53 protein-coding genes, 2 tRNA genes and 1 pseudogene (2 of these 56 running past the window's edge) are annotated in these 57,671 nt (G+C 53.3%); 34 read left to right on the forward strand and 22 right to left on the reverse strand.

Going from position 1 to position 57,671, the window contains the following annotated elements; translation table 11 throughout:
* From ACJY2G_RS10020 to ACJY2G_RS10045, 6 genes are all read left to right on the forward strand, one after another.
* A protein-coding gene (locus ACJY2G_RS10020) for an aspartate aminotransferase family protein (protein WP_120161866.1) crosses the window boundary here: on the forward strand, positions 1–133 show its final stretch. It extends 1,088 nt beyond the left edge of the window; only the last 133 of its 1,221 coding nucleotides appear in the window; the start codon falls outside the window, past its left edge; it ends in the stop codon at positions 131–133.
* Between the two features lie 28 nt (positions 134–161).
* Entirely contained in the window at positions 162–1,235 is a 1,074-nt protein-coding gene (astA, locus tag ACJY2G_RS10025) for an arginine N-succinyltransferase (RefSeq protein ID WP_439291684.1), read from the forward strand.
* A complete protein-coding gene (gene astD / locus ACJY2G_RS10030; protein WP_430319769.1) occupies positions 1,232–2,710 on the forward strand; it encodes a succinylglutamate-semialdehyde dehydrogenase in 1,479 nt (492 codons plus the stop codon). The genes astA and astD overlap by 4 nt, the downstream gene beginning before the upstream one ends.
* Positions 2,711–2,720: 10 nt before the next feature.
* Complete coding sequence (gene astB, locus ACJY2G_RS10035; RefSeq protein WP_430319768.1) at positions 2,721–4,064, forward strand: N-succinylarginine dihydrolase; 1,344 nt, start codon at positions 2,721–2,723, stop codon at positions 4,062–4,064.
* An 18-nt stretch (positions 4,065–4,082) separates the two neighbouring features.
* The gene (gene astE / locus ACJY2G_RS10040; RefSeq protein WP_430319767.1) at positions 4,083–5,063 is read left to right on the forward strand and encodes a succinylglutamate desuccinylase; all 981 of its coding nucleotides are present in this window, start codon (positions 4,083–4,085) and stop codon (positions 5,061–5,063) included.
* 243 nt (positions 5,064–5,306) lie between these two features.
* A complete protein-coding gene (locus tag ACJY2G_RS10045) occupies positions 5,307–5,825 on the forward strand; it encodes a DUF4760 domain-containing protein (RefSeq protein ID WP_430319766.1) in 519 nt (172 codons plus the stop codon).
* 63 nt (positions 5,826–5,888) lie between these two features.
* Here the strand turns inward: ACJY2G_RS10045 and ACJY2G_RS10050 are convergent.
* Positions 5,889–5,978, reverse strand: a tRNA-Ser gene (locus tag ACJY2G_RS10050).
* A gap of 275 nt (positions 5,979–6,253) precedes the next feature.
* Between ACJY2G_RS10050 and ACJY2G_RS10055 the strand changes: the two genes are divergently transcribed.
* Both ACJY2G_RS10055 and ACJY2G_RS10060 read left to right on the forward strand, forming a co-directional pair.
* Entirely contained in the window at positions 6,254–7,579 is a 1,326-nt protein-coding gene (locus ACJY2G_RS10055) for an MFS transporter (protein WP_430319765.1), read from the forward strand.
* Entirely contained in the window at positions 7,576–8,328 is a 753-nt protein-coding gene (locus tag ACJY2G_RS10060; protein ID WP_430319764.1) for a GolD/DthD family dehydrogenase, read from the forward strand. Before ACJY2G_RS10055 ends, ACJY2G_RS10060 begins: the two co-directional genes overlap by 4 nt.
* A 69-nt stretch (positions 8,329–8,397) precedes the next feature.
* Here ACJY2G_RS10060 and ACJY2G_RS10065 read toward each other — a convergent pair.
* Positions 8,398–8,487 (reverse strand) — tRNA-Ser (locus ACJY2G_RS10065).
* Between the two features lie 396 nt (positions 8,488–8,883).
* Between ACJY2G_RS10065 and ACJY2G_RS10070 the strand changes: the two genes are divergently transcribed.
* The 4 genes from ACJY2G_RS10070 to ACJY2G_RS10085 all read left to right on the forward strand — a co-directional run bounded on the left by ACJY2G_RS10070 (position 8,884) and on the right by ACJY2G_RS10085 (position 12,883).
* Positions 8,884–10,365, forward strand: coding sequence for a peptide MFS transporter (locus tag ACJY2G_RS10070; protein WP_129638627.1), 1,482 nt, complete (start codon positions 8,884–8,886; stop codon positions 10,363–10,365).
* Between the two features lie 123 nt (positions 10,366–10,488).
* Positions 10,489–11,430: a glyoxylate/hydroxypyruvate reductase GhrA gene (gene ghrA / locus ACJY2G_RS10075; protein WP_430319763.1), complete on the forward strand. Its 942-nt coding sequence runs from the start codon at positions 10,489–10,491 to the stop codon at positions 11,428–11,430.
* A 67-nt stretch (positions 11,431–11,497) separates the two neighbouring features.
* Positions 11,498–12,238, forward strand: coding sequence for a phosphatase (locus tag ACJY2G_RS10080; RefSeq protein ID WP_430319762.1), 741 nt, complete (start codon positions 11,498–11,500; stop codon positions 12,236–12,238).
* Positions 12,239–12,298: 60 nt separating this feature from the next.
* Positions 12,299–12,883, forward strand: coding sequence for a TorD/DmsD family molecular chaperone (locus ACJY2G_RS10085; protein WP_112288251.1), 585 nt, complete (start codon positions 12,299–12,301; stop codon positions 12,881–12,883).
* Between the two features lie 72 nt (positions 12,884–12,955).
* Here ACJY2G_RS10085 and ACJY2G_RS10090 read toward each other — a convergent pair whose 3' ends face one another.
* The 3 genes from ACJY2G_RS10090 to mdtH form a co-directional block, all read right to left on the reverse strand.
* Entirely contained in the window at positions 12,956–13,519 is a 564-nt protein-coding gene (locus ACJY2G_RS10090) for a lipoprotein (protein ID WP_120162656.1), read from the reverse strand.
* Positions 13,520–13,670: 151 nt separating this feature from the next.
* Entirely contained in the window at positions 13,671–14,318 is a 648-nt protein-coding gene (gene grxB, locus ACJY2G_RS10095) for a glutaredoxin 2 (protein WP_120162657.1), read from the reverse strand.
* A gap of 266 nt (positions 14,319–14,584) precedes the next feature.
* A complete protein-coding gene (mdtH, locus tag ACJY2G_RS10100; RefSeq protein ID WP_439291685.1) occupies positions 14,585–15,790 on the reverse strand; it encodes a multidrug efflux MFS transporter MdtH in 1,206 nt (401 codons plus the stop codon).
* Positions 15,791–16,002: 212 nt separating this feature from the next.
* Here mdtH and rimJ point away from each other — a divergent pair, with 212 nt between their 5' ends.
* From rimJ to murJ, 4 genes are all read left to right on the forward strand, one after another.
* Complete coding sequence (gene rimJ, locus ACJY2G_RS10105) at positions 16,003–16,590, forward strand: ribosomal protein S5-alanine N-acetyltransferase (RefSeq protein ID WP_013575017.1); 588 nt, start codon at positions 16,003–16,005, stop codon at positions 16,588–16,590.
* A gap of 10 nt (positions 16,591–16,600) precedes the next feature.
* The gene (locus tag ACJY2G_RS10110; RefSeq protein WP_112288247.1) at positions 16,601–17,254 is read left to right on the forward strand and encodes a YceH family protein; all 654 of its coding nucleotides are present in this window, start codon (positions 16,601–16,603) and stop codon (positions 17,252–17,254) included.
* A 12-nt stretch (positions 17,255–17,266) separates the two neighbouring features.
* A complete protein-coding gene (locus ACJY2G_RS10115; RefSeq protein ID WP_430319760.1) occupies positions 17,267–18,178 on the forward strand; it encodes a Gfo/Idh/MocA family protein in 912 nt (303 codons plus the stop codon).
* A 206-nt stretch (positions 18,179–18,384) separates the two neighbouring features.
* Positions 18,385–19,920 (forward strand): murein biosynthesis integral membrane protein MurJ, encoded by a 1,536-nt coding sequence (gene murJ, locus ACJY2G_RS10120; RefSeq protein ID WP_112288245.1) that lies wholly within the window; start codon positions 18,385–18,387, stop codon positions 19,918–19,920.
* A 67-nt stretch (positions 19,921–19,987) separates the two neighbouring features.
* Here murJ and argS read toward each other — a convergent pair whose 3' ends face one another.
* Positions 19,988–21,721, reverse strand: coding sequence for an arginine--tRNA ligase (gene argS / locus ACJY2G_RS10125; protein ID WP_430319759.1), 1,734 nt, complete (start codon positions 21,719–21,721; stop codon positions 19,988–19,990).
* A gap of 227 nt (positions 21,722–21,948) precedes the next feature.
* On the opposite strand from argS, the gene ACJY2G_RS10130 reads away from it, so the two are divergent.
* On the forward strand, positions 21,949–22,509 hold the full coding sequence (locus ACJY2G_RS10130) for a VOC family protein (RefSeq protein WP_430319758.1): 561 nt from the start codon (positions 21,949–21,951) through the stop codon (positions 22,507–22,509).
* On the opposite strand, the gene ACJY2G_RS10135 is transcribed toward ACJY2G_RS10130, so the two are convergent.
* Positions 22,506–23,654, reverse strand: a complete 1,149-nt coding sequence (locus tag ACJY2G_RS10135; RefSeq protein ID WP_430319757.1) for a MalY/PatB family protein — start codon at positions 23,652–23,654, stop codon at positions 22,506–22,508. The genes ACJY2G_RS10130 and ACJY2G_RS10135 overlap by 4 nt on opposite strands.
* Positions 23,655–23,767: 113 nt before the next feature.
* Here ACJY2G_RS10135 and cutC point away from each other — a divergent pair, with 113 nt between their 5' ends.
* On the forward strand, positions 23,768–24,547 hold the full coding sequence (gene cutC, locus ACJY2G_RS10140; RefSeq protein ID WP_120162664.1) for a copper homeostasis protein CutC: 780 nt from the start codon (positions 23,768–23,770) through the stop codon (positions 24,545–24,547).
* A 393-nt stretch (positions 24,548–24,940) separates the two neighbouring features.
* On the opposite strand, the gene ACJY2G_RS10145 is transcribed toward cutC, so the two are convergent.
* The 6 genes from ACJY2G_RS10145 to ACJY2G_RS10170 all read right to left on the reverse strand — a co-directional run bounded on the left by ACJY2G_RS10145 (position 24,941) and on the right by ACJY2G_RS10170 (position 29,148).
* On the reverse strand, positions 24,941–25,144 hold the full coding sequence (locus ACJY2G_RS10145; protein ID WP_430319756.1) for a hypothetical protein: 204 nt from the start codon (positions 25,142–25,144) through the stop codon (positions 24,941–24,943).
* Between the two features lie 170 nt (positions 25,145–25,314).
* Positions 25,315–26,286: a tRNA 5-methoxyuridine(34)/uridine 5-oxyacetic acid(34) synthase CmoB gene (gene cmoB, locus ACJY2G_RS10150; RefSeq protein WP_439291686.1), complete on the reverse strand. Its 972-nt coding sequence runs from the start codon at positions 26,284–26,286 to the stop codon at positions 25,315–25,317.
* Positions 26,283–27,026 (reverse strand): carboxy-S-adenosyl-L-methionine synthase CmoA, encoded by a 744-nt coding sequence (gene cmoA / locus ACJY2G_RS10155; protein ID WP_120162666.1) that lies wholly within the window; start codon positions 27,024–27,026, stop codon positions 26,283–26,285. Before cmoA ends, cmoB begins: the two co-directional genes overlap by 4 nt.
* A gap of 136 nt (positions 27,027–27,162) precedes the next feature.
* Positions 27,163–27,558 (reverse strand): MAPEG family protein, encoded by a 396-nt coding sequence (locus ACJY2G_RS10160; RefSeq protein ID WP_430319754.1) that lies wholly within the window; start codon positions 27,556–27,558, stop codon positions 27,163–27,165.
* Positions 27,559–27,666: 108 nt separating this feature from the next.
* Positions 27,667–28,485: a DUF72 domain-containing protein gene (locus ACJY2G_RS10165; protein WP_430319832.1), complete on the reverse strand. Its 819-nt coding sequence runs from the start codon at positions 28,483–28,485 to the stop codon at positions 27,667–27,669.
* Positions 28,486–28,572: 87 nt separating this feature from the next.
* Positions 28,573–29,148, reverse strand: coding sequence for a hydrolase (locus tag ACJY2G_RS10170; RefSeq protein ID WP_120162669.1), 576 nt, complete (start codon positions 29,146–29,148; stop codon positions 28,573–28,575).
* Positions 29,149–29,482: 334 nt separating this feature from the next.
* Here ACJY2G_RS10170 and aspS point away from each other — a divergent pair, with 334 nt between their 5' ends.
* The 6 genes from aspS to ruvB all read left to right on the forward strand — a co-directional run bounded on the left by aspS (position 29,483) and on the right by ruvB (position 34,843).
* Positions 29,483–31,279 (forward strand): aspartate--tRNA ligase, encoded by a 1,797-nt coding sequence (aspS, locus tag ACJY2G_RS10175; RefSeq protein ID WP_430319753.1) that lies wholly within the window; start codon positions 29,483–29,485, stop codon positions 31,277–31,279.
* Positions 31,279–31,725: a dihydroneopterin triphosphate diphosphatase gene (gene nudB, locus ACJY2G_RS10180; RefSeq protein WP_439291687.1), complete on the forward strand. Its 447-nt coding sequence runs from the start codon at positions 31,279–31,281 to the stop codon at positions 31,723–31,725. Before aspS ends, nudB begins: the two co-directional genes overlap by 1 nt.
* 25 nt (positions 31,726–31,750) lie before the next feature.
* Entirely contained in the window at positions 31,751–32,494 is a 744-nt protein-coding gene (locus ACJY2G_RS10185) for a YebC/PmpR family DNA-binding transcriptional regulator (RefSeq protein WP_013575035.1), read from the forward strand.
* Positions 32,495–32,603: 109 nt separating this feature from the next.
* A complete protein-coding gene (gene ruvC / locus ACJY2G_RS10190) occupies positions 32,604–33,125 on the forward strand; it encodes a crossover junction endodeoxyribonuclease RuvC (RefSeq protein ID WP_015696865.1) in 522 nt (173 codons plus the stop codon).
* 87 nt (positions 33,126–33,212) lie between these two features.
* Positions 33,213–33,827, forward strand: coding sequence for a Holliday junction branch migration protein RuvA (ruvA, locus tag ACJY2G_RS10195; protein ID WP_120162754.1), 615 nt, complete (start codon positions 33,213–33,215; stop codon positions 33,825–33,827).
* Positions 33,828–33,835: 8 nt separating this feature from the next.
* Positions 33,836–34,843 carry a Holliday junction branch migration DNA helicase RuvB gene (ruvB, locus tag ACJY2G_RS10200; RefSeq protein WP_120162671.1) on the forward strand — a complete coding sequence of 336 codons (1,008 nt, stop codon included), beginning with the start codon at positions 33,836–33,838 and terminating at the stop codon, positions 34,841–34,843.
* 65 nt (positions 34,844–34,908) lie between these two features.
* Here ruvB and ACJY2G_RS10205 read toward each other — a convergent pair.
* Positions 34,909–37,287 (reverse strand): annotated as a pseudogene (locus ACJY2G_RS10205) (glycoside hydrolase family 3 N-terminal domain-containing protein).
* Positions 37,288–37,742: 455 nt separating this feature from the next.
* Between ACJY2G_RS10205 and bglF the strand changes: the two are divergent.
* From bglF to ACJY2G_RS10240, 7 genes are all read left to right on the forward strand, one after another.
* The gene (bglF, locus tag ACJY2G_RS10210; RefSeq protein WP_430319751.1) at positions 37,743–39,617 is read left to right on the forward strand and encodes a PTS beta-glucoside transporter subunit IIABC; all 1,875 of its coding nucleotides are present in this window, start codon (positions 37,743–37,745) and stop codon (positions 39,615–39,617) included.
* Positions 39,618–39,639: 22 nt separating this feature from the next.
* Positions 39,640–41,037 carry a glycoside hydrolase family 1 protein gene (locus ACJY2G_RS10215; protein WP_430319750.1) on the forward strand — a complete coding sequence of 466 codons (1,398 nt, stop codon included), beginning with the start codon at positions 39,640–39,642 and terminating at the stop codon, positions 41,035–41,037.
* Positions 41,038–41,160: 123 nt separating this feature from the next.
* On the forward strand, positions 41,161–42,567 hold the full coding sequence (locus tag ACJY2G_RS10220) for a carbohydrate porin (RefSeq protein WP_439291688.1): 1,407 nt from the start codon (positions 41,161–41,163) through the stop codon (positions 42,565–42,567).
* A 168-nt stretch (positions 42,568–42,735) separates the two neighbouring features.
* Positions 42,736–43,584, forward strand: a complete 849-nt coding sequence (gene licT / locus ACJY2G_RS10225) for a BglG family transcription antiterminator LicT (RefSeq protein ID WP_439291689.1) — start codon at positions 42,736–42,738, stop codon at positions 43,582–43,584.
* A 231-nt stretch (positions 43,585–43,815) separates the two neighbouring features.
* The gene (gene ansP / locus ACJY2G_RS10230) at positions 43,816–45,297 is read left to right on the forward strand and encodes an L-asparagine permease (protein ID WP_430319748.1); all 1,482 of its coding nucleotides are present in this window, start codon (positions 43,816–43,818) and stop codon (positions 45,295–45,297) included.
* Between the two features lie 159 nt (positions 45,298–45,456).
* Positions 45,457–45,654, forward strand: coding sequence for a hypothetical protein (locus tag ACJY2G_RS10235; protein ID WP_112288224.1), 198 nt, complete (start codon positions 45,457–45,459; stop codon positions 45,652–45,654).
* Positions 45,654–46,460, forward strand: a complete 807-nt coding sequence (locus ACJY2G_RS10240) for a hypothetical protein (RefSeq protein ID WP_430319747.1) — start codon at positions 45,654–45,656, stop codon at positions 46,458–46,460. Before ACJY2G_RS10235 ends, ACJY2G_RS10240 begins: the two co-directional genes overlap by 1 nt.
* Positions 46,461–46,480: 20 nt before the next feature.
* Here ACJY2G_RS10240 and ACJY2G_RS10245 read toward each other — a convergent pair whose 3' ends face one another.
* Positions 46,481–47,170, reverse strand: a complete 690-nt coding sequence (locus ACJY2G_RS10245; RefSeq protein WP_430319746.1) for a fumarylacetoacetate hydrolase family protein — start codon at positions 47,168–47,170, stop codon at positions 46,481–46,483.
* Between the two features lie 92 nt (positions 47,171–47,262).
* Positions 47,263–48,057: an SDR family NAD(P)-dependent oxidoreductase gene (locus ACJY2G_RS10250; protein WP_430319745.1), complete on the reverse strand. Its 795-nt coding sequence runs from the start codon at positions 48,055–48,057 to the stop codon at positions 47,263–47,265.
* A gap of 100 nt (positions 48,058–48,157) precedes the next feature.
* On the opposite strand from ACJY2G_RS10250, the gene ACJY2G_RS10255 reads away from it, so the two are divergent.
* Positions 48,158–48,604, forward strand: coding sequence for a winged helix-turn-helix transcriptional regulator (locus ACJY2G_RS10255; RefSeq protein ID WP_430319744.1), 447 nt, complete (start codon positions 48,158–48,160; stop codon positions 48,602–48,604).
* An 865-nt stretch (positions 48,605–49,469) separates the two neighbouring features.
* Positions 49,470–49,688 carry a helix-turn-helix domain-containing protein gene (locus ACJY2G_RS10260; RefSeq protein WP_120162682.1) on the forward strand — a complete coding sequence of 73 codons (219 nt, stop codon included), beginning with the start codon at positions 49,470–49,472 and terminating at the stop codon, positions 49,686–49,688.
* Between the two features lie 168 nt (positions 49,689–49,856).
* Here ACJY2G_RS10260 and ACJY2G_RS10265 read toward each other — a convergent pair whose 3' ends face one another.
* Genes ACJY2G_RS10265 through ACJY2G_RS10285 form a run of 5 tightly spaced genes read right to left on the reverse strand, consistent with a single transcriptional unit; the run spans position 49,857 to position 56,891 of the window.
* The gene (locus tag ACJY2G_RS10265) at positions 49,857–51,884 is read right to left on the reverse strand and encodes a CocE/NonD family hydrolase (protein WP_430319742.1); all 2,028 of its coding nucleotides are present in this window, start codon (positions 51,882–51,884) and stop codon (positions 49,857–49,859) included.
* Complete coding sequence (locus ACJY2G_RS10270) at positions 51,881–53,524, reverse strand: ABC transporter ATP-binding protein (RefSeq protein ID WP_439291690.1); 1,644 nt, start codon at positions 53,522–53,524, stop codon at positions 51,881–51,883. The genes ACJY2G_RS10265 and ACJY2G_RS10270 overlap by 4 nt, the downstream gene beginning before the upstream one ends.
* The gene (locus ACJY2G_RS10275; RefSeq protein ID WP_430319740.1) at positions 53,521–54,348 is read right to left on the reverse strand and encodes an ABC transporter permease; all 828 of its coding nucleotides are present in this window, start codon (positions 54,346–54,348) and stop codon (positions 53,521–53,523) included. Before ACJY2G_RS10275 ends, ACJY2G_RS10270 begins: the two co-directional genes overlap by 4 nt.
* 12 nt (positions 54,349–54,360) lie before the next feature.
* Positions 54,361–55,308 carry an ABC transporter permease gene (locus ACJY2G_RS10280; RefSeq protein WP_119822365.1) on the reverse strand — a complete coding sequence of 316 codons (948 nt, stop codon included), beginning with the start codon at positions 55,306–55,308 and terminating at the stop codon, positions 54,361–54,363.
* Positions 55,308–56,891, reverse strand: a complete 1,584-nt coding sequence (locus ACJY2G_RS10285) for an ABC transporter substrate-binding protein (RefSeq protein ID WP_430319739.1) — start codon at positions 56,889–56,891, stop codon at positions 55,308–55,310. Before ACJY2G_RS10285 ends, ACJY2G_RS10280 begins: the two co-directional genes overlap by 1 nt.
* Positions 56,892–57,108: 217 nt before the next feature.
* Between ACJY2G_RS10285 and ACJY2G_RS10290 the strand changes: the two genes are divergently transcribed.
* Complete coding sequence (locus ACJY2G_RS10290; RefSeq protein WP_120133507.1) at positions 57,109–57,384, forward strand: CBU_0592 family membrane protein; 276 nt, start codon at positions 57,109–57,111, stop codon at positions 57,382–57,384.
* 158 nt (positions 57,385–57,542) lie between these two features.
* Here the strand turns inward: ACJY2G_RS10290 and ACJY2G_RS10295 are convergent, their stop codons facing one another.
* On the reverse strand, positions 57,543–57,671 hold the final stretch of the coding sequence (locus ACJY2G_RS10295; protein WP_120162688.1) for a LysR substrate-binding domain-containing protein. It continues 762 nt past the right edge of the window; only the last 129 of its 891 coding nucleotides appear in the window; its start codon lies beyond the right edge, outside the window — the gene reads right to left on this strand; the stop codon is at positions 57,543–57,545.

The raw sequence follows: 57,671 nt of genomic DNA on the forward strand, positions 1-57,671 counted from the left end.
GGAAGAAGGGCTGATTGCGCTGATTGCCGGACCTAACGTGCTGCGCTTTGCGCCATCGCTGATCATTCCGGGCGCGGATATTGAAGAAGGGCTGAACCGCCTTGAGCGAGCTGTCGCGCGCCTGTGCGTGTGATTAATTGGGTAAAATGAGGTAGAGCATCATGATGTTGATTAGACCTGTGCGGCCCGGCGATCTCGCCGATATTCTGCAGTTATCAGGCAAAACCGGCATCGGTTTAACGTCTTTGCCCAAGGATGAAGCGCATTTACGCGGGCGCATTGAGCGCTCAGTGGCGACCTGGGAAGGTCGTCTGGATAAAGGCGAACAGGGCTATCTGTTCGTGCTCGAAGACACCGAAAAGCAAAAAGTGGTCGGCGTCAGCGCCATTGAAGTGGCAGTCGGACTCAGTGAGCCGTGGTACAACTTTCGCCTCGGTACACTGGTCCATGCCTCCAAAAGCCTGAACATTTACAAACCGGTGCCGACGTTGTTTCTCAGCAACGATCACACCGGTTATACCGAGCTTTGCACGCTGTTTCTTGATGCGGATTACCGCAACGGTAAAAACGGTCAGCTGCTGGCAAAAGTCCGTTTCCTGTTTCTCGCGGCGTTCCGCGAATACTTCTCGCGCAAGGTGATCGCTGAAATGCGCGGAGTCTCCGACGACAATGGTCATTCACAGTTCTGGGACAGCGTCGGGCGGCACTTCTTTGGTATGGAATTCGCCGAAGCCGATCGTCTGACCGGCATGGGGCAGAAATCCTTTATCGCCGAACTGATGCCGAAACATCCTTTATATACCGAACTGCTCAGTCATGAAGCCCGTGAAGTGATCGGCGAAGTGCATCCGCAAACCGCACCGGCGCGTGCCGTGCTGGAAGGCGAAGGGCTGCGCTACGAGGGTTATGTGGATATTTTCGATGCCGGTCCGACGCTCGAGGGCGAAATCGATCAGTTACGCGCGGTGAAAGAAAGCCGCCTGTTGCCGGTGCGGCTGGCGGAAGAACGCAGCGGTGACGATGAGCCGCTGTATCTGGTCGCTAATGAGCAGTATCAGAACTTCCGTGCCCTGCTGGTTCCGGGAGGTGAAACCCCGGAAAACCTGTCACTTAACGCCGCAGAGGCTGAAATACTCGGCCTGCGCGAAGGCGATACGCTGCGCGCCGTGGCGCTTTTTCCCGGCAGCTCCGTTGCTCCCGCAACCCAAAATCTCAAAAAGGAAAGTCTCGCATGATGCAACCTGCACTTTTTATACAGGGCCAGTGGCGCAGCGGACAAGGCGCGCAGCTTAACAAAACCAATCCGGCGGATAACACGTTGCTGTGGTCGGCGCTGAGCGCCAATGCAGAAGATGTCGAAGCCGCCTGTACGGCAGCGCGCACGGCATTCCCGGCATGGGCGCGTAAAACCGTGGACGAACGCGCTGAGGTGATTCAACGTTTCGCGGATTTACTGACTGAACACAAAACCCGGCTGGCAGAGATCATCAGCCAGGAAACCAGCAAACCACGCTGGGAAACGCTGACCGAAATTCAGGCAATGATTGGCAAAGTGGCGATTTCACTGGAAGCTAATCAGCAACGTACCGGCGAAAAACACACCGCTATGCCCGACGGCGAAGCGGTTCTGCGCCACCGGCCACACGGCGTGCTGGCCGTTTTCGGCCCGTATAACTTCCCAGGACATCTGCCGAACGGACATATTGTTCCGGCCTTGCTGGCGGGTAATACGCTGGTGTTCAAACCGAGTGAACTGACGCCGAAAACCGCCGAAGAAACGGTGAAGTTGTGGCAACAGGCCGGGCTGCCGGACGGCGTACTGAATCTGGTACAGGGCGGACGCAGCACCGGCGAGGCACTGGCGGCCTGCGGCAATATTGACGGCCTGCTGTTTACCGGCAGCGCGGGCACCGGTTACCAGTTGCATCGACAACTGGCCGGTCAGCCTGAAAAAATTCTGGCGCTGGAAATGGGCGGCAACAATGCGCTGATTGTCGAGCCGGCAGAAGACATTGATGCGGCGGTTAACCTGACCATTCAGTCGGCCTTTATTTCTGCCGGACAGCGTTGTACCTGTGCGCGCCGCCTGCTGGTGAAAGAGGGCGCGGCGGGTGATGCGTTTATCGCCCGTTTGCTGGATGTGACCATGCAGTTGCGTGTGGGCGGCTGGAATGACGATCCGCAGCCATTTATGGGTGGCGTTATTTCTGACGCCGCGGCTCGCAATATGCTGAAAGCGCAGGACGAACTGCTGGCGCTGGGCGGAAAGCCCTTGCTGTTGCTGACACGTCCGGATCCGCTTAATACCGTGCTGACGCCGGGGATCATCGATCTGACCGGCGTGGCAGGTATTCCTGATGAAGAATACTTTGGTCCTTTGCTGAGCATTTACCGCTACAGCGATTTCGATCACGCCATTGCCCTCGCCAATCAGACACGCTTCGGCCTGGCGACCGGACTGATCTCCGCTGAGCGGGATCAGTTTGAGCAGCTATTATTGGAAGCAAGGGCAGGCATTGTTAACTGGAACAAACCGCTGACCGGCGCATCTAGCAACGCGCCTTTCGGTGGCATCGGCGCTTCAGGCAACCACCGTCCAAGTGCTTATTATGCGGCGGATTATTGCGCCTGGCCGATGGCCTCGCTGGAAACAGACAAGCTGGAACTCCCTGCGACGTTGTCGCCTGGTATTGATTTCCGTACAACCTGAGGAGACAGGAATGTCTGGATGTGAAGCAAATTTCGACGGACTCGTCGGGCCAACGCACCATTATGCGGGGCTGTCGTTTGGCAACGAAGCCTCGACCAAAAATCAGAATGCAGTCGCCAATCCGCGTCTGGCGGCGAAACAGGGTCTGCTGAAAATGAAAGCGCTGGCTGACCTGGGTTTTGCGCAAGGGATTTTGCCTCCGCATGAGCGTCCGCATCTGAGCACATTGCGTAAAATGGGTTTTGGTGGCAGTGACCGTGAGGTGCTGACCAAAGCTCAGGCGTATTCGCCACGTTTGCTGTCATCGCTGAGTTCGGCATCTGCCATGTGGGTCGCGAATGCGGCAACCGTTTCGCCTTCGGCGGACAGCGCCGACGGGCGCGTGCATTTCACCGTCGCCAACCTGAACAATAAATTCCACCGCGCGATTGAGGCTGAAACTACATCTGCGATTTTGCGTGCCACATTCCACGCGGATAAATATTTTGCCCATCACGACGCGCTGCCTCAGGTGGCGGCGCTCGGAGACGAGGGCGCGGCCAATCACAACCGCTTATGCGGTGCATACGATAAACCCGGCGTGCAGGTGTTTGTTTATGGCCGTGACGGGCTGGTGAACGACGGGAATGAACCGGTACGTTATCCGGCACGTCAGACCCGTTTGGCCAGTGACGCCGTGGTGCGTTTACATCAGCTTGACGAAAAGCGAACGGTGTTTATCCAGCAAAATCCGCACGCCATCGACAGCGGCGTTTTTCATAACGACGTAATTTCTGTCAGCAACGCCAACGTGCTTTTCCATCATGAACAGGCGTTTGTGAATTCAGGTAAAGCGCTGGACGAAATCCGCAAAAAAATGGCGGCGCTTGAGCTGGATTTTCAGCCGATTGAAGTGCCGCAATCAAAAGTATCGCTCGATGATGCGGTGGCGACCTATCTGTTTAACAGCCAGTTACTGAGCAAAACGGACGGGAAAATGATGCTGGTGGTGCCGGAAGAATCTCGCCAGCACGCGGGTGTGTGGGCGTATTTGTCGGCGCTGAAAGACAGCGGCGGGCCCGTCGACCAGATTGAAGTGTTTGATCTGCGGGAAAGTATGCGTAACGGCGGTGGTCCGGCGTGTCTGCGCCTGCGGGTGGCGCTAAATCGCAACGAGCTGAACGCCGTGAACGTGGCCTCGCTGATGAGCGACAGTCAGTTTACCCGGCTCAATACCTGGGTGGATACGCATTACCGTGACCGGATGCAGGCGAAAGATCTGGCCGATCCGCAGCTTCTGACCGAAGTGCGTACTGCGCTTGACGAACTGACCAATATTCTGGGGCTGGGTGCGATTTATCCGTTCCAGCGCTGAACCTCAAAGGAGTGAGATATGTTTGATTTACTGGCGACGACGCTTTCCGGTGATGCTCTGACAGAGCCTGCCGGACAAATCGAAACGCTGGACTGGCAGTGGCGCGGCGAGGGCATTCTCGAGCTGTCACCGCGTCAGCCCTGCGAAGCAGCTGTGGTCATTTCCGCCGGTATCCACGGCAATGAAACCGCGCCGGTTGAGTTGCTGAATCAGCTGGTCAGCGAGTTGCTTTCAGGCCAACGGCAGCTGCGGGTCAGGTTGCTGGTATTACTGGGCAATCCGCCTTCCATGCGCATTAATAAGCGGTTTGTCGATGCGGACATGAACCGCATGTTCGGCGGGCGTCATGCGCGTTATACGCCGAATGATGAAAGCCGCCGGGCGCAGGAACTCGAACAGGTGATGGCACTGTTTTACCGCAGTGCTGCCGCTGCGGGAACCACGCAGCGATACCATTATGATTTGCACACGGCAATCCGCGGATCACAACATGTCCGTTTTGGTTTATTGCCGCTTCAGGCGCGCCCGAAAAGCGAAGCGATGCTCGCCTGGCTTGATGCCGCCGGACTGGATGCGCTGGTGCATCACCGGTCGCAGGGCGGTACCTTTACGCATTTCAGCAGTGATGTTTTTCAGGCCGACAGCTGCACGCTGGAACTGGGCAAGGCGCTGCCCTTTGGCAGTAACGATCATACGCAATTCACCGGTATCCGCCGCGCGCTGGAAACGCTGGTCAGCGGTGAACCGTTGCCCATCCGTGAAGCCGCCGCGCCACTGGTGCATTACCGTGTGGTGCAGGATGTGATCCGCTCACAGGAAGATTTTGAGCTGTTTGTCCCGGCAGATGCCCTGAACTTTACGGCGTTCAGCAAAGGTTTTGTTATCGCGCAGGAAAGCGGCAAAACCTACCAGGTCGAAGCAGACCAGGAAGTCGTGCTGTTTCCCAATCCGAATGTCGCGTTAGGATTAAGGGCAGGGCTGATGCTGGTGAAGATGTGATTTTTTGCGAGATGTCTTCCTGAATTGTTCATACAGTATTGCAAGTTAGCGACCTTGTGCGTACTTTATGCTCATCGGATTCGGCATGATGTTGAATTCATTGCATGTTTTTGTAACGTGAAAACGTTATAAAAACGGCTCAGGGAGGATCATATGAACATGATGTATGACGAATACGATTGGTTTTAAAAGAAACTGATCTAAATAAGGCGGGGAATCCCGCCTTTTTCATGGATGAAAATCATGAAATTTGACGCGTTAGAACTTCAACTCATCAGCAATATCATTCTGCTTATCGGCGTCTTTGTCGCTATAGGCACGATTGTTTATAACGTCCGTATTGCAAAAAGAACTCAGACAGCTGTTTTTCTTTTTGAAAGTCGAACAGATACCCGCTATGCCCAGTCATTGAAAGTACTGAAAAAGGTACATAGTTCAGGAAAGTCTTTCCGCTCATTTGTATTTCCACCGGAAGCTTCACCGCTTACTGAAGATGAAATCCGTGAGTGTAGTAAGTTCCAATACATCCTTAATTTTTATGAGCGTGTTGCGGTGACCATTCAGAGCGGTATTTATGATGAAGATATGATTAAACGCACTTCTTATTCGACCGTGATCGACACCTGGAACATGGCTGAGCCTTTAATTAAAGCTCTGCGGGAAGAACTGAAATCGGATAATACTTATCAGGAATTTGAATGGCTCGCCGGGCGATGGAGAAATCAGCCACTGAATGCAAAAAGAGGCCGGTTTATCCGCTGAGTACATGATCTTCACCAAAAGAAAAAGGGTCCTGATTTTCATCAGGACCCTTTTTCTTTAATTTGGCGGTGAGAGAGGGGTTCGAACCCTCGATACGATTTCTCGTATACACACTTTCCAGGCGTGCTCCTTCAGCCACTCAGACACCTCACCGTGTTCGTTACAGCGCATACGTTGCAACGGGGCGCTACTATAGGGAGACAGCCGCGAAGGGTCAAGAAAATTTTCGGCGTTTTGTGCCAGCCGCTCAGACTCTATGCAGCATCAGTCTGCTGAATCTCCACTCTGTGAAGCACCTCAATAGTCGTTAACCCTCAGCGCCATTTTCGGGAACTGCTGGCAGGCAGGGAAAGGTATCGTTCAGCCTGTTTTTTATACTCAATCCGCGTCCCTTCCTAACAATTATTTTAAATCAGGATACAGCGGAAATGACTTCAACCTCATCACCTGCCTTTGAAAACTCGTCAGAAATGTCGAAAGTTGTCTTTGGAATGCCCGTCAAACTTTTCTGGGGTTATATCGCCATTGCTATATTTATGACCGGCGATGGCGTCGAACTGGCCTTTTTATCGAAATACATCATTGATATCGGATTTAACGTTTCGCAAAGCGCGATGGTTTTCACCGTCTATGCCATCACTGCCGCCATTGCCAGCTGGCTGTCCGGTGGCATCAGCGAGATTTACGGCCCGCGCAAAATCATGGCGCTGGGCGTAGTCTGGTGGGTCGTGTTCCATGTGCTGTTTATCCACTTCGGACTCGCTGCCAAAAACTATCCACTGATTCTGGTGTTCTATGCGCTGCGCGGTTTCGCCTATCCTCTGTTCTTCTACGCGTTCTATGTGCTGGTAGTGCAAAGAATACCTTCACACAGGCTGGCGTCGGCGACGGGCTGGATCTGGTCGATGTTCACCATCGGTTACGGCATCATTGCGTCGTTTCTTCCGAGCGTGACCATTCCATTGTGGGGGTTCCTCACCACGTTGTGGATGTCACTGGCATGGGTGATTGTCGGGGGCGCAATTGCGTTGTTAACGCTGAAAGAACTGCCCTCGCAAAATAAAACGGCGATGCCGGGCGCGGCGAAACTGCTGGAAATCAGCCGTGGTATTACCCTGATATTTGCCAACAGAGATATTTGTCTGGCGCTGATTATCCGCATTCTCTGTAACCTCGCGTTGTTTGGATTTCCTATCTTTATGCCGCTGCACTACACCTCACAAAACGTCGGTTTTACTCCTGAGCAATGGATGCGTATCTGGGGCATATTTTTCCTGGTTCAGCCGGTGACTAATGTGCTGTGGGGGATTATCGGTGACCGTATTGGCTGGCTGTTCCAGATGCGCTGGGTTGGCTTCTTCGGTTGCACCATCACCACATTGCTGTTTTATTTCATGCCTTTATATTTGCCGGCAAATCTTGGTATGGCCATTTTCTTCGGGCTGCTGCTGGCCTTCACGATTACCTCTTTTGTGCCGATGGGCGCGATTTTCCCGATGCTGGCACCTGAGCATAAAGGCGCGGCGATCTCTGTGCAGAATCTCGGCGGTGGTATCGGCAATTTCATTGGTCCGGCTATCGCTACGGTGCTGTTCAGTGCCTCGTTTGATATCAAAACGGTGGTGATCTGCTACTCGGCGCTCTATTTCATCGGCGGCGTTCTGACCTGGTTTATCCGCAATCCACAGCCCGCACGGGTTCCGGCAGGAAATGAAACGGACCTGACCTCTCTCACACTGAAGGAAGAAAAATGAACATCAACGAATTTTTTGGCATTAAAGGTAAAATTGCCGTCGTGACAGGCGCATCGGCAGGGATCGGACTGGCAATCACTGAACTGATGATCCAGCTCGGCGCAACCGTCGTGATGGTGGATAAGGATCTGCAGGTTGTTGCCCAGGCAGAGAAGCTGACCGGTGACGGGTTCGGTATTGCGGCTGACTTGTCAGACATTGCCGCCATTCCCGCGCTGATTGAGCAGGTTATCGGCCGTTACGGACGGATTGATATTCTGGTGAACAACGCCGGAATAGGCATTCTCGAAGCGGCTTCTGAGGTGAAAAAAGAGAGCTGGGATGCCACGTTGTTAGTGAATCTGACCGCACCTTATTTTCTTTCGCAGGCTGCCGGAAAGTACATGATTGCTCAGCAATACGGGCGCATTGTGAATATCGCCTCGCAGGCGAGTGTTATTGCGCTGGAGAATCATGCGGCGTATTGCACCAGCAAGGCCGGTCTGGTGATCGCGTCAAAAGTGCTGGCGGCGGAGTGGGGGCAATTTGGCATCACCGTTAATACGATTTCACCGACGGTGGTGGAAACGGAATTAGGTAAACGCTACTGGCAGGGTGAAAGAGCAGTGGCCATGACGGCAAAAATTCCCGCCGGTCGATTTGCGATGCCGGATGAAATTGCCGGCGCGGTAGCCTATCTGGTCAGCGATAAAGCCGGGATGATCACCGGCGAAAATCTTATCGTCGACGGCGGCTATACGATTATCTGAGTTGCCTGTACGGATTTTCTGAAGCAAAAAAAAGGTCCTGATTTTCATCAGAACCTTTTTTCTTTAATGTGGTGGAGAGAGAGGGGTTCGAACCCTCGATACGATTGCTCATATACACACTTTCCAGGCGTGCTCCTTCAGCCACTCAGACACCTCTCCAGTCGTCGGCTGCACCGCAGTGCTGCTGACCGGCGCTAATGTAGGGAAAAGTGAGCTCAGCGTCAACCCTCTTTTGCAGGATCCGTGCCGATTAGACAAACTTAGAGCAATCTGATGATTTACAGAACAAAAAGCGCGTGAAGGATGAACAACGGTTATCTGGTTGCCGGACGTGATTAAAATTGCTTATCAGAATGCATAAGTAATTAGGGATTTTGCATAAAAGCACAATTATCCGGCAAACACTTTTTGTTACGGCGAAATAGCAAGATATGTTGTGGTAATCGCGGGTGGTAGCGGTATAACAATGCACTGTTAAAAAATGCTTCGCATAAGAACTGTACAAGTCACCGATTGAAGCAGAGTTTGTTTATCACATAAGGGCAGGGGTTATTCTTGAGTCAGTCAAATAACGCGACGACGTCGCAACACCGGACGGCAATACCTGCCGGGGCGGGCACATTATTCTTCGTTCAGACATTCGCGACGCTCGGTTTTGCGGTGCTGTATTCCACGCTGGTTTTATACGCCACCAAAAAACTCGGCTTCAGTGAAGATAACGCCAACGCCATCATGGGCGTATTCGGCGCATTCAACTACGGGTTGCATATGTTCGGCGGCTATCTTGGCGGACGTTATCTCAGCAATCGTAATCTGTTCGTGCTCGGCATGGTGTTGCAGGTGTTTGGCTGCGCGCTGATTGCGATGGAAGGCGTGACGGGGCTGTACTGGGGGCTGGCGATGTTCCTGACCGGCAGCGGGCTGAACGTTACCTGCCTGAACATGATGCTGACACAGCGCTTTGCACCAGATGATGACCGTCGCGAATCGGCCTTCCTGTGGAACTACGCCGGGATGAACCTCGGCTTCTTTATTGGTTTCGCAGTGGCCGGTTATTTCCAGCTGAGTGAAAACTATCGCGCGCTGTTCCTGTTCGCCACGCTGGGTAATGTGGCTGCCATTGTCGTGACGCTTTCCCGCTGGTCAATTCTGGCTGACATCAGTACACCGCTCAAAGAGGTCAGCCGCAGTCAGTGGTTGCGCCGGCTGGCGGTGGGTATTGCCATTCTGATCGTGCTGGTGCCGGTGATCCGCATGTTGCTGACCCACGCAGAATTCAGCAGTTACTTCGTGGTAGCACTGGGTATTGTGATTTTCGCGCTAATGACGGTGGTGACGTTCCGCCATCGTAATGCCGATGAGCGTCGCCGCATGAAAGCCTATCTGCTGCTGGCGCTGGGCTCACTGGTGTTCTGGATGTTGTATCAGCTCGCGCCGATGGGGCTGATGCTGTTCTCCGAAAATAACATCAACCTGAATGTGTACGGTATTCGCGTCGCACCGCAGTGGATCCAGAACATTAATACCGTGGTGATCGTCATCGGCGGGCCGCTGATGGCGCTGTGGTTTAACCGTCTGCGTCAGCGCGGCTGGAACATTGATATTCCGGCGCAGTTCTCGGCCTCTCTTTTCTGCATGGGGTTAGGCATGCTGGTGCTGCCGTTGGGTATTCATCTCGCGGGCGGTGACGGGCTGGTGGCGTTTAAATGGATTGCCATCAGCTATGTATTGCAAAGTATCGGTGAACTGCTGATTTCCCCTATCGGTTACGCGATGATCGGCAAACTGGCGCCGCCGCGTTACCAGGGCGTGATGATGGGCTGCTGGATGATGGTGACCGGCGTGGCGTCGGTGCTGGCAAGCTACATTTCCGGACTGATGCCGCAAAATGCCGGCAGTACGCCGTTGCTGACCAATCCGGGATACAGTCAGGTGTTTAACGCACTGGGCTGGGGTTCTGTTGCGACAGGTGTTGTGCTGCTCATTCTTATTCCGCTGCTGCGCCGGATGATCCACCGCGAGCCTTCTGTGGCCTGATTTTTGTCATCACAGCACATCATTTAACAAGCCCCGTTCTTCGGGGCTTGTTCTTTTTTGCGTCACAGGGTTGCATCCCGATGATATTCAGGGAAATCTATCCGCTCACAGGAGGCTTTCCCGATGAACATTATTTTCTACCACCCTACATCTGATGCAAAACCCTGGATTGACGGAGTAACGAAAAGATTACCGCAGGCCAACGTGCGCGCGTGGAATGCTAATGATCATGAACCGGCAGATTACGCCCTGGTCTGGCGGCCGCCGTACGCCATGCTCGCGCCGCGCACTGCGCTGAAAGGCATTTTCGCGCTGGGGGCGGGCGTCGATGCCATTCTCACGCAGGAACAGCGTCAGCCGGGCACATTGCCTGCCGGTGTGCCATTACTGCGCCTTGAAGATACCGGCATGGCATTACAGATGCAGGAATATGCGCTCGCCAGCGTACTGCGTTATTTCCGGCGGATGGACGAGTATCAGCTGTTCCAGCAACAAAAACAGTGGCGTCCGCTTTCGCCGCATTCCCGCAGTGAATTCACCATCGGTATTCTCGGTGCTGGCGTACTCGGCAGCAGCGTGGCGCAGGCGCTGGTGGATATGCAGTTTACCGTGCGCAGCTGGAGCCGCAGCGCCAAGTCGCAGGAAGGCGTACAGAGTTTCTATGGCAACGATCAGCTGGCGGCTTTTGCCAGTGGCTGCAAGGTGCTGATTAATCTGTTGCCAAATACGCCACACACCGCCGGTATTCTCAATCATCAACTGTTCACAAATCTTTCGCATAATGCGTATCTGATTAACCTTGGCCGGGGCGGACATCTGGTGGAAGGCGATTTGCTGCGTGCGCTCGACAGCGGACAAATAGCGGCTGCCGCGCTTGACGTTTTCGTCGAAGAGCCGCTGCCGGGTATGCACCCGTTCTGGTCGCATCCGCGCGTGAGTATTACGCCGCACGTGGCTGCTGATACGCTGCCGGAAGAAGCCATGGACAGCATCGTCAGCAATATTCTGGCGATAGAAGCGGGGCGTGAGCCGAAAGGACGCGTCGATCTCGGTCGGGGTTACTGACATTCATCTGCTAACATTATAAATGCTGCGGTTATTTCGCCGCAGCGGAAGACTTCAAGGAGAGCACATGCCGTTCCCGGTTGATTTACATATGCATACTGTTGCCAGCACACACGCCTACAGCACGTTACATGATTACATTGATGAGGCAGCGGAAAAGGGCATTAAGCTGTTTGCCATCACCGATCATGGCCCTGATATGGCCGATGCACCGCACTACTGGCACTTTATGAATATGCGGGTCTGGCCGCGTCTGGTGAACGGAATCGGCATCCTGCGCGGCATTGAATCGAATATCAAAAACATTAACGGTGATATCGACTGTACCGGCCCGATGCTCAAAGAAATTGACGTCATTATTGCTGGTTTCCATGAACCGGTGATGCAACCGGTTGATAAAGAAACCCATACTGCGGCGGTCATTGCGGCAATGGCGGGCGGTGAAGTGCATATTATTTCGCATCCCGGTAACCCGAAATACCCGATTGATATTCCTGCTGTGGCGGCCGCTGCCGCGAAATATAACGTCGCGCTGGAGCTGAATAACTCCTCGTTTATTCATTCCCGCGTGGGCAGCGAGCCTAACTGCCGCGCCATTGCGCTGGCAGTCAAAGAAGCCGGTGGCTGGTTGGCGCTGGGATCAGATTCGCACATTGCTTACTCGCTCGGCGGCTTTGAGCACTGCGAACGTATCCTGCGTGAAATTGATTTCCCGGAAGATCGTATTCTTAACGTCAGCCCGCGTCGTTTTCTCGATTTTCTTGAAACACGTGGCCGCGCGCCCATTGCTGAATTAAGCGAACTGTGACATTGTCGCGACCAAATTGCGGGTGATTAACCCTTTTCATTGTCTTATCAGGTTACTGTTATGAATGAATTTTCGATTGTCTGCCGCGTGCTGGGCACCTTGTTTTACCGTCAGCCGCAGGATCCGTTACTGGTTCCGCTGTTTGGTCTGATTCAGGACGGCAAGCTGCGCGAACACTGGCCGCTGGAACAGGATGCGTTACTGGTCCGTTTGCAGGAAAGCGCCAATCCCGAAGCACTGGCCGCTGAATTTAACCGTCTTTTTGTCGGCTCAGAATGCGCGGTTTCGCCGTTCCGCAGCGATTATGTTGACGGTGCAAATGAAATGGATGTGCGTACATTCCTGCAACAGCGCGGAATGCCTTTGGGGGAAACGCCTGCCGATCATTTTGGCGGTATGTTGCTGGCAGCTTCCTGGCTGGAAGATCAATCGAAGGAAGATGAAGTCAGCGCGCAGATCACCCTGTTTGATGAATTCCTGTTCCCGTGGTGCGGCAAATTCCTTGGTAAAGTCGAGGCCCATGCCACCAGCGGTTTCTACCGCACACTGTCTGAAATCAGTCGTGAAGCCTTGCAGGCGATGCGTGACGAACTTGAAGAGCAGCTGCCGCCAGAGCTGGATGATGCTGAAGAAGACGACCAGTAATCCGGACGAAAGAACGTAAAAAGCCCGGCGGTGAGCAATCACGCCGGGCTTTTTATTATCGGTTGACTCAGACTAGTCAGTAAAAGGTATCACTAACTGCCCCGGTTTCACTTCAATGCCTTTGGCCAGTTTCTTCGCCATCGCCTCGCCTTTGCTGTGATCGCCATTGAGCACATAAGCCGGACGCTGGTTGAAATAGGTGTTCAGTGAGTTGTTCAGATAAGGCATCAGGCCTTTCATCACGTTATCCATTTTTTCCGGCTTGATGGTGTAATCCACCACCTGCATATCACGCAGGAAAATGGCGCCTTTCTCGCGGTCATACGTCGGATGCGCTTTCAGGGTCAGGCGCATATCGGCTTTTTGCGGACCGAACAATGAAGAGATATCAACATGCGCGTCGCCGGTCAGGGTCACGATGCCGGGTTCTGCGCGGCCAATCTGGCTGCTGAGATTGGTCAGGATCAGTTTTGCATCTACCAGTCCGGGAACACCCAACTGTTTCTCGAAGTTGTTGTTCTTTTGCAGGTAATCATTCACCTGCTGCTCGCTGATGGTGTACTGCGTCAGCTGATTACAACCGGCCAGTAAACTGGCACATATCAGGACTGCGGCACCCAGAAATCGCTTTGTCATTCTTCCCTCACTACGTAAATGCTATTTTGTCAGCATGACCCGAAAGCGTCATGGCTCCAATCAGACAACGCTGATTAGCCTAAGTGCCGGAGGCGGGGATGAAAAGGGAAAATTGCCGGAAGCGCACTTCCGGCAGCTAAGTATGACGGGCTTAGCTCGCGAGGCGGGTTAACAGATTGACCTGCGTTTGCTTCGCCATGTTGTCGCGATAGTCCTGCACGCGCGAAGGCCAGTCAATGCCTTGTACAATTGTCAGCGAACGCAGCAGAGGCCACAGATTAATATCATCCTCGGAAAGCTCGCCGTTCACCGCATTCGGCTCGACGATCAGTTTGTCGAGTGCGCGCAAATCCTGACTGATCTTCTTCACCAGACCTTCGGAATGTTGCAGATGCTCTGCGAAACTACCGCTGGCGGCCTGTTTTTTATCGGAGAAGTATTTACGCGCTTCCGGTGTGGAAAATTCTTCCAATGGTGCGGAGGCAAAACGCGGCAACAGCAGACGTCCGGTATATTCTGAAACCTGACGTAACCACGCGGCAATTGACGCATTCAGCGGACCGGTCAGCAGCGGCTTGCCGTCGCTTTTGTCGATGTAATGCACGATGTCCATGCTCTCAGGCATGAAGCCGCCATCGGCTTTTTGCAGGACAGGCACCATCTTTTTGCCCACCATCGAAACCGGCGTCTTTTCGTCGTCATTGAGCAGCACTTTGATCTCAACCGGGATGTTCTTCAAACCGAAAATCATGCGTGCTTTCACGCAGAAAGGGCAATGTTCGTAAACGTAAAGTCTCATAGTTCGTGGCTCCTGTTGTCGCCGGCGGTGACCTGTAGGGTGCATGAAAACTGCCGGATGTAGGTTCGGATTTTATCTAACGCTATGATTCAGTATGGATATAGATGCTGATGAGATCAAACCTGCCCGTCATGCTTGTCGCTGTCACTGTGTTGGCTACGCTCGTTTACCCGAATCACTGACCTTTGTCAGCTCATCGGGGTTCACTCGCTTGCCGCCTTGTTACAACGCCAGTCATTTTGGGTATTAAAAAAATGAGTAAGAGATCAGCCCCCGCTGAGCATGGCCGGTTCGATGCGGCGCAGATTGAATTGCCAGTACAAACCGGTGAGGGTGATAAAGCCGACAACGGCGAGCAGAAACCACGGTAACTGAGGCAGTTGCAGCGCCCGGCCGGTGTCGTACATCCAGCCGCCTCCGGTGTAACCAATCACGCCGCCGAGTGCCAGCCCGAGACGGCTGAAGCCCATATAACTGCCGCGTGCGCGGGAATCCGCCAGTGATGCGCTGAGGGTTTCACGCGCCGGTTCGGCAATGATGGAACCGATATAGAAGAAGCCGATCAGCAATAATAACGGATTGATTGAGGTAACCAGTCCGACCGGTAACAGGCTGAGTGTCATGATCAGCAATCCAAACATCAGGCGCTGCTCGAGGCGGAAGCGTTTTTCGCTCCAGCGGGCAATCGGATATAAAAATGCCAGTGACAGCACGGCTTCGATGGCATACATCCATTTCACCGCCGACGGACTGCCCGCGACATCATTGACCGCGATAGGCAGCATCAGCATCACCTGCACGGTCAGCATGTAATAGCCGGTGAGCGTCAGGACATAAGCCAGAAAACGGCGGTCGCGCAACACGCGCATCATGCCTTCGCGCATCGGGGTACGCATGGTGGAAATACGGTAAGCAGGTAACAGCCAGGCGTTACAGGCTGCGGCAAGACAGAAAATGGCTGCGCCGGCCCAGCAAACGTAATGAAAGTCGTACTGCAACAGCCAGCTGCCGATCAGTGCGCCAATCACAGCACCTGTACTGTCCTGCATCATCATCAGGGAGAAGAAACGGCTGCGCTCGTGGGGACGGGTCAGTTTAATCACCAGCGCGGTACGTGGCGGATCAAACAACGTGCCGCCGAGGCCGGAGAGAATACAGGAGCCGACCAGGATCCACGGCTGATCGGCCATCGCCATGGTGGCGAAGCCCGCCGCACGTAATAACATGCCAGTGATAATCATCGGTTTTGCGCCGAACCGGTCAGCAATCGCTCCGCCAAAAATGCCTAATCCCTGTTGTGTAAGCTGACGAACGCCAAGCGCCAGACCAACGGCCATCGCTGCCCAGCCAAGCTGATCGACAAATCGGATCGAGATCAACGGAAAAACCACGAAAAAGCCTAAAATAACCAGCGCGTTGTCTAATAACAGAAAATACTTACCCAAGCTCCGAGCTTGTGATACCAGAGACATGCTTCACCATGAGCGATTATTTGTATCCTGTCCGGCAGATACAGAAAGGAGAAAAGACGCTCCCAGTCTGAACCGGAAACAGGCATTTAGATAGGGCGCTATTGATAATATTTTTTTATCGTCAAGCCGCGTTCTGACTGGCAGAATTAGCGATGATCTTTCGTTTCCTATAAATTCTATTTATCGACCCATGCGGGATGTGGAGGGAAGGGATGTTTGGCTACAAATCTGCCGTGCCAAAGGTGCGGCTTACCACTGACCGGATGGTTCTGCGCCTGGTTCATGACCGTGATGCGCACCGGCTGGCTGAATACTACGCCGAGAATCGTGCGTTTCTGAAACCCTGGGAGCCGGTCAGGGATGAAAGCCATTGTTATCCCTCCGGATGGCAGGCGCGTCTGGGGCTGATTACCGAGATGCAAAAGCAGGGCAGCGCCTATTACTTTATTTTGCTCGATCCCGATGAAAACAGGGTGATGGGTGTGGCGAATTTCAGCAACGTACTGCGTGGCTCTTTTCATGCCTGTTTCCTGGGATATTCGCTCGGTCAGGAATGGCAGGGCAAAGGCCTGATGCAGGAAGCGTTGCAAACGCTTATCCGCTATATGCAACGCCAGCAAAAGATGCACCGCATCATGGCGAATTACATGCCGCACAATAAACGCAGCGGTCAGTTGCTGGAGCGTCTCGGTTTTGAACGTGAAGGTTATGCGAAGGACTATTTGCTGATCGACGGCAAGTGGCAGGATCACGTGCTGACAGCATTAACCTGGCAAGAATGGACACCCCCGTCCCGATAAGGAGAGCAGTATGAAACACGAACTCAGCGCCCGGGAGGCCCGTGTCGTGGGCTGTTTGCTTGAAAAACAACTCACCACGCCAGAACAATATCCGATGACCCTCAACGGCCTGACCACGGCCTGCAATCAGAAAACCAACCGCGAGCCGGTCATGGAACTGAGCGAGAGTGAGGTGCAGCAGACGCTGGATTTACTGCTGCGCAAGCACATCATCCGCACCCTGAGCGGCTCGCGCACCATGAAGTACGAGCATCGTTTCTGTAATTCCGAATTCGGTAATCTCAAATTTTCCCCGCAGGAAGTGGCGGTGGTCACCACGCTGTTGCTGCGCGGCGCACAAACGCCCGGTGAACTGCGAACCCGCACTAACCGTTTGCATGATTTCTCTGATGTTGCCGAAGTAGAACAAACCCTGACTGAACTGACGAACCGTGAAGACGGCCCGTTCTGTGTGCGTCTGGCCCGCGAACCGGGTAAACGCGAGAGCCGGTTTATGCATCTTTTTAGCGGAGAAGTCAGCAACGTGGCCGCTGCCGCTGAAGAGACATTATTCAGTTCAGCGCCTGAAAATGCAGATCTGACTGCGCGAGTAGAAACGCTGGAAGCAGAAGTCGCTGAGCTGAAACAGCGTCTGGAAAATTTGTTGCAACACCTGGCTGATTAAAAGGAGCGGGTTGTGAGTAAATTACGAATTGGTGTTATCGGGCTTGGCGGAATTGCGCAGAAAGCGTATCTGCCAGTGCTGAGCCACGCTGAAAACTGGACGCTGGCAGGCGGATTTTCTCCGAATCAGCAAAAAGCACAGGCCGTTTGTGACAGTTACCGCATGGCCTGTTTTTCCCGTATAGATGAACTGGCCAGTCAGTGTGATGCGGTTTTCGTTCACAGCAGCACCGCCAGCCATTACGAGGTGGTCGGGCAGTTGCTGGCGCAGGGCGTGCATGTGTATGTCGATAAACCACTGGCGGCAGAACTTGATCAGGCCGAACAGCTGGTAGAACAGGCGCACAAGGCAGGCAAAGCGCTGATGGTCGGTTTTAACCGCCGTTTCGCGCCGTTGTATCGCCAGCTCAAAGAGAACATGCAGGATGCGGCGTCATTACGCATGGATAAACATCGGACCAACAGTGTCGGACCAAACGATCTGCGTTTCACCTTGCTGGACGATTATCTGCACGTGGTTGATACCGCACTGTGGCTGGCGGGTGGAAATGCCACTCTGGAAAGCGGTCTGCTTCAGATTAACGAAGCAGACCAGATGCTCTACGGCGAACACCATTTCCTGTGTGGCGAAACGCTGGTGACAACATCCATGCACCGCCGTGCGGGAACTGCCCGTGAGAGTGTTCAGGCGGTAACGGAAGGCGCGGTGTATCAGCTGGACAATATGCAAAACTGGCGCGAGGAACAGCAGGATATTCTGACGCAACTGCCGGTGCCGGGCTGGCAAAGTACGCTGGCGCAGCGCGGATTTGTCGGAGCGATTGAACACTTTGTCGATTGTGTGAGCAATCAAACTGCGCCGGAAACCAGCGGTGAGCAGGCGATTTATGCGCAGGCGATGATCGAGAAAATTCTGAATTCTTAACCTGAGTGCTTAACGGAGAAGCCGTGCGGGATGGCGCGGTTAACACTCTATAACAACATAAAACAACTGCCGGTGGCTATTGCATGGCGGATGCGTAGACTAAGCGCATCTTTGAGCCATGCCGGTTCATCTTTCACGCCTGCTGATGCAGGCGTGGTTGTTTAACTGACTCATTTATCAGCTAACCGGTAAACAAGAAAAGTGACATGAATCTACTTAAATCTTTGGCAGCCGTCAGTTCCATGACGATGTTTTCACGTGTATTAGGTTTTGCCCGCGATGCCATTGTGGCACGTGTATTTGGCGCCGGAATGGTCACAGACGCCTTTTTTGTGGCGTTTAAACTCCCCAACCTGCTGCGCCGTATTTTTGCCGAAGGGGCATTTTCTCAGGCTTTCGTGCCGATCCTGGCTGAGTACAAAACGCAGCAGGGCGAAGAAGCCACCCGCACCTTTATCGCTTACGTTTCCGGCTTACTGACGCTGGTTCTGGCGATTGTCACCGTTCTGGGCATGATTGCCGCGCCGTGGGTGATTTATATTACGGCGCCGGGCTTTGTTGATTCACCGGATAAATTTGCGCTTACCAGTTCGCTGCTGCGTATTACTTTCCCGTATATCCTGCTGATTTCACTGGCATCGCTGGTCGGTGCGATACTCAATACCTGGAACCGTTTCTCGATACCGGCGTTTGCGCCGACGTTCCTGAACGTCAGCATGATCGGTTTTGCGTTGTTTGCTGCTCCGTACTTCCATCCGCCGGTGCTGGCGCTGGCCTGGGCGGTGGTGGCTGGTGGTTTGCTGCAACTCGGTTATCAGCTGCCGCATCTGAAGAAAATCGGCATGCTGGTGTTGCCACGTCTGAATCTGAAAGACGCCGGTGTGTGGCGCGTGATGCGTCAGATGGGACCCGCGATTTTGGGCGTTTCCGTCAGCCAGATTTCCCTGATCATCAACACGATCTTCGCGTCATTCCTTGTGTCCGGTTCCGTTTCATGGATGTATTACGCTGACCGCCTGATGGAGTTTCCTTCCGGCGTGCTGGGCGTGGCGCTGGGCACCATACTGCTGCCGTCACTGGCACGCAGTTTCTCCAGCGGTAATCATGGCGAATACAACCGCCTGATGGACTGGGGCTTGCGTCTTTGCTTCCTGCTGGCGCTGCCAAGCTCTGTCGCACTGGGCATTCTGGCGAAACCACTGACGGTCGCCTTGTTCCAGTACGGTAAATTCAGTGCGTTTGATGCCTCGATGACGCAACGTGCGCTGGTAGCGTATTCCGTCGGCCTGATGGGTCTTATCGTCGTGAAAGTGCTGGCACCGGGCTTTTATTCCCGTCAGGACATCAAAACACCGGTGAAAATTGCCATCATTACCTTGCTGATGACGCAGGTGATGAACCTGGCCTTTATCGGACCGCTGAAACACGCGGGACTTTCCCTGTCTATTGGTCTGGCAGCTTGCCTGAATGCTTCGCTGCTGTACTGGCAATTGCGCAAGCAGGATATCTTTCAGCCTCAACCGGGCTGGAGAACGTTCCTGATCAAACTGTTTGTGGCAGTGATAGCGATGTCCGCGGCACTGCTGGGCATGATGTATGTGATGCCAGCGTGGGACGTGGGCGGTATGGCATATCGTCTGGCGCGTCTGGCAGCGGTGGTCGCGGTGGGCGTGGTGGCGTATTTTGCCGTACTCGGACTGCTGGGCTTCCGCGTGAAAGAATTTGCGAGACGTCTGGATTGATTAAATTAGATTCCGGAAATAGAAAAGGGCGCATAAGCGCCCTTTTTTAATATCGAAATACTGCGAATTACATACGTTCTACAGTTTCGATACCCAGCGTATCCAGACCAGTTTTCAGCGTGCGTTGTGTCAGCAATGCCAGTTTCAGGCGGCTGTTGCGGCTGGTTTCATCTTCTGCGTTCAGGATAGGGCAATGCTCGTAGAAGCTGGAGAACAGGCCTGCCACGTCGTACAGATATGCACACATGGTGTGTGGCGTGCCTTCACGGGCGACGACAGTCAGCACTTCTTCGAACTGCAACAGGCGGGTTGCCAGCGCGGCTTCACGCTCTTCGCTCAGCACAACTGGCTGGGTCAGGCTGTTCACGTCGATTTCTGCGCGTTTGAAGATGGAAGCCACGCGGGTATAAGCATATTGCATGTATGGCGCAGTGTTACCTTCGAACGCCAGCATGTTGTCCCAGTCGAAGACGTAATCAGTGGTACGGCTTTTTGACAGGTCAGCGTATTTGATTGCGCCGATACCGACAGCATTCACCAGTTTTTCCAGTTCAGCAGCGTCTTTCATTTCCGGATTTTTTTCGGTGATCAGCTTACGCGCACGATCAATTGCTTCATCCAGCAGATCAGACAGTTTCACTGTGCCGCCGGAGCGGGTTTTGAACGGCTTGCCGTCTTTGCCCAGCATCATGCCGAACATATGGTGTTCCAGCGCCACAGAATCCGGCACGTAACCGGCTTTACGCGCAATGGTCCACGCCTGCATCAGATGCTGGTGCTGACGGGAATCGATGTAATACAGAACGCGGTCGGCACCGAGTGTTTCGTAGCGGTATTTCGCGCAGGCGATGTCGGTGGTGGTGTACAGATAGCCGCCATCTTTTTTACGGATGATAACGCCCATCGGGTCGCCATCTTTGTTTTTGTATTCATCAAGATAAACGACCACAGCGCCTTCGCTGTCGACTGCCAGCCCTTTGGCCTGCAGGTCGGAGACAATGCCAGGCAGCATGCTGTTGTACAGGCTTTCACCCATCACATCATCTTCTGTCAGGGTCACGTTCAGGCGGTTATACGTCAGCTGGTTTTGCTTCATGGTCACGTCGACCAGTTTGCGCCACATTTGCAGGCAGTATTCGTCGCCGCCTTGCAATTTAACCACGTAACCACGTGCGCGCTCGGCGAAGGCTTCGTCTTCGTCGTAGTTTTTCTTCGCAGCGCGGTAAAATTCTTCCAGGTCCGCCAGATTCATGTCACCGGCATTTTCGTTTTGCACTTTTTCCAGATAGGCAATCAGCATCCCGAACTGCGTGCCCCAGTCGCCGACGTGGTTAGCGCGGATCACTTTATGACCAAGGAATTCATTGGTGCGCACAGCGGCGTCACCGATGATGGTGGAACGGATATGGCCGACGTGCATTTCCTTCGCCACGTTTGGCGCGGAATAGTCGATAACGATGGTTTGCTGTTCAACCGGCGTGATGCCCAGCTTTTCGTCGTTCAGTGCGCTGTCAACATGCGCGCCAACAAACGCAGGATCGAGGAAAATGTTGATAAATCCCGGACCGGCGATTTCGACTTTATTTGCGATACCGTTCAGATCTAACAGTTCAACCACTTTCTCTGCCAGTTGTCGTGGTGGCATACCCAGTTTTTTTGCCACGGACATTACGCCATTTGCCTGATAGTCGCCGAACTGCGCTTTGGCGGACTGACGGACTTGCGCTTCGCTGTCGGCGGATGCGCCTGCTGCGATCAGCGCCTGGCTGACTTTTTCTGAAAGAAGTGACTGAATATTCACCGAAGTACCTTTATTTAGGAATGGAGTTGTTTGCTGTTCATCCCAATGCGGATGAACCTAAAATGATGCGTGTTTATATCATATTAGCCCTGCGGCGTCAGTATCGCCGCACGCCTGACGGCAATGAAAACGCGATTCTGCGGCACGTCTCTGGCAACCGGATGAAAGGCTGTGTAAATTACCCGACCCTGAAGATAAGCAAACTGAAATGAGATAGGATACCTGCCATGAACCAAGTGCCTGAGTTACAGGATTTAGTCGACGATATGCCGCGGTTTGTCAGCGTATTGACGGCGTTTGCCGCAAAATTGCAGCTCAATCTGGGCGAGTTTCATGCGGATCATATTTCAGTGCGCTGTCACCAGAATACGACAGCGGACCGGTGGCGCGCCGGGCTGGAAAAATGCGGGCAACTGCTTAATGAAACGATGATTAACGGCAGGCCGATTTGCCTGTTTACTCTCAACGAGCCGCTGGTTGTCGGGCCGCTGAGTATCGATCTGGTCGAGTTACCTTATCCCGGCGATAAGCGCTATCCGCATGAAGGCTGGGAGCATATTGAGATTGTCCTTGAAGGTCACGAGGACGAATTGTATACGCGGGCGCTGGCACTGATTGCCGACGAAGCGCTGATGACGCCCGGTATAAAACTGAAACAAAGTGCGCCAAAGGGCGAGAATGAGCGGTTGCCTAACCCGACGCTGGCGATCACCGACGGGTCCGTGACCATCAAATTCCATCCCCACAGCTTGCGCGATATTGTTGCCAGCGAGAAGGCTGAAGGTTAACGTTCGAGCGACTGCAAGGCGGATTCCATACGGTCCATTGCCTTTTCCAGCAATGCCCGCTGGCAACCGAAATTGATGCGCACAAAACCGGGAGCACCAAATGCTGCGCCGCCGGAAAATCCGACGCCAGCTTCTACAAAGAACCGGTACGGATCCTTAACCGGCAATGCACTGGCATCAATCCAGCCGAGATACGTGCCTTCCGGTGGCAGCATACGTAATCCCGGCATGGCGTTGATTCTGGCTGTCACTAATTCCCGGTTTACACGCAAATAGTCGAGTTGTGCGCTGAGCCATTCTTCTCCGTCACGGTAAGCGGCGGTCGCAGCGACATAGGCCAGAATATTGACGTGCGGAACGATGCCCTCGCTGGTGTCGAGAAAGTTTTTCCGTAACTGAGGATTAGGGATGATGGCCATTGAGGCGCCGAGACCGGCCAGATTAAAGGTTTTCGACGGCGACAACAGGGTAATGGAGCGCTGTTCTGCATCGGCATTGAGCGAGGCAAACGGAATATGTTTCAGCCCCGGCTCGAGGATCAGGTCGCAGTGAATTTCATCGCAGCACACCACTAAATTGTGGCGTCGGGCGAACTCCTGTTGTTCCAGCAACTCTTCGCGGCGATAGACTGTTCCGCCCGGATTATACGGGTTGCATAGCATCAGCAACTTTTCGCTGCCATCCATTTGATTTTCGGCAGCGGCGAAATCGGCCACCCAACGCTGATTCTGCTCAATTACATTAACCGATTTAAACTGACGCCCTTCGGATTGCGCCGCCTGCATAAACGGCGGGTAAATCGGCGTGGGCATCAGGCTGGTCTCATGCTGACTCACGTTGGCGCGCACGGCGACGTTTAATCCGCAAACCAGTCCTGGCAGCCAGACAATCCATTCGGGGTTAATAGTCCAGCCGTAGCGTTCTGCCAGACGTTTTACTACTAAATCAATCAGTTCCGGCGGCGTAAATCCATAACCGAACACGCCTTCTGCCACGCGTTGCTGCAACTCTTTGATAACCTGAGGCGGAGAAGTGAAGTCGGTATCGGCGACCCAAAGTGGAATGACATCCTGATTATTGTATTTATTCCACTTAACGCTATCACTGTGACTGCGGTCTACCCATAAATCAAAATTGAGTGTCATAGTTAGCTTTCCTAAGCAAGCAGGTTGGGCGGGGATGCTCATCTCAAAGCCTACGCGACATGGCCGGTTACAGACAAGTGTTGTAGCATAATGCCGTAATCAGGAGAGATCACATGACTAAATTAGAAGTGTGTTGTTACAGCGTAGACTGTGCGTTGACAGCAGAACTGGCCGGAGCCGATCGCGTCGAATTATGCGCGAGTCAGGCTGACGGTGGGATTACGCCGAGTTACGGCACCCTCAAACTGGCGAGGGAAAAAGTGACAATCCCGGTACATCCGATTGTACGCCCGAGGGGTGGTGACTTTTGCTACAGCCAGAGCGAATTTGATGTGCTGAAAAGTGACATCGCCTGCATTCGTGATCTCGGTTTTCCGGGACTGGTCGTAGGTATGCTGGATGCGGAAGGGCATATCGATATGCCAAGAATGTGGGAAGTCATGGCGCTGTGCGGCGATATGGCCGTGACATTCCATCGCGCGTTCGATATGTGTCTCAATCCGAAGATTGCGTTAGAGCAGTTGACTCAGTTAGGGGTGGCGCGCATTCTGACTTCCGGACAGCAACAAAATGCAGAAGTAGGTTTACCGATGCTTCGGGAACTCAACCAGCTGACGCGTGGTCCAATCATTATGGCTGGCGCGGGCGTGCGACTGACCAATCTGCAAAAGTTTGTGGATATCGGGCTGACTGAATTGCACAGCTCGGCCGGACGTCAGGTGCCTTCTTCTATGCGTTACCGCAAAGCCGGTGTCACGATGAGTTCTGACACGGACTTTGATGAATTCAGTCGTTATTGCGTGGACGGCGATATTGTTGCCGCAATGAAAAGAACATTGCAGTTCGACGATGAAATATCCCGCTCGGCGTGGCGTAATAACTCAAAAGTTTAACCGGGTCACACGACCCTTATTGCGTCGCCCTGCGCAAGTACCAGGCCCCGTCACTTTGGCGGGGCTTTTTTTATTCTTCGTTCTTTATAAGTGCGGGAAAACTGCGGGGGGATTACTGTTGTTAATGACCGGAATGACTTCTCAGCCCCAGGTCAGCAATGCCACGCCAAACATCCCTGCTTTAACGACCAGACACATGACAAAAAGACCTAAAACAATGACGGCGCGGTCCATGAGGAAACGAATTCTTCTGCGCATTGATTTCTCCGCGAAATAATCGCGTACGGATAAATTGGTTGGCCGAATTTATACACGAAAAACTATCAATCAATCCAATGTTATAACGTCAAAACGCGAAGCTTTACAAAGGGCTTTGACAGAAGAGGGGAACCGCTACTTTTCGTAGAAGTTTTTTATCCTGATCGCGACGTCAATATTGGCCCAGTGTAATTCTTCCTCTTTATGCAGACTGCTGCTGCCATCTTCCCAGGAAACGAAATAGGACACGGTGCCTGTCTGTGATTCGAAGGTATTCATGATGCGACCTTTGATATCTCCGGATCTGTGTTTAACGATGCTGCCTTTAGGGAATTTCATACTTCCTCCCAATACGTTAGCGACGATCTCTGTCATAACAAACAGATACCCTCAATAAAGGTTAGACCTTTTTACGGCGCGATGTACAGAGCCATGTGGCTGAAAGTGAGGGTAAAGTGTGAGCAATAAATTCCGCCAGACCTGAGGATGTCTGGCGGAGGAAGAGGGAGTTAGGGCTTGCGGGCGATAAGCAGGGCGCGACGTGGTGCCGGATAGCCTTCGATAGTTTTAGTCGGGTCGTTCGGGTCGAGGAATTCAGCCAGTGATTCACTGGTCATCCAGTCGGTACGGCGCTGTTCTTCCAGCGTTGTGACGCTGACATCCGCAATGCGTACATCAACAAAGCCGCATTTGATCAGCCAGTTTTTCAGTGCTGCTGCAGAAGGGATGAAATAGATATTCCCCATCTGCGCGTAACGGTCGCCCGGTACCAGTACCTGCTCGCTGTCGCCTTCAATCACTAAGGTTTCCAGCACCAGTTCGCCCCCGCTGACCAGCTGATTTTTCAGCTGCAGAAGGTGATCCAGCGGCGAACGACGGTGGTACAAAACGCCCATCGAGAACACCGTATCGAACGCGTTAAGCTCAGGTAATTGTTCGATACCCAACGGCAAAAGGTGCGCGCGCTGATCGCCGCCCAGCAATTTACGCACGGCCTCGAACTGACACAGGAACAGCTGCATCGGGTCGATACCCACGGCCAGATGCGCGCCTGCGCCAATCATGCGCCACATGTGGTATCCGCTGCCGCAGCCGACATCAAGAATAGTGCGGCCTGCCAGCGAAGAGATATGCGGCAGAACGCGATCCCATTTCCAGTCAGAACGCCATTCGGTATTGATTTCAACATTGTACAGCGAAAATGGCCCTTTACGCCATGGCATCATATTGCGCAGCAGATTTTCAATCCCTTCGCGCTGACCGGCTGGCAAAGGCACTTCCATATTAGCGCTGACACTGTGCAGTAAATCCAGACGTTCTGGCTGCAACAGTGGCAAACGATCGACGGAGTTAAACCACAGTTTGAACTTGCCGTGCAGCGATTCTTTCTGCCATGCAGTCAGTTGTGATGGCAGGGTATTGAGCCACGGGCTCAGCGGCCCTTTGGCGATAACGCGATAAAAATCACCGAAATCAATCATTCTGCTTCTCCGGCTTTCAGCGCGATAAGTGAACCGAAGTTAAAGCACTGGAACCAGACTTCTGTGTGCTGGAATCCGGCCTGGTGCAGGCGGGCTTTGTGAGTTTCAACTGAATCAGTCAGCATTACATTTTCGAGCATGCTGCGTTTCTGGCTGATTTCCAGCTCGCTGTAGCCGTTCGCACGTTTAAAATCGTGATGCATATTGAACAGCAGTTCGCCGACGTCTTTATCTTCAAAGCTGAATTTTTCAGACAGCACCAGCGCTGCCCCCGGACGCATACCCTGATATACCTGATTAAGTAAGCGCTGGCGGTCAGCCGGTTCAAGGAATTGCAGCGTAAAGTTAAGCACCACCATCGAGGCATTTTTCAGCTCGATATCCAGAATGTCGGATTCAATCACGTTAACCGGGGTATCGGCACGGAAAGCATCAATGTGGCGGCGGCAGCGTTCCACCATGGCGGGGGAGTTATCGACAGCAATGATTTCGCAGCCCGGAACCTTGATGTTGCGACGCATCGACAGCGTGGCAGCACCCAGCGAGCAGCCCAGATCGTAGACATTCGAGTCGGGCTGAACGAAGCGCTCGGCGAGCATACCAATCATCGAAATAATGTTGGAATAGCCCGGAACTGAGCGTTGGATCATGTCAGGGAAAACTTCAGCAACGCGTTCATCGAACGTCCAGTCGCCCAGCTTATCTATTGGTGCAGAAAACAGCGTATCGTGGTTTGCCATAGCGGTGAGTCAGGCCAAAAAGAGTGTGGGTAAAAAGTTGAGGGCAGATTTTAGCAGATACTGGCGCAGGCAGATACCTGCGCGCTCGGGTGTTGTTTCAAAACTGCATCAAAACAGCCCGGGGAAAGCGGGGAGATCAGTCGAAGTTCAAAAATTGTGACCATGGCAGATAGATAATATTCACCACGACCATCAGCACCAGCGAGATATACGTGGCGCCCATGCCGTTGCGGCGCCAGGCAAATTCGCGGTTCTTCAGCCCGTAATAATGGAATAACCGGCCCAGAATCAACAACAAACCGCAGGCGTGGACTGTCCAGATGGGCGAACCGTTCATTTCCATAAACAGCAGCAGTAAACAGCCAATCGGCAGATATTCTACGGCGTTACCGTGGACACGGATGGCAGTTTGTAATTCGTAGGAACCGCCGTCGCCGGTGGCAATGCGGTATTGCATCCGCAGGCGGACAACATCGAAAGAGAGTTTGATCAAAAGTATGGCAGCAAGCACGACATATAACGCGCTAATCATGATGACTTCCTTGGTTAATCCCTGTTATCTGGCGGAACTAATACCTTCCGCTACGCTGCTATGATAACGGGCTGCCGTAAGACTGTCGTCAGAAAATCCTGAATATTCTCAGAACAAGGTGTCCTGTTCCGGCCAGTCAGGTGCGGGCTGAACAGAGGGCATTTGCCGGTGCAAATCCTGCCACAGGCTGCGCGCCTGCTGCGGGGCATCGGTACAGTCAGGCGTATGAATAAACAGATACGGTGATAATCCCTGTGATTGCCAGTCGTCGAGTTTTTTAATCCACTGTCCGAACAGCGGACGGTTAGCGTCCAGACTGTCGCCACCGATAAAACGCACAATGGGCCGGGATGATGTCGCCAGCGCGTGCAACGGAAGAATCGGTTTTTTGCGTTTAGCTTCGAGGACTGCTTCAGTTGTGGACTTCGAACTGTGAACCGGACGGCTGTCGAGAATGGCGCGGTTAATTCCACGCTGATGTAAGCCCTGATTCAGCGCACGTTCTTCCTCGCCTTTGTTAAAAAAATCTTGATGGCGCACTTCAACGCCGTAATCGAAACCCGCGGGAAGGGCATCCAGAAATTGCCACAGTCGGTCAAGGTGAACGGGGGCAAAGGTGGCAGGAAGTTGCAGCCAGAGCTGGCCAATGCGTTCACCGAGCGGTTCGAGCGTGCGGTAAAACAAATCGACGTTTTCCTGACAATTCGTCAGTGCCGCTTTATGGCTGATATCCGATGGGAATTTGAAACAAAAACGGAAAGATTCCGGCGTCATGTCGCGCCAGCGCATTACCACTTCATGTTTGGGCAGGGCGTAAAAGGTGGTATTGCCTTCGACGCAATTGAAATACCGCGCGTAATCGGCCAGATCACGCAAACCGATTTTTGCCCAGGCGTTGTGGTGCCATTGCGGTAAACCAATATACATAATCATGCTCCCTGTTTTCTGAGCCGGAATTCCCAAATAAAACGCCGCCTCAGCGGGCGGCGTTCAGGCAAGAAATTCAGGGTAACGTTACTCCGGCAGAGCGGCAAGCACTTCGGCAGTTGAACGTACGCGACTGATACGCGGGAAGATAAATTGCACGCTGGACTGATGATGGTCATTGTTGTGCGCGCTGCAGGCGTCTTCAGCAATGACAAGTTCATAGCCGTGTTCCCAGGCGTTACGCGCGGTGGATTCCACGCCGATGTTAGTGGAGATACCCGCCAGCACGATGCTTTTGATGCCACGACGACGCAGTTGCAGATCCAGATCGGTGCCATAGAATGCGCCCCACTGGCGCTTAATCACCAGCAGATCGCTGTCGGTGACGCCCAGCTGTTCAGGAAATTCCCACCAGCTTGCAGGTAAACCGCCTTCCGGCGCAGCCGCAGGGATATCAACCGGTTGTTTCAGCGCTTCGTCAAAAGAATCTGACCAGCCCACGCGAACCATGACGACCGGCGCGCCCAGTTTACGAAAACGGTTTGCCAGTTCAGTGGCATTATCCAGCACCTGCTGTGCGGTGTGCGGGCCACCAGCGAACGGTAAAATCCCTTTCTGTAAGTCGATCAGTACCAGTGCGGTAGTTTTTGGGTCAAGTTTCATGTGTAGCTCCCGGTTTTCAATAGGGTAATGAGAGAAAGGAATTATTTACTGCGTGTACAAAGGGGATGGCGCGAGTCTATTCTAACGGGCAGACTGAAATGAGATAATTTTGTTAAATTATGTGTAGCTTGCAACACGAATGAATTTCCGCGTCAGCGTTGACGTGTTCGTACTTATCCTTCGCCGGAAATTCCTTTATAATAGCCGCCTTTTTTCGACCTGAATAAAACCCATTCCGAGCGCTGCTGAGTTTTGCGGCGAACGACCAGAGTCAATAACCGTTTCTGTGCCTGTGCGCCATGAGGCCGGGTAGTGGGATCAAAAGGATACCGTTATGCGTACTGTATATTGTGGAAAACTGAATGCGTCCAATGTGGGCCAGGAAGTAACATTGTGTGGCTGGGTTAACCGTCGCCGCGATTTGGGTGGTTTGATTTTCATCGATATGCGTGACCGCGAAGGCATCGTTCAGGTTTTCTTCGACCCGGATCAGGCTGAAGCCTACAAACTGGCGTCTGAACTGCGTAACGAATTCTGTATTCAGCTGACCGGTACCGTGCGTGCGCGTCCTGAAAGCCAGTTCAACAAAGACATGGCGACCGGTGAAGTGGAAGTGTTCGCCAGCAATCTGAACATCATCAACCGTTCTGAATCGCTGCCGCTGGATTCCAACCACGTCAACACTGAAGAAGCGCGTCTGAAATACCGCTATCTGGATCTGCGTCGTCCTGAAATGGCTAACCGCCTGAAAGCCCGTGCAAAAATTACCAGCTTCGTGCGCCGTTTCATGGACAGCCATGACTTCCTCGACATCGAAACCCCGATGCTCACCAAAGCCACGCCGGAAGGAGCGCGTGACTATCTGGTGCCGAGCCGTGTGCATAAAGGCAAGTTCTACGCCTTGCCGCAGTCTCCTCAGCTGTTCAAACAGCTGCTGATGATGTCCGGTTTCGACCGTTACTATCAGATTGTTAAATGCTTCCGTGACGAAGATTTACGTGCTGACCGCCAGCCTGAATTCACCCAGATCGACGTGGAAACCTCCTTCATGAGCGCTGAACAAGTGCGTGAAGTGATGGAAAAACTGGCCCGCGAACTGTGGCAGGAAGTGAAAGGCGTGGATCTGGGCGATTTTCCGATCATGACTTTTGCAGAGGCTATGCGTCGTTTCGGTTCTGATAAACCGGACCTGCGTAACCCGATGGAAATGGTCGATGTGGCTGACCTGATGAAAAACATCGAGTTTAAAGTCTTTGCTGATCCGGCTAACGATCCGAAAGGCCGCGTGGCTGCGCTGCGTGTTCCGGGCGGTGCATCCCTGAGCCGTAAGCAAATCGACGAATACGCAAAATTCATCGAAATCTATGGCGCGAAAGGTCTGGCATACATCAAAGTGAATGAAGTGGCGAAAGGTCTGGAAGGTATCCAGAGCCCGGTCGCGAAATTCCTTAACGAAGAACTGCTGGCAGCCCTGATCGAACGTACCGACGCGCAAGATGGCGACATGATCTTCTTCGGCGCAGCCAGCGCGAAGATTGTGACTGACGCGATTGGCGCACTGCGTCTGAAAGTTGGCCGTGATCTGAAAATCACCAAAGAAGACATGTGGGCTCCGCTGTGGGTTATTGACTTCCCGATGTTTGAAGACACCGACGAAGGCGGCCTGAGCGCCATGCACCACCCGTTCACTGCGCCAAAAGACATGACGGCAGAAGAACTGGCGGCGAACCCGGTTTCCGCTATCGCAAACGCCTACGACATGGTGATCAACGGCTACGAAGTGGGCGGCGGTTCTGTGCGTATTCACCGCAGCGAAATGCAGCAAACCGTGTTCAGCATTCTGGGTATTAACGAGCACGAACAGCGCGAGAAATTCGGCTTCCTGCTCGATGCCCTGAAATACGGTACGCCTCCGCATGCGGGTCTGGCATTTGGTCTGGATCGTCTGGTGATGTTGCTGACCGGTACCGACAATATCCGTGACGTGATCGCCTTCCCGAAAACTACCGCGGCTGCGTGTCTGATGACCGAAGCGCCAAGCTTTGCCAACCCGGCTTCACTGCTGGAACTGGGCATCGCAGTGGTGGCGAAAAAAGAAGTGACGCCAGACACAAATACAGAGAATAACTAATGAGCTATAAGCGTCCTGAGTCGATACTGTGCGTCATCTACGCCAGAAACACCGGCAGGGTGCTGATGCTCCAACGAAAGGATGACCCGAATTTCTGGCAGTCGGTGACCGGCAGTCTGGAAGGCGGGGAATCCCCGAATCAAACCACGCAGCGTGAAGTCATGGAAGAGGTCGGTATCGACATTGCAGGTGAAAACCTGACTCTGCAGGATTGCCAGCGCTGCGAGGACTTTGAAATATTTGCGCATTTGCGCCATCGCTATGCTCCCGGCGTGACCCGTAACAAAGAACATTGGTTCTGTCTGGCGTTACCCGACGAGCGTGATGTGGTTCTTACTGAACATCATGCGTACCGGTGGCTCGATAAATCCGCAGCGTCTGCGCTGACGGTCTCTCCGAGCAACCAGCAGGCGATTGAAGAATTTGTAAACTATTCGGTCTGTTAAGACTTAAGACTTTTTGGAGATATTTATGGCAGGTCACAGTAAGTGGGCCAACACCAAGCACCGCAAAGCGGCGCAAGATTCTAAACGCGGCAAAATTTTCACAAAAATCATTCGTGAGCTGGTGACAGCGGCACGTCTGGGCGGCGGCGATGCGGGTTCAAACCCACGTCTGCGCGCGGCGATTGATAAAGCGCTGTCGAACAACATGACCCGCGACACCCTCAACCGTGCTATCGCACGTGGCGTGGGCGGTGACGAAGACACCAACATGGAAACCATCATTTATGAAGGTTACGGCCCGGGTGGCTCAGCCATCATGGTTGAATGTCTGAGTGATAACCGCAACCGTACCGTGGCAGAAGTGCGTCATGCCTTCACCAAAACCGGTGGCAATCTGGGTACCGACGGTTCCGTGGCTTACCTGTTCTCCAAAAAAGGCGTGATCACTTTCGCTCCTGGCCTGGACGAAGACGTGCTGATGGAAGCCGCGCTGGAAGCGGGCGCTGAAGACATCATCTCTTACGATGACGGCGCTATCGATGTCTTCACTGCCTGGGAAAATCTGGGCGAAGTGAAAGATGCGCTGGAAGCTGCCGGTTACAAAGCTGATTCCGCTGAAGTCACCATGATCCCATCGACCAAAGCCGACATGGATGCAGAAACTGCACCTAAATTGTTACGCCTGATCGACATGCTGGAAGATTGTGACGATGTGCAGGAGGTTTACCACAACGGTGAAATCTCCGACGAGATCGCAGAAACTCTGTAATCTCAGTGCCGCCGGTGGCTACCACCGGCTGGCTATCCTGTTGTGCCTCAGCAGTTTATACTCTCCCCCAACTTTCCAAAAAAACGACAACACAAGGCGTTGACTGGCTATGGCTATTATTCTGGGGATCGACCCCGGTTCGCGTATTACCGGCTATGGCATTATCCGCCAGACAGGGCGTCAGCTCAGCTATCTCGGCAGCGGGTGTATCCGCACGGTGGTGGATGATATGCCGGGACGTCTGAAACTGATTTATGCCGGTGTGTCGGAAATCATTACGCAATTTCAGCCTGATTTTTTTGCCATCGAATCCGTCTTTATGGCGAAGAATGCCGACTCGGCGTTAAAGCTCGGGCAGGCACGTGGCGCGGCGATCGTGGCAGCGGTGAATCAGGATTTGCCGGTGTTTGAATACGCGGCGAGGCAGGTGAAACAGACTGTCGTGGGTACCGGTGCGGCTGAAAAATCGCAGGTTCAGCATATGGTGCGTTCAATCCTGAAATTACCGGCCAATCCCCAGGCGGATGCCGCCGATGCGCTGGCGATTGCGATTACACATTGCCACATGAGCCAGAACGCCATTCGTCTGAGCTCAGACAAATTACAGATGGCTCGCGGACGTATGCGATAGACGCCGCAAGTCCATTAGGCTGGATATTCATCCAGCCTTTTTTATGATATAAACATCGCTGCTTTTGACCTGATAAGGAAAATGAACGTGATAGGCAGACTACGAGGCATTATTCTGGAAAAACAGCCCCCTTTGGTGCTGCTTGAAACTAACGGCGTGGGCTATGAAGTGCATATGCCGATGACCTGTTTTTACGAATTGCCGGAGCTGGGTCAGGAAGCTATCATCTTCACGCAATTTATCGTCCGTGAAGATGCGCAACTGCTCTACGGATTTAACGATAAACAAGAGCGCGCACTGTTCCGTGAACTGATCAAAGTGAACGGCGTGGGGCCCAAGCTGGCGCTGGCCATTCTGTCAGGCATGTCGGCACAGCAGTTTGTCAGTGCGGTAGAAAAGGAAGAAATCACCGCATTAATCAAATTACCTGGCGTCGGTAAGAAAACCGCAGAACGCCTGGTCGTTGAAATGAAAGACCGGTTTAAAGGATTAAACGGTGATCTATTTAACAATCATACTGATATCACGCTACCTGCATCGGCGTCGAAAGCTAAAGAATCTGATGCCGAAGGCGAAGCCGTTGCAGCCCTGATATCCCTCGGATACAAACCACCGGAAGCCAGCCGCATGATCAGCAAAGTGGCCAGGCCGGGTGCGGAATCTGAAACGTTGATTAGAGAAGCGTTGCGCGCAGCGCTGTGAGGTAAACGATGATTGAAGCTGACCGCCTGATTTCTTCCGAAGTCTTCAGTGAAGAAGAAGTCATTGACCGTGCGATACGCCCGAAGTTGCTCAGCGAATACGTCGGGCAACCGCATGTGCGTTCGCAAATGGAAATCTTTATTCAGGCGGCCAAGCAACGCAAAGATGCGCTCGATCACCTGTTGATTTTCGGGCCGCCTGGGCTGGGTAAAACCACGCTGGCCAATATCGTCGCTAACGAAATGGGCGTGAATCTGCGCACAACCTCGGGCCCGGTGCTGGAAAAAGCCGGTGATCTGGCCGCGATGCTGACCAATCTTGAGCCGCACGACGTGCTGTTCATCGATGAAATCCACCGTCTGTCGCCGGTTGTTGAAGAAATTTTGTATCCGGCAATGGAAGATTATCAGCTGGATATCATGATTGGTGAAGGTCCGGCAGCGCGTTCTATCAAACTCGATTTACCCCCTTTTACCCTGATTGGTGCCACCACTCGCGCCGGTTCTCTGACGTCACCACTGCGTGACCGTTTTGGTATCGTGCAACGTCTGGAGTTCTATCAGGTGGCGGATTTGCAGCACATTGTCGGGCGCAGTGCGTCTTGTCTCGGGCTGGAATTGTCGGAAGAGGGCGCGCATCAGATAGCCCGCCGTTCACGCGGTACACCGCGTATCGCTAACCGCCTGTTGCGCCGTGTGCGTGACTTCGCGGAAGTCAAAGGCGATGGCACCATTAATGGTGATGTGGCTAACGGCGCGCTGGACATGCTGGATGTCGATGCCGAGGGTTTCGATTACATGGACCGCAAACTATTGCTGGCGATTATCGATAAGTTCACCGGCGGGCCGGTCGGGCTGGATAACTTAGCCGCGGCAATTGGTGAAGAGCGCGAGACGATTGAAGACGTCATCGAACCGTTCCTGATCCAGCAAGGCTTTATTCAGCGCACACCGCGCGGGCGTATGGCGACCAATCATGCGTATAAGCACTTCGGGATCACCAGAGAATCTGAGTAAACGATTTTGCACGCATAAAAACGGACGCCCTGAGCGTCCGTTTTGCTTATTTCAGCCAGCAGAAATTACTGACTGACTTCACAACGGCTGACCATCCGCCAGTGACGTGGCAACTCGCGCACTTCACCCGCCAGAATCACCTTTCCTGTTGCATGAATATCGGCGCTTGAAGAGCCCACCTGAACTTCAACAGAACCCGGTTCGACGATGCGCTTACCCGCGTGACTGGTAAAATTCAGCATGTCGGTCGGGATGCTGAAATTCAGCGTTGCGGTTTGTCCGGCGTCCAGCGTTACGCGCTCAAAAGCCTTGAGTTCCTTCACCGGGCGCACCAGTGATGCCACGCAGTCACGCAGATAAACCTGCACCACCTCGCTGCCCGTCTGATTTCCGGTATTGGTGACTTTGATTTGTACTGCAATATCGCCATTTTCGATAGCGACCGGTTGCTGATTGAGTTGCAGATCGTGATAGCGGAACGTGGTGCCGCTTAGCCCGTAGCCAAACGGGTATTTTGCGCCAAAGTGGAACGCAATCGGTGTGCCGCCACTTTTCAGTTTGTGATTGTAATAATACGGCATGGCACCGGCGCTTTTCGGTACGGAAACCACCAGCCTGCCGGACGGTGCTTCTTTACCGCTGACGATATCGGCAATTGCACGTCCGCCTTCCTGACCGGGCGCAAACGCCATCAGGAATCCGGCGACTTTTTCCTCCAGTCCGCTAAGTGAATACGGACGACCGCCGGTCATCACCACAATGGTCGGTTTGCCGGTCGCGACAATCTCTTCCAGCAACTGTTGCTGAACGCCCGGTAATTGCAGGCTGTCCGTATCAGAACCTTCACCGACCGTGCCGCTCTGGAATAATCCGGCCAGATCGCCGACAAACACAAACGCGACATCACTTTCCTGCGCCAGTTTCACGGCCTGTGGGATAAGCACGGTACTTCGTGATACCGGCGACTTTTGCATGGCTGAACCGGTATCGCCGGGGAAGACCGGCGCGCCCGCTGTGCGTTTTTCAAGAATATGGCAACCTTTTGCATACCGGATATTTTGCTCGCCGTAGGCGTCGCGCAAGGCCTGTAACGGCGTGGTGACCTGTTCCGTCTGCGCATCCATTTCGCTGATGATCAGATGCACGGGGAAGCTGTAACCGCTAAGCAACGCCAGCGGATCGTCTGCCGTCGGGCCGATCACTGCGATTTTCTGCCCGGATTTGGGTTTCAGCGGAAGGATGCCATTATTCTCCAGCAAGGTGATGGAACGGACAGCGGCTTTCCAGGCCAGTTCCCGCGTGGCGGGTTGTTGCATTTGTGGCTGCGGATCACGTACGTAAGGCTGTTCAAACAGCCCGAGGCGGAATTTTTCAGTCAGCACGCGGGCGACGATCTCGTCAATTTTCGCCATATCAATCAGGCCACGTGAAACAGCATCGGCCAGATGCTGCGCGCAGTCACCTTTCGGCAATTCGATATCCAGACCGGCATTAAACGCCAGCGCGGCGGATTCCGCGTCGTCATGGCTGACACCGTGATGCTGATGCAGCAGGCTGACGCCGCCGTAATCGGCAACAATCAGACCATCGAATCCCCACTGTTCGCGCAAAACTTCGGTCAGCAGGAAGTGATCGCTGTGACAAGGCTGGCCGTCGATGTCGTGATAAGCCGGCATCACCGAACCGGCATTCGCCAGCTTTACCGCCATCTCAAACGGCAGCAGGAAGGTGTCATTCAGCTCGCGAAAACCCAGATGCACCGGCGCATGATTGCGAGCCCCTTCGCTGAAAGAATGCCCGACGTAATGTTTCAGCGTTGCCAGCAGGTCACGCTTTTCGCCCTGCAAACCGCGCACGTAAGCCGTCGCCATGACGCCAACAAGATACGGATCTTCGCCAAAGGTTTCCTCAGTTCGACCCCAGCGGACATCGCGGGAAACATCCAGCACCGGCGCCAGGCCCTGATGACAACCAACGCTTTGCGCTTCATCGCGGATAGCGCCTGCAATTTGCTCCATCAGTTGCGGATCCCACGTCGAGGCATAACTCAGGGAAGAGGGAAACAGCGTGGCATCTTTGCACAACAGGCCGACCAGACACTCTTCGTGGAACATCGCCGGAATGCCCAGCCGTGTTTCTTAAACCAGCATTTTTTGCAGCCGGTTCAGGGCGCGCACGCCTTCTTCCGGGCTGACCACGTGCGTTCCCAGTGGGCGCGTGATTTGTCCCGCGCCCAGCGCCAGTTGCTCCTCCAGCGCCAGAGTCTGTTTATGCCTGGCAAAATCATCGCTAAGATCGGACCGTTCTTTATGCTTCCCGTTGCTGTCGAGGATCAGCCAGAACGCGTGCATCTGGGCATATTTCTCAGCGGGCGTCATGCGGGCGAGCAGGTCGGCGACGCGGGTAGCGACGGGCTGTGAAGCATCCTGATACAGGTGAGTCATATTATATCTCCTTGATTTACCGGATGGGAACGCACGGATAACGCGTTAAAAGACGAAATATAAAAAGAAGTATTGAGAATGGACTGCCCGTAAACAATTGAGGAAACGAATATGCATTTTACGTTATTTAATTTTGTTTCCGGTTTGTGAGCAGGATCAGATTGAAGGTGATCCGGTCAGGCATCTGCTTTTCGCACAAATTCTGAAGCCGATCACAGTTTCATCATCCGGCGGATATTACGACTTGTTTCTTCTGACGATTCGCCAGAGAATCCTTTTCAGAAAGCAGGATTGTTACTGTCTGACAGGCAAAACCTAAACTTCTCGTTTTTTCGCATATTGCGAAAAGGCCGGAAGTTTAGGTTTTTTTTTGGCCTGAATTCAGGGGCCGGCCGCCCCTTTGAAATACAACGGCAATGTCGTGCACGACGCCCTTACTCTGATGAGATAACACCATGGAATACAGTATATTAGCCGATGAAATTCTCCGCGGAGTGGGCGGAAAAGACAACGTCAACAGCGTGGTGCATTGTGCCACCCGATTACGTTTTAAATTAAAAGATACGAGTAAAGCCGACGCTGCCGGATTAAAAGAAAACCCGGGTGTCATCATGGTCGTCGAGAGCGGCGGCCAGTTTCAGGTTGTTATCGGCAACCACGTTGGTGCGGTTTATGAAGCGCTGGTGAAAGGCAGTGCGCTTTCCGACAGCGGCGACGATGACAGCGGTGATAAGGGCAGTTTATTTGCCCGGGCGATTGACGTTATCTCCGGCATTTTTACCCCGTTTATCGGCATCATGGCCGCGTCGGGGATCCTGAAAGGTTTTCTGGCACTGGCGCTGGCGTGCGGCTGGATGGTGCCGGAAAGCGGTACCTACAAAGTCTGGTTCGCCGCCAGTGACGCCATGTTTTACTTCTTCCCGCTGGTGATCGGTTTCACCGCCGGTAAAAAATTCGGCGGTAATCCGTTCGTTACCATGATGATTGGCGGCGCGATGGTGCATCCGCTGATGATCGCCGCATTTGAGGCACAGCAACCTGGTGCTCAGGGCGAGCATTTCTTCGGTATCCCGCTGGTGTTTATCAATTACGCCTCATCGGTGATCCCGGTGATCCTGGCTGCGTGGGTATCAAGCTGGCTGGAAAAACGGGCCATGAAAATCTTGCCTTCAGCGCTGCGTAACTTTATCACGCCGCTTATTTGCCTGATGGTTGTAGTGCCGCTGACCTTCCTGATTATCGGACCCGTCGCCACCTGGGCCAGCCAGCAACTGGCTAACGGCTATCAGTTTGTGTATCACATCAGCCCGATGATTGCCGGTGCCTTTATGGGCGCACTGTGGCAGGTGTGTGTGATTTTCGGTCTGCACTGGGGGCTGGTGCCGCTGATGATCAACAACTTCAGTATTCTCGGTCACGACACCATGCTCCCGCTGTTATTGCCGGCCGTGATGGGGCAGGTCGGGGCGGTGATTGGCGTGATGCTGCGCGTAAGAGATGCGCGGACAAAAGCGCTGGCGGGTTCAGCCATCAGCGCGGGGATTTTCGGGATTACCGAACCCGCGGTTTACGGCATCAACCTGCCGCGTCGTCGTCCGTTTATTTTCGGTTGCGCCGGTGGCGCACTGGGTGCGACGATCCTCGGGTATTTCCAGACCACGGCGTATTCCTTCGGTTTCGCCAGCATCTTCACTTTCACGCAAATTATTCCGCCAACCGGCTTTGATAAAACGGTGACCGCCGCCATTGCCGGGACGCTGATTGCCCTCGTGTTTGCCGCATTCGCAACCTATTTCTTCGGCATGAAAGAAGAAGCGGCAACGCCGGAAATCACCGAAAAGGCCAAAGCGGAGGCCGTTCAGGCACCACGCGGAAAAACCCTGATTGCCAGCCCGATGACCGGTGCCTGTATCGCACTCGATCAGGTTAACGATCCGACGTTCGCCAGTGGTCTGCTGGGCAAAGGCGTGGCGGTGGTGCCAGCAGTGGGGCGGGTTGTATCGCCGGTAAATGGCACCGTGGTTTCCCTGTTCAAAACCCATCACGCCATAGGGATTGAATCTGACGAGGGTGCAGAAATTCTGATCCACGTCGGCATCGATACGGTGAAGCTGGACGGCAAATTCTTTACGCCACGCATCGCGGTTGATGCGGTGGTGAAGCAGGGCGATTTGTTGCTGGAATTCGATATGCAGGGCATTTCCGATGCCGGTTATGACCTGACCACGCCGGTGCTGGTCACCAACAGCGATGACTATCTGGATGTCATCCCGGCAAGTGTTGGTCAGGACACCAGCGAACAAGCGCCATTACTCACTTTATTACGATAACGACCAGAGCCAGGAGGTTCACATGAACAAGCAATTCCCAGACGGTTTCTTATGGGGCGGCGCAGTCGCAGCCAATCAGGTGGAAGGTGCATATCTGACTGACGGTAAAGGCTTATCAACTTCTGACCTGCAACCGCAAGGCGTTTTTGGTCCGGTGCAGGAACGTACTGAAGGCGATTTCGGCGTGAAAGATGTGGCGATTGATTTCTATCATCGTTATCCGGAAGACATGAAATTGTTCGCCGAAATGGGCTTCACCGTGCTGCGTACCTCAATTGCCTGGACGCGTATTTTCCCGCAGGGCGATGAATTGCAACCAAACGAAGCCGGTCTGGCCTTTTATGACCGCCTGTTTGATGAAATGGCAAAATATGGGATTACACCGCTGGTGACGCTTTCTCACTATGAAATGCCGTATGGCATCGTGAAAAAACACGGTGGCTGGGGCAGTCGCGACACTATCGGTTTCTTTGAGAACTACGCCCGTACGGTGTTCAGCCGTTACAAAAATAAGGTGAAACACTGGCTGACGTTCAACGAAATCAACATGTCGCTGCATGCGCCGTTCACCGGCGTCGGTTTGCCGGAAGACAGCAGCAAACAGGAAATTTATCAGGCCATTCATCATCAGCTGGTGGCCAGCGCCAGAGCGGTAAAAGCCTGCCACGAGATCATTCCTGACGGCAAAATCGGCAATATGCTGCTCGGCGGAATGTTGTATCCGCTGACCTGCAAACCGGCTGATATGATGGAAACTTTGCAGCAAAACCGCGACTGGTTATTCTTCGGCGATGTACAGGTGCGCGGTGCATACCCGGCATACATGAAGCGCTTCTTCAAAGATCGTGGCATGGAAATTAATATTACGGCTGAAGATAAAGAGGCGCTGAAAGAAACGGTCGACTTTATTTCATTCAGTTATTATATGACCGGTTGTGTAACCACTGACGAAGAGCAAAATATTAAAGCGCGCGCCAACATATTAAATATGGTGCCTAACCCGCATTTGCAAAGTTCCGAATGGGGCTGGCAGATTGATCCGGCAGGTTTGCGCTTCTTAATGAATGAACTTTATGACCGTTACCAGAAGCCATTATTTATTGTGGAAAACGGATTAGGTGCGCGTGATAAAGTCGAAGCAGACGGCAGCATCAACGATGATTACCGCATTGAATATATCAATGACCATCTGGTTCAGGTGCGTGAAGCCATTGAAGATGGCGTGGAAGTGATGGGCTACACCAGCTGGGGGCCGATTGATCTGGTCAGCGCCTCGAAAGCCGAGTTCTCCAAACGCTATGGTTATATCTACGTTGACCGTGATGACCAGGGGAATGGCACGCTGGAGCGTCGCCGTAAGAAAAGTTTCTTCTGGTATAAAGAAGTAATTAATTCGAACGGCGCGGCTTTAAAACCCTGATCTGATTTTCGCCTCTAATAATAAACAACTGATGCGGCTTATAAATTTATAAGCCGCCTGTTCGCCCTTGTATTGCCCAAAAATAATAATGATGATTTAAAATAATAAAACGGAAATATAAAGATGAGAATTTCTCAGACTTCTGCAACACCTACATATATTTTAAAAAATAATTACCGGCTGCTGAAAAGCAGTTTTCTGGCGCTGTGTATTTCAGCCGCAGGTATTCATTCAGCACAGGCTGCGGATAACTGGAATGGCACTGTATTAGGTTTTGAGGCGCCCGGCGAAGGTATGTTCGGCGATATGCTGGGTATTCGCCCGATTATTGAAGACCATGGATTTCATTATCAGCTTGGTTATCTGAGCGAGTCGTCTTATAACGCAGGCGGCGGTTATAACCATGATAAACATCTGGCGTATATCGATCAGTTCTCGCTGACGTTTACCCAGGATCTGGAGATGTACACCGGCATTCCTGACGCGGCCATTGAAGGTAACATTGTTAACCGTAACCACGATGACAACCTGACGTCCAAACGTACGCAGGATCCGCGTGTGGGGTTTAACGATCTCGCCCAGGAAAGCTGGGGCGGACAGTCGATAACCCGTCTGGGCTGGCTGACGTTTAGCCGTAGTTTCGATGACCGCAAACTGCACTGGCGCATCGGTATGATGAACAAAAATCAGGATTTCGATCAGATTATCCCGTGTGATTTCCAGCTGCTGAGCCAGTGTGGCGGTAAATCGGCGAACTCGATGACCTGGTATAACTGGAATAAACATTACTGGGGCACCACTTTCCAGTACAAGCTGACGCCAGAACTGACGCTGAAAACCGGTATTATGGAACAAAACCCCGATGCCTCTGACCGCAAATACGCCTGGAGCGGTTCGCTGAAAGGCGCACGTGGCATTCTGTTGCCGATGGAAGCGGAACTGAAAACCAAAGTGAATGGTTTGCCGGGCATTTATAACGTTGGTTTGCTGTATACCAACTCGCCGCAAACAGATTTATCGGAAGGGAAAACGCAGAGCGTGGGCGCAACAGATCCCGAAGGTTATCGCAAACACAGCAGCACCTGGTTTATGTACACCGGTTTCAACCAGCAGGTGACACAACGTGGCGACGATCCAAACCGTGGCATGAGCGTGTCATACAGCCTCGGGCTGGGGGATCAGCGCAGCAACGCCATCCATCATTCGCAAGCTGCTTCCATGCGCTATCGCGGGTTGTTTGATGCGCGTCCTGACGACTGGCTGGGATTTGGTATGACGTATATTAAAATGAGTAATCATTACCGCCAGAATCAGGAAAACCTGAATACGATTTATCAGGTGGATGATTACGGTAACCCGCTGTATACGCCACTGTCCGGGCACTCGGTGAACGCTGATTTGTACTATCAGATAAAAGTCCGTTCGTGGCTGATTCTGCAACCGGATTTGCAATACTGGTACCGTCCGGGCGGGGTGAAAGAAACGCAGGATGCGTGGGTGACAGGATTGAAAGCCATCGTCACGTTCTGAGTGCAAATTTTACGTCTGACCGCAGCGATCATCGTCACGGTTTTTCAGTTACATACGTTGAGCAGATGATCTAACCTGATAAAATTATCGGGCAGAGATGAAGTGCTGCGGCAGACAAAACCTGATCTTTCTTAGGAACGGTCGGGTTTTTCTTTTCAGGGAATAACAATGAAAATCGCCAAAATTCTAAATAATAACGTGGTGGTTGTCGTCAACGATCAGCAGCGGGAACAGGTCGTCATGGGCCGCGGGCTGGCGTTTATGAGGAAAACCGGAGACGAACTCGATGACAGTAAGATCGAGAAAATCTTCGCATTACAGAGCGACGAACTGGTCGCGCATCTGACAGAACTGCTCTCGCATATTCCGATGGAAGTGATGACCACCTGCGACCAGATCATTACGCTGGCGCGCGGCCGGCTGGGGAAATTGCAGGAAAATTTATACATTGCGCTCACTGACCACTGTAACTTCGCCATTGAGCGACAGAAAAAGGGCGTGCCGATCAGCAACGCGTTACTGTGGGAAACCCGCCGCCTTTATCCGAAAGAGTATGCGCTGGGACTGGAGGCGCTGGAGATTATTTATTCGCGACTTGGTGTGCGCCTTCCGGTGGATGAAGCCGGGTTTATCGCACTGCATCTGGTGAACGCTCAGCTTAATGGCGAAATGCCGGAAGTGGCGCAAATCACCCGCGTGATGCAGGAAATCCTCAATCTGGTGAAATACCAGCTGCGTATCGAATATGACGAAGAATCGCTGAGTTATCAGCGCTTCGTCACCCATCTGAAATTCTTCGCACAGCGCATGCTCAGCCGCACCGTCGTAGCGGATGACGACATGACCCTGCATGTGGCCGTGAAAGAGAACTATCCGCAAGCCTGGCAGTGCTCGGAGAAAATCGGCGATTACCTTGCCGCGCAATATCAGCGGGATCTGACGACGGAAGAGATCATGTATCTGTCGATCAATATTGAGCGGGTGAGAAAAGAATGTTCGCCTAAAGAAACCCCATAACCGCACGCATGCTCAAAATTCGTTACGCGAAATATGACTGTTCACAATTTTTTATGACGGTTTTTTTTGCCACGGTTAATGAGAAAAGGTAGCATCCTTCGCCGTTATTGCACCAAAACAGTTCCGGCTAAAAAAACTACAGTGGGTAAACCCCATAAACGTTGAGGCTTGCAATCGTTTGCTTGCAGCACCCGACGTCAGGTGAAGGTTATTTTTGGAGAACAAGATCGAATGAAGTCTCATAAAAAATCGGCAGAGGCGAAGCACGCGGCGAAAAGACGCTGGCTGGACTCGCACGAACACGGGTATCACAAAAGTATGGGCAATCGTCAGGTTCAGATGATTGCCATTGGTGGTTCTATCGGCACCGGTTTATTTCTCGGCGCGGGCGCGCGTTTACAGATGGCTGGCCCGGCGCTGGCAATCGTGTATGCGGTGTGTGGTATTTTCTCATTCTTTATTTTACGAGCACTGGGTGAACTGGTTTTACACCGTCCGACCAGCGGCAGCTTTGTCTCTTATGCCCGCGAGTTCCTGGGCGAAAAAGCTTCTTACGTTGCAGGCTGGATGTACTTCCTCAACTGGGCGATGACCGGCATTGTCGATATCACCGCAGTGGCTCTTTACATGCACTATTGGGGAACCTTCGGTGATGTCCCGCAATGGATGTTTGCGCTGGGCGCACTGGCGATTGTCGCCACCATGAACATGATCGGCGTGAAGTGGTTCGCTGAGATGGAGTTTTGGTTTGCGCTGATCAAAGTCGCGGCGATTGCCCTGTTCCTGGTTGTCGGCGTGGTGTTCCTCGGCACCGGCAAACAGCTGGACGGCAATACCACCGGTTTCCATCTGATCACCGATAACGGCGGTATCTTCCCGCACGGGTTGTTACCGGCGCTGGTTCTGGTGCAGGGCGTGGTCTTCGCGTTCGCGGCTATCGAACTGGTCGGTACGGCGGCAGGCGAAACCAAAAATCCTGAAAAAGTGCTGCCAAAAGCCATCAACAGCGTTATCTGGCGTATCGCGTTATTCTACGTCGGTTCCGTGGTGTTGCTGGTTCTGCTGTTACCGTGGAATGCGTATCAGGCAGGGCAAAGCCCGTTTGTGACCTTCTTCAGTAAGCTGGGCGTGCCTTATATCGGCACGATCATGAATATCGTGGTACTGACTGCGGCGCTGTCGAGTCTGAACTCCGGCTTGTATTCCACCGGTCGTATTCTGCGTTCCCTGTCGATGGGCGGTTCTGCGCCGAAATTCATGTCGAAGATGAGCGCACAGCAGGTGCCTTACGCCGGTATTCTGGTCACTGTGGGTATTTATGTCATCGGCGTGGTACTCAACTACTACGTGCCATCGCAGGTATTTGAAATTGTCCTGAACGTCGCGTCACTCGGCATCCTCAGTTCATGGGCTTTCATCATCGTATGTCAGATGAAGCTGCGTAAGGCTATCAAAGAAGGCCGTGCGAAAGACGTCTCCTTCAAAATGCCGTGGGCACCGGTCACCTCGTGGCTGACGCTGGCATTTCTGGCGGGCGTGCTTATCCTGATGGCGTTTGACTATCCGAACGGCACCTACACCGTGGCGACGATCCCGGTACTGATTATCCTGCTGGTTCTGGGCTGGATTGGCCTGCGCAAACGCGCGGCGGAAGTCCATGCTGAGCAGGCCGCTCACGAAGAAGCACATCATGAAAGTCTGGATGCGAAGTAATTAACTTACTTCAGAGATTTTCAGCAAAGGGCTGCCGCAAGGTGGCCCTTTTTCGTTACATGCAGCACTAAAAATTATGTTGCCTGTAAAAAATCCGAAAGCGTGAAAGTATCTCTCATCTTTGACTAGGCTTACTCTTTAGTTAAAAGAGGCAAACCTATGTTTAAGATTATGTTACAGATTTTCTCCAGCCCGGAAAAATTCCTCGGGCTGTTCAGTGCAGCGGACATGGAAGATACGATTGAGGAGGGGGAGCGTATTTTAATTGATGAAAACGGTACCGCCTCGGTGAATCCGGCAAATCAGGATATGCGTGAAGACTTTGACCGGCACGTCAAACGCATGAGCGTGCTGTAATGGCGACAGCGGTTTTCATGGTGTTAATGGTTTGCGGGTACTGGTACACCACCCGCGACATCTCATCGCGCTTCAAACTCAAACGTACCTTCGGCTGGGACGTCTATTTTCTTGTGGCGTTATACGGCTGCATTTTTGTCCTGCAGGGCGTACTGGTGATTGCGCTGGTTTATATGGCGCTGTGGGGGATTTCAGAAGTCGTGAACTGGCTGCCTGCCATCCCGCATTTGCATCAGGATGTGCATTACCACAGAGATTTCATCAACTGGAGTTTCTTAGGCATTCAGGCGCCGGTCGTCATTATGCTCGGTGTTTCCGTGATGCTTTGTCTGGTGCGCACCACCTGGTCGCCGGGCTTGCGGCTCAATACCGCCGGACGCAAACAGTTGTACAAACAGCTCACCCGCGCCAACGGTGTGGAAGGGCTTTTGTATCAGTGCATGGAAGAGGGCGATATGGTGTTTATCACCTTACAGTCGCGGCGCGTCTATATTGGCATGGTGCATACCGCGCGATGTGAAACCAGTTCGTCGGACAATGTGGTGGTCATCCCGATGGTCAGCGGGTATCGCGATAAAGATACGCTAGAGCTGCGCGTAGAGCATAACTATGCCCGTTATTATCAGGAACACGGTATTACGCCGGTGTCGGATCCGGTGAATGCGCTGAAATTTCGCAAAGTGATTTTACTCAGTCAGATTGAAACACTGTCACTTTTCGACCCTTCAAGCGCCTGTGCATTTGAGAAGTTAATCCCGATTATCGAGGAAGAATATCAGAGAAAAATCGGAGAGAAGGACGCCTGAAGACAGACGTCCTCAATGAATTACACGATGGTGAAGCTGAAATCGCTCAGGCCTTCGATACCACCGGTAATCACATCACCGCGCACCACGGCGCCAACGCCTGCCGGTGTGCCGGTGTAAATGAGATCGCCAGGTTTGAGTTCAACGGCCTGCGAGAGATAACTGATGACATCCGCCACCTGCCAGATCTGATCACGTAAATCACCGCGCTGACGTTTCTCCCCGTTCACATCGAGCCAGATTTTACCGCTGACAGGATGACCGGTCTGACTGACGGGCAGCAGCGGGTTCGCCGGTGCGGAATCATCAAAACCTTTGGCGAAATCCCACGGACGACCTTGTTTCTTGGCCTGCGCCTGAATATCGCGACGGGTCAGATCCACGCCGACGGTATAACCCCAGACATGCGACAGCGCATCTTCAGCCGTGATATTTTTGCCGCCTTTGGCAATCGCGACGACCAGTTCCACTTCGTAATGCAGATCTTCGGTCAGTGTCGGATAAGGCACGTTACCGCTGGCAGGGATAACGGCATCAGCGGGTTTGCCAAAGAAGAACGGCGGCTCGCGATCCGGATCATGACCCATTTCGCGGGCGTGCTCGGAATAGTTACGGCCAACGCAGTACACGCGGCGTAATGGAAAACGGGCGCTCTGGCCTTCGATGGCGAGAGACGGAACTTCGGGTGCAGCAATTACATATTCGGTCATCGTATTCACTTCACAAAGTTGTCGAATTAACATATTTGCAAAGCGAATCAACATTGACCAGTAAATTTATGTTACTGGTCAATGTCTCACTGTCAGGCTTTGTAACGTGGTGCCGCGTGAGCTTGCAGGAAGTTCGGCACCATCGCGCCGCGCAGGGCATCAAAGTCGTCCCACTGTTTTTCGTCCTGCAATGGCGGAATAGTGATTTTTTCTTTGCGGTCGAAGCCCAGCAAGGCAGCATCCACCAGTTCACCGACTTCCATTACCCCTGGTACTTCATCAATATTTTTACCCGACCGTTCCCAGATTTCTGTACGCGTTGCGGCAGGTAATACGGCCTGAACGTACAAACCGCGTTCTGCCATTTCAAATTGCAGTGTCTGGCTGAAGGTCAGCACAAAAGCTTTCGTCGCGGAATACACAGCAGATTGCAGCTCAGGCGTCAGCGCCATTACCGAGGCGATATTGATAATCGCGCCGTCTTTATGCTTGATCAGGCCATCAAACGCCACGCGGGAAAGGCGTGCCACTGAGGTGACGTTCAGGGTGATCAGATTGTCGATGGCATCGGCATCACTGTTCTCAAAACCGGCTTTGAGTGACGCCCCGGCGTTATTGATCAGCAGGGAAATTTGCGGCGTCGCGCGGATAAAATCTTCTACTCGCGACAGGTCTTCGCTGCGGGTTAAGTCTGCGGGTAACACAGTCACTTTCACGCCGGACTCCTGTTGCAGCTTTTCAGCCAGCGCATTCAGGCGCTGTGCATCACGGGCCACAAGAATAAGATCATAGCCGCGTTTAGCGAGACGATCGGCGTATGTCGCACCAATACCGGTGGATGCGCCGGTGATTAACGCCAAAGACTGAGAACGAATGGAATCTGACATGAGAACCTCTGGGTTGATTAAGTGGTTTAATAATGAAACCAGATGATTTTTAACACTGGTGGTTTTATAATGCAACCAGATTCTTTAAGCAGGAGGTGCCATGAAACGAACACGTCTGGAAAACACGCCTTGTCCGGCTGGCCGCGCATTGGATCTCATTGGTGACTGGTGGACGCTGCTGATTGTCCGCGACGCCATGCGTGGCATTTCGCGTTTCAGCGAGTTCCAGCGCAGTTTGGGTGCGGCAAAAAATATTCTCAGCGTACGCCTGAAAGCGCTGGTGGCCGAAGGCATTTTGAAAATCGAACCGGCGGCCGATGGCTCGGCGTATCAGGATTACGTGCTGACTGAAAAAGGGCTGGCGCTGCAACCGGTGCTGGTCGCGCTGGGGCAGTGGGGAAGTGAATACCTGTTTGAGGAAGGCGAAGCCTGTACGCAGCTTGTGGACAATGAAAACGGCCAGCCACTGCGCAAACTGGAAATCCGAGCGCAGGACGGACGGGTGCTGGAGAGCCGGGATATTACGGCGATCATTCCTGAAATCTGATACAGAATTCGGGCAACACCCTCCATTTCGTACGGAAAAGGGCAAATCTCGATCTGCTCCCTCATCTGCGAAGGGGAGGGCTGGGGTGGGGTATTAATGGCATTTCAGTCATAACCCTTTTTTTCGAGCTGTCTCTAACTCTTTGATTTTAATGAATCACACGAGCCACACAAAAAAGAGGGTTTTTTTGGCAAAACAGGGATAATCTCTTGCAGTTCAAAGCATAAACATTAAAACTCAACTGTTCACTGCCGTACAGGCAGCTTAGAAACATACTTAATGTAGATCCGTTTTCGTCTCTCAGTTCACTGCCGTACAGGCAGCTTAGAAAGCTGCAAGATACTGATCGACTTCAGGCCCTTTGTTCACTGCCGTACAGGCAGCTTAGAAAGTGGTGGCGATTCAGGCAAGGTTTGCAGATCGGTTCACTGCCGCACAGGCAGCCGCGTGCAACTCACTGCAAACCATAAAAACTCTCTGGAAGCAGTATCTCATCCCAGCATTTTGCCCATTTTCTATGTGTGGATATCCAGTTATTGTCTGCTCGCTGCGGCAAAATCCGCAGTCGGGTGTAGGAACCTGAACCCTCATGGCGGAAGTTTTAATTTCGCCATCGCTTTGTATTACCAGAAAATAACAATTTATTACCGTATATTGTTTTGGTAACTCGGGTGGGGCAGCTTTAGGGCTGGTCGGAAAGGGTAACCGATATTCCTACCCCCGCCTGAGTTACCACCTTAGCGCAGGAACTTAAGTGGTAGCGTGATACGCAATCTAATATTAGGTTCTGTTCAAATGGATATTACTCTTACAAACGAAACATCCCCAGATTCATGGACGCTCACCGATCGCTGTCGTTTGCTGCATGAACAAAGACTGGCATCAGGCTGACATTATTGCGGCAATAAAAAAGAAGGGCACCACGATGGCGGCGGTTTCACGCCGCGCTGGTTTAAGCTCATCGACGCTCTCGAATGCGTTAATCCGTAAATGGCCGAAAGGTGAAAGGTTGATAGCGGAAGCCATCGGAGTAAAAGCCGAAACCATCTGGCCGAGCCGTTACACCGAAATTAAATACAACTAAGATCGGCTCCCTCCCCTGCGAAGGGGAGGGTTGGGGTGGGGTATTAAAGCGAAATCAATAAGTTGAAGTTTTCTCACACGAGGTGTCAGTCCTTAAAACCCCCTCCCAACCTCCCCCTTCGCAGGTGGAGGAGCAAGGTTAAACCACAGTTTGCGGGAGCAAAAAAACTTACCTCGCAATCCTCTCGTGCCAGTATTTGGTGAACTCTTCCTCGCCGTTCAGGCTGACCACCATATCGCCGCTGACGATAAAATGCGTCAGGTCGCTGCGCAATTCGAGGGTGATTTCAGCTTCCATCCACCAGCCTTCACGTCCCATCTTCATGGTCTGCGTCAGCAGATAACGGGCGGAAAGCGGATCGCTGTTGCTGACCGTCAGCTCGCGGCGCAGATTGTGATCGACCGTCGTGTCGATATCATCGAAGCGGTAAACGCCTTCACCGAAAACGCCACCCACGCCGTTGGTCACGCTGGTCCAGCTGTCGGTGAGGAAATCGTAAGTGGTATTGCGATCCACGCGGCCTGGCGACAGCACGGTTTGCGGCGTCAGCGGCGCGCTTTGCGGTTCTTTGATCGGGCCTGCAATTGAAACCGGCTGCTCACACACCGGCAGGCTGAGCTGCGCGCTGTGCAAATCTAACGTCAGCGTCGCCGCTTCTGCCATCGGCCAGATCATCGGCCAGAAGGTGGTCGCCAGCGAGATACGCATCCGGTGACCGGTGGCAAAGCGGTGCGCAATACCATCGAGCTGAACCGGTACTTTGACTTTCTGACCGGGGATCAGCGGTACAGATTTGTCATGACCCTGCAGATGAGCGAGGTTCAGCCAGCCGTGGGTGACGCGGTTTACTGAGCCGTCCGGCGCAACGTCTGACAGCCGGACGTACAGCATCGCCGCCGGTTTATCGCTGCTCAGTTCGACGGTAAACTCCGGGAAACCGAAAATGGTCAGCGGTTCGGCCAGCGGTTCGCCGTCGAAGATTTCTGCCATGCCGTCATCGACACGCTGATCCGGCGGCATTTCACCGGGCACGCCCGCGCCCATCCATTCACCTGCCATCAGACCGTGATTCTGCGGCGAACAGATATTGATCACGCCCGCGTCAGCGTCGGGCTGGGTATTGAGCTGTCCGCGTGTCAGCCAGCGCGGGCTGTGATTGATATTGCTGGCGGTGCCGCGATCAAACCCCACCCATTCGCCACGACTGACCGGACGCATCGCCGATGGCGGCTGGCTGTCCTGCAACCAGGTCTGGATCATCGGGCCTTTCATCGCGCCGTTGTCTGCGCCTTTCAGCCAGTGATCCCACCAGCGCACGGCTTCCTGTAGGAAGCCAATCGCCGGTTCCGGCGTGCCGTCCTGCGGATAGATATGTGCCCACGGGCCGAGAATGGCGCGGCGCGGAACCTGTAAATTATCCATCAGACGGAATACGGCATTGCTGTAAGCGTCTGCCCAGCCGCCGATCGCCATAACGGGACACTGGATCGCAGACCAGTCTTCGCACACGGAACCGTGTTGCCAGTATGCATCGCGCAGCGGATGTTCCATCCACAGTGCCGGGAAGAACGGCATGTTTTCCAGACGGTTCAGCCAGTCTTTGTACCAGCTATCGCCGACCAGCGCAGGGTCGGAAGGGCGGCTCTGGTACGCCAGCATAATGCCGCCCCACCAGAGGTTATCATTGAGCAGGCAGCCGCCTTTGTAATGAATATCGTCGCGGTAACGGTCATCCGTTGAACAAACCGTGATGATGGCTTTCAGCGCGGCGGGGCGGCGGGCGGCAACCTGCAAACCGTTAAATCCGCCCCAGGATTTTCCCATCATGCCGACGTTTCCGCTGCACCAGGGTTGTCCGGTGATCCACTGAATGACTTCCAGTGCGTCATCCTGTTCCTGCAACAGATATTCGTCGGCCAGCAATCCGTCAGATTCGCCGCTGCCGCGCATATCCACACGTACGACTGCGTAGCCATTTCCGGCGAAAAAGCCGTGCATCGGTTCATCGCGGGTGCGGGTGCCGTCGCGTTTGCGGTAGGGAATGTATTCGAGAATAGCCGGCACCGGCTGGCGTTCGGCGTCATCCGGCAGCCATAAACGTGCGGCGAGGCGCGTGCCGTCGCTAAGCGGGAACCACAGATGTTCGGTCACGGTGACGGCGTGAGGGAATTCGGTCACGATGCGTTTGGTGCTCATAAGACTCCTGTCGAAGGAATGGCTGCCGCAGGAAGCGCTGCACCACGCAGGGCGAGAACCTCGTCCAGCCAGCTGGTGCGCATTTCCGGTACGGAGGTCAGCAGTTTTTCGGTATAGCTGTGCATTGGCGCGCTGAAGACCACGTCAGTATCGCCGCTGGCGACCACCTGACCCTGATACATCACCGCCACCTGATGGGCGATACGTTTTACCGTGCCCAGATCATGGGTGATAAACAGATACGACAGCCCCAGCTGTTGCTGTAAGCGGCGCAGCAGATTCAGCACTTCTTCTGCTACCAGCGGATCGAGGGCTGAAGTGGCTTCATCGCAGATGATCAGTTCCGGCTGCGCAGCCAGTGCGCGGGCGATACAGACGCGCTGCTTCTGCCCGCCGGACAGTTCACCGGGACGACGGTCGATCAGTTTGACCGGCAATTCAGTCAGGCGCAGTAACTCTTCCACACGTTCACGAACCTGCTTTTTGTTCATCCCAAAGTAAAAGGTCAGCGGTCGTCCGATGATGTCCAGCAGCGTCTGGCGCGGATTGAGCGCCACGTCAGGTAACTGATAAATCATCTGCATACGGCGCAGCGTTTCTTTATTGCGCTGGTGAAAATTGTGCGAAAGCGACACGCTGTCGAAATCCACCGTGCCTTCAGTGTCGGGCAGCAATCCGACCAGCGCCCGTGCCAGCGTGCTTTTGCCGCTGCCTGATTCGCCGATAATCGCCAGCGTTTTGCCGCGCGGCAGTTGCAGGCTGACATCGTTCACCACCCGTTTACCATTGTAGCCGGTACTCAGTTTACGCATCGTCAGCAGCGGCTGTCCGGCAGTTTCATGGCCTTCTGCCAGCGGCGTCAGTGCCTGTTCGCGCTCCGCAACCAGCCTGCGGGTATATTCCTGTTGTGGATTTTCCAGAATGGTTTGCGTGTCGCCGGTTTCCACTTCTTTGCCGTGACGCAACACCATAATCCGGTCGGCAAGCTGGGCGACAACGGCCAGATCGTGGGTGATATACAGCGCGGCGGTGTTGAATTCGCGCACCAGTTTGCGCAGCATCACCAGCACTTCAATCTGCGTGGTGACGTCCAGCGCGGTGGTTGGCTCATCCATGATCAGCAAATCGGGTTTACAGGACATCGCCATTGCAGCCATTGCGCGCTGGAGCTGTCCGCCGGAAAGCTGATGCGGATAGCGTTTACCGATGTTTTCCGGATCCGGTAAATCCAGCGAGCGGAACAGTGAAATCGCCCACTGACGACTCTCTTCTTTGTTCATCAGACCGTGGCGAATGGGGCCTTCGCAGACCTGTTTTTCGATGGTCAGCGCCGGATTAAACGAGGCGGCTGCGCTTTGTGCCACATATGCCACGCGCCTGCCGCGCCATTCACGCTTTACGCTGGAAGGCTGAGAAACAATGTCAGTGCCATCCAAAAAGACTTCGCCACCGGCAATCCGGCAGCCCTGACGCGCATAGCCTAACGCTGCCAGACCAATAGTGGATTTGCCCGCACCGGATTCGCCAATCAGGCCGAGCACTTCACCCGCCGCCAGTTTGAGCCAAATATCCTGCACCAGCGGTGAACCGTCGAGGGTTTCGATGCGCAGCCCGCGCATTTCTAAAATCGTGCGTGTCATGCTTCATCTCCATGCGGCAGGCTGTTACGCTCCAGCAGCCAGTCGACCACCAGATTGACGCCAATCGTCAGCAGGGCAATCGCCGCCGCCGGATACAACGGCGCGAACTGACCAAAGTTAATCGCCTGCGCATTGTCGCGCACCATGCTGCCCCAGTCGGCATACGGCGGCTGAATGCCCAGACCTAAGAAGCTTAAGCCCGCGATAAACAGGAAGGTAAAGCAGAAACGCATACCAAACTCAGCCAGCAGTGGTGGCAGGGCGTTGGGCAGAATTTCTTTGAACAACACCCAGCGTAAACCTTCACCTCGCAGACGGGCTGCTTCGACGTATTCCTGACAGACAATCGCCTGCGCCACCAGCCTTGCCAGACGAAACACGCGTGTGGCATCGAGCAGGGCGATGGTCAGTACCAGCACCGGAATGGACGTACCCATAACGGACAGCACGATCAGCGCGAAAATCAGCACCGGAATCGACATCACGGTATCAACGATGCGTGAGAGCACCACATCGACCCATTTACCGTAAATCGCCGCCGTAAATCCGGTGACGATGCCGATGATAAATGAACTGAAAGTGATGGTCAGCGCGATAGCAATGGTGGTGCGCGCACCGAACAGAATGCGGGAAAGCATGTCGCGCCCGAGACTGTCAGTACCAAACGGCGTGGCGGCGGAAGGCAGCAGCCAGATATCGCCGACCTGTTCGGTTTCGCTGTGCGGAGCGAGCCATGGCGCAAAAATAGCCGCCAGCAGGTTCACTGCAATAATCACAATACCAATCCAGGCCGAGAGCGGGATGTTAATGAAATATCGGTTCATGAGTTCCCTCTTTTAGCGCGCATGGCGCAGGCGTGGATTGCACCAGATCGCCAGTAAGTCGGCGGTGGTGTTGAGGAAAATATAGGTGCCGCCAAACAGCAGACCGCAGGCCTGAACCACCGGCAGGTCGCGCTTGGTTACCGCGTCTACCATGTATTGCCCGATGCCCGGATAGACAAACACCACTTCCACCAGGATCACGCCGACAACCAGATACGCGAGGTTAAACGCCACCACGTTGATGATGGGCGCAAGGGCGTTTGGCAGGGCGTGAGAAACCACAATGCGCCAGCGGGGAATGCCCTTGAGCACGGCGCTTTCGATATACGGGCTGGCCATGACTGCCGTCACCGAGGCACGCGTCATGCGCAGCATGTGCGCCAGTACCACCAGCGTCAGGGTGAGCATCGGCAGGGTGCAGACGTAAAGACGGTCAATAAACGACGAACTGCTGTCGACCATCGCCAGACTGGGGAACCACGTCAGGCGGATGGCAAAGGCAATCACCAGAATGTAACCGACGAAAAACTCCGGCACCGAAATGCTGATAAGCGTCAGCGTATTTGCCAGCCGGTCAAAAACAGAACCGCGCCAGATAGCCGATGCGATACCCAGACCTACTGCCAGCGGAATGGCGATCACTGCCGCGTATCCGGCGAGGAACAACGTGTTTGCCAGACGCGGCAGCAGTTCGTCACTGATGGCGCGCCCGTTCGCCAGTGAATGCCCTAAGTCGCCGTGCATAATACCCGCCAGCCAGTGCAGGTAGCGCAGCACCGACGGTTCATCCAGCCCGAGTTGCAGGCGCAATGCGGCAACGGTTTCAGGCGTGGCGCTCTGGCCTAAAATGGCCGTTGCGACATCACCGGGCAGCATTTCCGTGCCGATAAAAATCAGCACAGAAACCAGCCACAGCGTGATAATGCCCAACAGAACCCGCTGTAAAATCCGTTTTTTCATCATGCCTCCAGCCAGACGCGCTCTGCCAGACGACCACCCATAAAGTTGAACATCGGGTGCGGCTTGATACCGCCGACTTTTTTGCTGGCCGCATCGAGATAATCGCCAAACAGCGGGATCATCGCGCCGCCGTTATCACGCACGATACTTTGCAGTTCGCCATAGATTTCCGCACGTTTGCCTTCATCAAGCAGTGAACGGGCCTGCAACAGCAGGGCATCAAACTTCTCATCTTTCCAGTGCGTGTCGTTCCATTTTGCGGTGGACTGATAAGCGGTGGAGAACATCTGGTCAGCCGTCGGACGTCCGCCCCAGTAACCCATGCTGAAAGGCGCTTTCATCCACACATCGTCCCAGTAGCTGTCGGCAGGCTGGCGCTTGATGTTGACCTGAATGCCGCCTTTCTGCGCCTGTCCCTGGAACAGGGCGGCAGCATCGAGCGCACCGGCAAAGGCGGCGTCAGAGGAAGACAGCTCGATCTTGAGATCGGCCAGACCGGCCTTTTTCAGATAGAACTGTGATTTATCCGGATCGTAAACGCGCTGTTCCAGACTGTGGTTGAAGAAGCGGTCGGTTTTGGGGATCGGATGATCGTTACCCAGCGAACCGTAGCCACGCAGAACGGTGTCGAGGATCTTCTGACGGTCGATACCGTGTTTAATCGCCATGCGCACGTCGTTGTTGTTGTACGGTGCGACGCTGCAATCCATCAGGAAGGTGAAGTGCTGGCCGCCGGAAGAACGCACAATGTTGAGCGCCGGGCTGCGTTTGAGGAAATCGACAGTTTTAAAATCGACGCGGTTAATCGCATGAACCTGACCGGAAATCAGGGCGTTGGTGCGTGCGGTCGGGTCATTGATGACCAGCACTTCTACGGCATCGACAAAGGCGCGGTCCGGTTTCCAGTAGTTCGGGTTGCGTTTGAACAGCGATCGCACGCCCGGTTCGTACTGATCAAAGACATAACCGCCGGTACCAATCGGGTGCGACCAGTCGGTAAAACCGTCCGGAACCACCACCAGATGGTAATCCGCCAGCAGATACGGCAGGTCGGCGTTACCGCTGTCAAGGGTAATGAGGATCTGGTTATCGCCCTGTTTAGTCAGGCCGGTAATCGGTGCCAGCTGGCTTTTGATGGCACTTTTTGATTTGTCGCCGCGATGCAGGTTGATGGAGTAGAGAATGTCCCCGGCATCGAGTTTTTTGCCGTTATGGAACGTCACGCCATCGCGAACGGTAAACACCCATTCGGCGGCACCCGGTTTGGCTTCCCAGGCGGAGAACAGTTCCGGTGTGGCTTTGTTATTTTCATCAATTTCCACCAGGCCGTTCATCAGCATATATGCCTGATTTAAGGGCACCCAGTCGCTGAATAATGTCGGGTCGAGCGTATCGCTGGTATTTCCCCCTGACATACCCAGTTTTAATACACCGCCTTTTTTCGGTTCCGCTGCGAAAGCAGAGAACGGTGAAAAACCTAAGGCACTGGTAATACCCACAGCGGAAGCGCTGGTAATAAAGCCGCGACGGCTAAGTTGTGCATCCTGCATTAATTTCGTCAAAGGGGAATTATTATCTTTCATTAATTATCTCCATAGTACGTGCTGGAATTTATAGGTGCAGGCGAAATACCCCGGGTGTGTCTAATTGGCGCAATGGATTGCCTTGATGATTTATATCAAAACCCCCTGTTGAACTTGCATGAGAATTTATCATGAGGGTATGCGAAAAATGCGCGGCAGAACACCCTGAAAAGCTTTATTTTTCTGAGCTATCAATGTCTGGAAAGGGAAGTGGCCGGTGGAAATGCATACGGTTGTCGGCTTAATTGGCGTGTTTTGCTACCTTCTGGCTTATGCGCTGGTTCAAATGCGCAGGCTAGCGGTTGATGCTAACAGTTACGCCTATCTTAATATAATCGGCGGTGTGTTTGGCCTGTATTCATTAAGCCATGATTTTAACCTTGCATCCTGTATTTCACAGTCATGCTGGCTGTTGTTTACATTAATTGGTATGAATTCTGCGAGAAAACGCAGATATCTGGAGAAAAATAAAATACCGCCGGCTGATATATAATTAACATATAAAATTATTATTATTTGGCTCCTCCCCCTGCGAAGGGGGAGGCTGGGAGGGGGGTTCACAAACTAAATCTTTGCCAAAGCAAACTTCAACTTACTTATTTGACCTGAATACCCCACCCCAGCCCTCCCCTTCGCAGGGGAGGGAGTTTATTAAGGCTGTTTCAGCCAGTTAATCACTTTATGCACGACAGGTTTCAGGAACCTGTCCTGAGGCGTCAGCATGTAGCATTTTCCGGCAGCAGCCAGTTTGCCGGGATGCGCCGCAACCAGCTGGCCGCT

The organism is Rahnella sp. ATs2 (assembly GCF_051851855.1).
Taxonomy (GTDB): domain Bacteria; phylum Pseudomonadota; class Gammaproteobacteria; order Enterobacterales; family Enterobacteriaceae; genus Rahnella; species Rahnella variigena.

Excerpts from the sequence above, each read along its gene's own strand:
- astA (WP_439291684.1), top strand. The coding sequence starts at position 162 with ATGATGTTGATTAGACCTGTGCGGCCCGGCGATCTCGCCGATATTCTG.
- astD (WP_430319769.1), top strand. The coding sequence starts at position 1,232 with ATGATGCAACCTGCACTTTTTATACAGGGCCAGTGGCGCAGCGGACAA.
- astB (WP_430319768.1), top strand. The coding sequence starts at position 2,721 with ATGTCTGGATGTGAAGCAAATTTCGACGGACTCGTCGGGCCAACGCAC.
- astE (WP_430319767.1), top strand. The coding sequence starts at position 4,083 with ATGTTTGATTTACTGGCGACGACGCTTTCCGGTGATGCTCTGACAGAG.
- ACJY2G_RS10045 (WP_430319766.1), top strand. The coding sequence starts at position 5,307 with ATGAAATTTGACGCGTTAGAACTTCAACTCATCAGCAATATCATTCTG.
- ACJY2G_RS10055 (WP_430319765.1), top strand. The coding sequence starts at position 6,254 with ATGACTTCAACCTCATCACCTGCCTTTGAAAACTCGTCAGAAATGTCG.
- ACJY2G_RS10060 (WP_430319764.1), top strand. The coding sequence starts at position 7,576 with ATGAACATCAACGAATTTTTTGGCATTAAAGGTAAAATTGCCGTCGTG.
- ghrA (WP_430319763.1), top strand. The coding sequence starts at position 10,489 with ATGAACATTATTTTCTACCACCCTACATCTGATGCAAAACCCTGGATT.
- ACJY2G_RS10080 (WP_430319762.1), top strand. The coding sequence starts at position 11,498 with ATGCCGTTCCCGGTTGATTTACATATGCATACTGTTGCCAGCACACAC.
- ACJY2G_RS10085 (WP_112288251.1), top strand. The coding sequence starts at position 12,299 with ATGAATGAATTTTCGATTGTCTGCCGCGTGCTGGGCACCTTGTTTTAC.
- ACJY2G_RS10090 (WP_120162656.1), bottom strand. The coding sequence starts at position 13,519 with ATGACAAAGCGATTTCTGGGTGCCGCAGTCCTGATATGTGCCAGTTTA.
- grxB (WP_120162657.1), bottom strand. The coding sequence starts at position 14,318 with ATGAGACTTTACGTTTACGAACATTGCCCTTTCTGCGTGAAAGCACGC.
- mdtH (WP_439291685.1), bottom strand. The coding sequence starts at position 15,790 with ATGTCTCTGGTATCACAAGCTCGGAGCTTGGGTAAGTATTTTCTGTTA.
- rimJ (WP_013575017.1), top strand. The coding sequence starts at position 16,003 with ATGTTTGGCTACAAATCTGCCGTGCCAAAGGTGCGGCTTACCACTGAC.
- ACJY2G_RS10110 (WP_112288247.1), top strand. The coding sequence starts at position 16,601 with ATGAAACACGAACTCAGCGCCCGGGAGGCCCGTGTCGTGGGCTGTTTG.
- murJ (WP_112288245.1), top strand. The coding sequence starts at position 18,385 with ATGAATCTACTTAAATCTTTGGCAGCCGTCAGTTCCATGACGATGTTT.
- ACJY2G_RS10130 (WP_430319758.1), top strand. The coding sequence starts at position 21,949 with ATGAACCAAGTGCCTGAGTTACAGGATTTAGTCGACGATATGCCGCGG.
- ACJY2G_RS10135 (WP_430319757.1), bottom strand. The coding sequence starts at position 23,654 with ATGACACTCAATTTTGATTTATGGGTAGACCGCAGTCACAGTGATAGC.
- cutC (WP_120162664.1), top strand. The coding sequence starts at position 23,768 with ATGACTAAATTAGAAGTGTGTTGTTACAGCGTAGACTGTGCGTTGACA.
- ACJY2G_RS10145 (WP_430319756.1), bottom strand. The coding sequence starts at position 25,144 with ATGAAATTCCCTAAAGGCAGCATCGTTAAACACAGATCCGGAGATATC.
- cmoB (WP_439291686.1), bottom strand. The coding sequence starts at position 26,286 with ATGATTGATTTCGGTGATTTTTATCGCGTTATCGCCAAAGGGCCGCTG.
- cmoA (WP_120162666.1), bottom strand. The coding sequence starts at position 27,026 with ATGGCAAACCACGATACGCTGTTTTCTGCACCAATAGATAAGCTGGGC.
- ACJY2G_RS10160 (WP_430319754.1), bottom strand. The coding sequence starts at position 27,558 with ATGATTAGCGCGTTATATGTCGTGCTTGCTGCCATACTTTTGATCAAA.
- ACJY2G_RS10165 (WP_430319832.1), bottom strand. The coding sequence starts at position 28,485 with ATGTATATTGGTTTACCGCAATGGCACCACAACGCCTGGGCAAAAATC.
- ACJY2G_RS10170 (WP_120162669.1), bottom strand. The coding sequence starts at position 29,148 with ATGAAACTTGACCCAAAAACTACCGCACTGGTACTGATCGACTTACAG.
- aspS (WP_430319753.1), top strand. The coding sequence starts at position 29,483 with ATGCGTACTGTATATTGTGGAAAACTGAATGCGTCCAATGTGGGCCAG.
- nudB (WP_439291687.1), top strand. The coding sequence starts at position 31,279 with ATGAGCTATAAGCGTCCTGAGTCGATACTGTGCGTCATCTACGCCAGA.
- ACJY2G_RS10185 (WP_013575035.1), top strand. The coding sequence starts at position 31,751 with ATGGCAGGTCACAGTAAGTGGGCCAACACCAAGCACCGCAAAGCGGCG.
- ruvC (WP_015696865.1), top strand. The coding sequence starts at position 32,604 with ATGGCTATTATTCTGGGGATCGACCCCGGTTCGCGTATTACCGGCTAT.
- ruvB (WP_120162671.1), top strand. The coding sequence starts at position 33,836 with ATGATTGAAGCTGACCGCCTGATTTCTTCCGAAGTCTTCAGTGAAGAA.
- bglF (WP_430319751.1), top strand. The coding sequence starts at position 37,743 with ATGGAATACAGTATATTAGCCGATGAAATTCTCCGCGGAGTGGGCGGA.
- ACJY2G_RS10215 (WP_430319750.1), top strand. The coding sequence starts at position 39,640 with ATGAACAAGCAATTCCCAGACGGTTTCTTATGGGGCGGCGCAGTCGCA.
- ACJY2G_RS10220 (WP_439291688.1), top strand. The coding sequence starts at position 41,161 with ATGAGAATTTCTCAGACTTCTGCAACACCTACATATATTTTAAAAAAT.
- licT (WP_439291689.1), top strand. The coding sequence starts at position 42,736 with ATGAAAATCGCCAAAATTCTAAATAATAACGTGGTGGTTGTCGTCAAC.
- ansP (WP_430319748.1), top strand. The coding sequence starts at position 43,816 with ATGAAGTCTCATAAAAAATCGGCAGAGGCGAAGCACGCGGCGAAAAGA.
- ACJY2G_RS10235 (WP_112288224.1), top strand. The coding sequence starts at position 45,457 with ATGTTTAAGATTATGTTACAGATTTTCTCCAGCCCGGAAAAATTCCTC.
- ACJY2G_RS10240 (WP_430319747.1), top strand. The coding sequence starts at position 45,654 with ATGGCGACAGCGGTTTTCATGGTGTTAATGGTTTGCGGGTACTGGTAC.
- ACJY2G_RS10245 (WP_430319746.1), bottom strand. The coding sequence starts at position 47,170 with ATGACCGAATATGTAATTGCTGCACCCGAAGTTCCGTCTCTCGCCATC.
- ACJY2G_RS10250 (WP_430319745.1), bottom strand. The coding sequence starts at position 48,057 with ATGTCAGATTCCATTCGTTCTCAGTCTTTGGCGTTAATCACCGGCGCA.
- ACJY2G_RS10255 (WP_430319744.1), top strand. The coding sequence starts at position 48,158 with ATGAAACGAACACGTCTGGAAAACACGCCTTGTCCGGCTGGCCGCGCA.
- ACJY2G_RS10260 (WP_120162682.1), top strand. The coding sequence starts at position 49,470 with ATGAACAAAGACTGGCATCAGGCTGACATTATTGCGGCAATAAAAAAG.
- ACJY2G_RS10265 (WP_430319742.1), bottom strand. The coding sequence starts at position 51,884 with ATGAGCACCAAACGCATCGTGACCGAATTCCCTCACGCCGTCACCGTG.
- ACJY2G_RS10270 (WP_439291690.1), bottom strand. The coding sequence starts at position 53,524 with ATGACACGCACGATTTTAGAAATGCGCGGGCTGCGCATCGAAACCCTC.
- ACJY2G_RS10275 (WP_430319740.1), bottom strand. The coding sequence starts at position 54,348 with ATGAACCGATATTTCATTAACATCCCGCTCTCGGCCTGGATTGGTATT.
- ACJY2G_RS10280 (WP_119822365.1), bottom strand. The coding sequence starts at position 55,308 with ATGAAAAAACGGATTTTACAGCGGGTTCTGTTGGGCATTATCACGCTG.
- ACJY2G_RS10285 (WP_430319739.1), bottom strand. The coding sequence starts at position 56,891 with ATGAAAGATAATAATTCCCCTTTGACGAAATTAATGCAGGATGCACAA.